54 protein-coding genes, 1 other RNA gene and 1 pseudogene (1 of these 56 cut by a window edge) are annotated in these 57,421 nt (G+C 60.8%); 20 read left to right on the top strand and 36 right to left on the bottom strand.

The window, feature by feature from the left end; genetic code table 11:
* Positions 1 to 153 precede the first annotated feature (153 nt).
* From ILT44_RS18475 to ILT44_RS18505, 7 genes and pseudogenes are all read left to right on the top strand, one after another.
* Entirely contained in the window at positions 154 to 1,134 is a 981-nt protein-coding gene (locus tag ILT44_RS18475; RefSeq protein ID WP_204241083.1) for a tripartite tricarboxylate transporter substrate-binding protein, read from the top strand.
* 68 nt (positions 1,135 to 1,202) lie between these two features.
* The gene (locus ILT44_RS18480) at positions 1,203 to 2,285 is read left to right on the top strand and encodes a tartrate dehydrogenase (RefSeq protein WP_204241084.1); all 1,083 of its coding nucleotides are present in this window, start codon (positions 1,203 to 1,205) and stop codon (positions 2,283 to 2,285) included.
* A gap of 72 nt (positions 2,286 to 2,357) precedes the next feature.
* Entirely contained in the window at positions 2,358 to 3,434 is a 1,077-nt protein-coding gene (locus tag ILT44_RS18485) for a tartrate dehydrogenase (protein ID WP_239468359.1), read from the top strand.
* A gap of 15 nt (positions 3,435 to 3,449) precedes the next feature.
* The gene (locus ILT44_RS18490; protein WP_204241085.1) at positions 3,450 to 4,733 is read left to right on the top strand and encodes a glycerate kinase type-2 family protein; all 1,284 of its coding nucleotides are present in this window, start codon (positions 3,450 to 3,452) and stop codon (positions 4,731 to 4,733) included.
* 3 nt (positions 4,734 to 4,736) lie between these two features.
* Positions 4,737 to 6,178: pseudogene (gene pyk, locus ILT44_RS18495) on the top strand (pyruvate kinase).
* A gap of 301 nt (positions 6,179 to 6,479) precedes the next feature.
* Positions 6,480 to 7,418, top strand: a complete 939-nt coding sequence (locus ILT44_RS18500; RefSeq protein ID WP_204241087.1) for a GGDEF domain-containing protein — start codon at positions 6,480 to 6,482, stop codon at positions 7,416 to 7,418.
* 150 nt (positions 7,419 to 7,568) lie between these two features.
* Complete coding sequence (locus tag ILT44_RS18505) at positions 7,569 to 7,946, top strand: amidase family protein (protein WP_204241088.1); 378 nt, start codon at positions 7,569 to 7,571, stop codon at positions 7,944 to 7,946.
* A gap of 174 nt (positions 7,947 to 8,120) precedes the next feature.
* Here the strand turns inward: ILT44_RS18505 and ILT44_RS18510 are convergent, their stop codons facing one another.
* The 10 genes from ILT44_RS18510 to ILT44_RS18550 form a co-directional block, all read right to left on the bottom strand.
* On the bottom strand, positions 8,121 to 8,345 hold the full coding sequence (locus ILT44_RS18510) for a hypothetical protein (protein WP_204241089.1): 225 nt from the start codon (positions 8,343 to 8,345) through the stop codon (positions 8,121 to 8,123).
* Positions 8,346 to 8,546: 201 nt separating this feature from the next.
* Positions 8,547 to 8,813, bottom strand: a complete 267-nt coding sequence (locus ILT44_RS18515) for a hypothetical protein (RefSeq protein WP_204241090.1) — start codon at positions 8,811 to 8,813, stop codon at positions 8,547 to 8,549.
* A 299-nt stretch (positions 8,814 to 9,112) separates the two neighbouring features.
* The gene (locus ILT44_RS18520) at positions 9,113 to 10,804 is read right to left on the bottom strand and encodes a tyrosine-type recombinase/integrase (RefSeq protein ID WP_204241091.1); all 1,692 of its coding nucleotides are present in this window, start codon (positions 10,802 to 10,804) and stop codon (positions 9,113 to 9,115) included.
* A gap of 200 nt (positions 10,805 to 11,004) precedes the next feature.
* Positions 11,005 to 11,250: a helix-turn-helix domain-containing protein gene (locus ILT44_RS18525; RefSeq protein WP_204241092.1), complete on the bottom strand. Its 246-nt coding sequence runs from the start codon at positions 11,248 to 11,250 to the stop codon at positions 11,005 to 11,007.
* 166 nt (positions 11,251 to 11,416) lie between these two features.
* The gene (locus ILT44_RS18530; RefSeq protein WP_204241093.1) at positions 11,417 to 12,115 is read right to left on the bottom strand and encodes a hypothetical protein; all 699 of its coding nucleotides are present in this window, start codon (positions 12,113 to 12,115) and stop codon (positions 11,417 to 11,419) included.
* 812 nt (positions 12,116 to 12,927) lie between these two features.
* Positions 12,928 to 13,365: a tyrosine-type recombinase/integrase gene (locus ILT44_RS18535; protein WP_307826569.1), complete on the bottom strand. Its 438-nt coding sequence runs from the start codon at positions 13,363 to 13,365 to the stop codon at positions 12,928 to 12,930.
* Positions 13,281 to 14,111 carry a tyrosine-type recombinase/integrase gene (locus ILT44_RS18540; protein ID WP_204241095.1) on the bottom strand — a complete coding sequence of 277 codons (831 nt, stop codon included), beginning with the start codon at positions 14,109 to 14,111 and terminating at the stop codon, positions 13,281 to 13,283. Before ILT44_RS18540 ends, ILT44_RS18535 begins: the two co-directional genes overlap by 85 nt.
* Before the next feature lie 424 nt (positions 14,112 to 14,535).
* Positions 14,536 to 14,670, bottom strand: a complete 135-nt coding sequence (locus tag ILT44_RS31490) for a hypothetical protein (protein ID WP_255549759.1) — start codon at positions 14,668 to 14,670, stop codon at positions 14,536 to 14,538.
* A 38-nt stretch (positions 14,671 to 14,708) separates the two neighbouring features.
* Entirely contained in the window at positions 14,709 to 15,857 is a 1,149-nt protein-coding gene (locus ILT44_RS18545; protein ID WP_204241096.1) for a DUF3616 domain-containing protein, read from the bottom strand.
* A gap of 663 nt (positions 15,858 to 16,520) precedes the next feature.
* Entirely contained in the window at positions 16,521 to 17,069 is a 549-nt protein-coding gene (locus ILT44_RS18550; RefSeq protein ID WP_204241097.1) for a Spy/CpxP family protein refolding chaperone, read from the bottom strand.
* Positions 17,070 to 17,397: 328 nt separating this feature from the next.
* On the opposite strand from ILT44_RS18550, the gene ILT44_RS18555 reads away from it, so the two are divergent.
* Positions 17,398 to 17,643: a DUF6894 family protein gene (locus ILT44_RS18555; RefSeq protein ID WP_204241098.1), complete on the top strand. Its 246-nt coding sequence runs from the start codon at positions 17,398 to 17,400 to the stop codon at positions 17,641 to 17,643.
* Positions 17,644 to 17,886: 243 nt separating this feature from the next.
* Here the strand turns inward: ILT44_RS18555 and ILT44_RS18560 are convergent, their stop codons facing one another.
* The 4 genes from ILT44_RS18560 to ILT44_RS18575 all read right to left on the bottom strand — a co-directional run bounded on the left by ILT44_RS18560 (position 17,887) and on the right by ILT44_RS18575 (position 20,810).
* Positions 17,887 to 18,213: a hypothetical protein gene (locus ILT44_RS18560; protein ID WP_204241099.1), complete on the bottom strand. Its 327-nt coding sequence runs from the start codon at positions 18,211 to 18,213 to the stop codon at positions 17,887 to 17,889.
* Positions 18,214 to 18,470: 257 nt separating this feature from the next.
* Entirely contained in the window at positions 18,471 to 19,508 is a 1,038-nt protein-coding gene (locus ILT44_RS18565; RefSeq protein ID WP_204241100.1) for an amino acid ABC transporter substrate-binding protein, read from the bottom strand.
* 47 nt (positions 19,509 to 19,555) lie between these two features.
* A complete protein-coding gene (locus ILT44_RS18570) occupies positions 19,556 to 20,212 on the bottom strand; it encodes a L,D-transpeptidase (RefSeq protein ID WP_204241101.1) in 657 nt (218 codons plus the stop codon).
* A 34-nt stretch (positions 20,213 to 20,246) separates the two neighbouring features.
* Entirely contained in the window at positions 20,247 to 20,810 is a 564-nt protein-coding gene (locus tag ILT44_RS18575) for a hypothetical protein (protein WP_204241102.1), read from the bottom strand.
* Positions 20,811 to 21,520: 710 nt separating this feature from the next.
* On the opposite strand from ILT44_RS18575, the gene ILT44_RS18580 reads away from it, so the two are divergent.
* Positions 21,521 to 23,653, top strand: a complete 2,133-nt coding sequence (locus ILT44_RS18580) for an adenylate/guanylate cyclase domain-containing protein (RefSeq protein WP_204241103.1) — start codon at positions 21,521 to 21,523, stop codon at positions 23,651 to 23,653.
* Between the two features lie 1,286 nt (positions 23,654 to 24,939).
* Entirely contained in the window at positions 24,940 to 26,244 is a 1,305-nt protein-coding gene (locus ILT44_RS18585) for a polysaccharide lyase family 7 protein (protein WP_204241104.1), read from the top strand.
* Positions 26,245 to 26,671: 427 nt separating this feature from the next.
* Here ILT44_RS18585 and ILT44_RS18590 read toward each other — a convergent pair whose 3' ends face one another.
* Positions 26,672 to 26,908: a hypothetical protein gene (locus ILT44_RS18590; RefSeq protein ID WP_204241105.1), complete on the bottom strand. Its 237-nt coding sequence runs from the start codon at positions 26,906 to 26,908 to the stop codon at positions 26,672 to 26,674.
* A gap of 175 nt (positions 26,909 to 27,083) precedes the next feature.
* The gene (locus tag ILT44_RS18595) at positions 27,084 to 27,356 is read right to left on the bottom strand and encodes a hypothetical protein (protein ID WP_204241106.1); all 273 of its coding nucleotides are present in this window, start codon (positions 27,354 to 27,356) and stop codon (positions 27,084 to 27,086) included.
* 274 nt (positions 27,357 to 27,630) lie between these two features.
* On the opposite strand from ILT44_RS18595, the gene ssrA reads away from it, so the two are divergent.
* The 5 genes from ssrA to ILT44_RS18615 all read left to right on the top strand — a co-directional run bounded on the left by ssrA (position 27,631) and on the right by ILT44_RS18615 (position 31,815).
* Positions 27,631 to 28,015: a transfer-messenger RNA gene (ssrA, locus tag ILT44_RS18600) on the top strand.
* A 73-nt stretch (positions 28,016 to 28,088) separates the two neighbouring features.
* The gene (locus ILT44_RS18605; protein ID WP_204241107.1) at positions 28,089 to 28,829 is read left to right on the top strand and encodes a hypothetical protein; all 741 of its coding nucleotides are present in this window, start codon (positions 28,089 to 28,091) and stop codon (positions 28,827 to 28,829) included.
* A 339-nt stretch (positions 28,830 to 29,168) separates the two neighbouring features.
* Positions 29,169 to 29,705 (top strand): CarD family transcriptional regulator, encoded by a 537-nt coding sequence (locus tag ILT44_RS18610; protein WP_204241108.1) that lies wholly within the window; start codon positions 29,169 to 29,171, stop codon positions 29,703 to 29,705.
* Positions 29,706 to 30,344: 639 nt separating this feature from the next.
* Positions 30,345 to 30,470 (top strand): hypothetical protein, encoded by a 126-nt coding sequence (locus ILT44_RS31495; RefSeq protein ID WP_255549760.1) that lies wholly within the window; start codon positions 30,345 to 30,347, stop codon positions 30,468 to 30,470.
* Between the two features lie 232 nt (positions 30,471 to 30,702).
* Positions 30,703 to 31,815, top strand: coding sequence for an alpha/beta fold hydrolase (locus ILT44_RS18615; RefSeq protein ID WP_204241109.1), 1,113 nt, complete (start codon positions 30,703 to 30,705; stop codon positions 31,813 to 31,815).
* Between the two features lie 177 nt (positions 31,816 to 31,992).
* On the opposite strand, the gene ILT44_RS18620 is transcribed toward ILT44_RS18615, so the two are convergent.
* Positions 31,993 to 33,411 carry an alpha,alpha-trehalose-phosphate synthase (UDP-forming) gene (locus ILT44_RS18620; RefSeq protein ID WP_204241110.1) on the bottom strand — a complete coding sequence of 473 codons (1,419 nt, stop codon included), beginning with the start codon at positions 33,409 to 33,411 and terminating at the stop codon, positions 31,993 to 31,995.
* Positions 33,412 to 33,943: 532 nt separating this feature from the next.
* Between ILT44_RS18620 and paoA the strand changes: the two genes are divergently transcribed.
* The 3 genes from paoA to paoC are packed head-to-tail and all read left to right on the top strand — an operon-like array spanning position 33,944 to position 37,749.
* The gene (paoA, locus tag ILT44_RS18625; protein ID WP_204241111.1) at positions 33,944 to 34,579 is read left to right on the top strand and encodes an aldehyde dehydrogenase iron-sulfur subunit PaoA; all 636 of its coding nucleotides are present in this window, start codon (positions 33,944 to 33,946) and stop codon (positions 34,577 to 34,579) included.
* Entirely contained in the window at positions 34,576 to 35,526 is a 951-nt protein-coding gene (locus ILT44_RS18630) for an FAD binding domain-containing protein (protein ID WP_204241112.1), read from the top strand. Before paoA ends, ILT44_RS18630 begins: the two co-directional genes overlap by 4 nt.
* Positions 35,527 to 35,529: 3 nt before the next feature.
* Positions 35,530 to 37,749 (top strand): aldehyde oxidoreductase molybdenum-binding subunit PaoC, encoded by a 2,220-nt coding sequence (gene paoC, locus ILT44_RS18635; RefSeq protein ID WP_204241113.1) that lies wholly within the window; start codon positions 35,530 to 35,532, stop codon positions 37,747 to 37,749.
* Between the two features lie 35 nt (positions 37,750 to 37,784).
* Here paoC and ILT44_RS18640 read toward each other — a convergent pair whose 3' ends face one another.
* The 9 genes from ILT44_RS18640 to ILT44_RS18680 all read right to left on the bottom strand — a co-directional run bounded on the left by ILT44_RS18640 (position 37,785) and on the right by ILT44_RS18680 (position 45,852).
* Entirely contained in the window at positions 37,785 to 38,141 is a 357-nt protein-coding gene (locus ILT44_RS18640; protein WP_204241114.1) for a DUF6665 family protein, read from the bottom strand.
* 97 nt (positions 38,142 to 38,238) lie between these two features.
* Complete coding sequence (locus ILT44_RS18645) at positions 38,239 to 39,459, bottom strand: adenylate/guanylate cyclase domain-containing protein (protein ID WP_204241115.1); 1,221 nt, start codon at positions 39,457 to 39,459, stop codon at positions 38,239 to 38,241.
* A 311-nt stretch (positions 39,460 to 39,770) separates the two neighbouring features.
* The gene (locus tag ILT44_RS18650; protein ID WP_204241116.1) at positions 39,771 to 40,817 is read right to left on the bottom strand and encodes an alpha/beta hydrolase; all 1,047 of its coding nucleotides are present in this window, start codon (positions 40,815 to 40,817) and stop codon (positions 39,771 to 39,773) included.
* 7 nt (positions 40,818 to 40,824) lie between these two features.
* A complete protein-coding gene (locus ILT44_RS18655; protein ID WP_239468365.1) occupies positions 40,825 to 41,589 on the bottom strand; it encodes a DUF4405 domain-containing protein in 765 nt (254 codons plus the stop codon).
* A 25-nt stretch (positions 41,590 to 41,614) separates the two neighbouring features.
* A complete protein-coding gene (locus tag ILT44_RS18660) occupies positions 41,615 to 42,043 on the bottom strand; it encodes a cytochrome P460 family protein (protein WP_239468366.1) in 429 nt (142 codons plus the stop codon).
* A gap of 149 nt (positions 42,044 to 42,192) precedes the next feature.
* A complete protein-coding gene (locus ILT44_RS18665; RefSeq protein WP_204241119.1) occupies positions 42,193 to 43,374 on the bottom strand; it encodes an aldo/keto reductase in 1,182 nt (393 codons plus the stop codon).
* A 596-nt stretch (positions 43,375 to 43,970) separates the two neighbouring features.
* Entirely contained in the window at positions 43,971 to 44,567 is a 597-nt protein-coding gene (locus tag ILT44_RS18670) for an FAD:protein FMN transferase (RefSeq protein WP_204241120.1), read from the bottom strand.
* Entirely contained in the window at positions 44,537 to 44,839 is a 303-nt protein-coding gene (locus ILT44_RS31500; RefSeq protein WP_204241121.1) for an FAD:protein FMN transferase, read from the bottom strand. Before ILT44_RS31500 ends, ILT44_RS18670 begins: the two co-directional genes overlap by 31 nt.
* Before the next feature lie 23 nt (positions 44,840 to 44,862).
* The gene (locus tag ILT44_RS18680; protein WP_204241122.1) at positions 44,863 to 45,852 is read right to left on the bottom strand and encodes an aldo/keto reductase; all 990 of its coding nucleotides are present in this window, start codon (positions 45,850 to 45,852) and stop codon (positions 44,863 to 44,865) included.
* A 130-nt stretch (positions 45,853 to 45,982) separates the two neighbouring features.
* Between ILT44_RS18680 and ILT44_RS18685 the strand changes: the two genes are divergently transcribed.
* Positions 45,983 to 46,873, top strand: a complete 891-nt coding sequence (locus ILT44_RS18685) for a LysR family transcriptional regulator (protein WP_204241123.1) — start codon at positions 45,983 to 45,985, stop codon at positions 46,871 to 46,873.
* 147 nt (positions 46,874 to 47,020) lie between these two features.
* Here ILT44_RS18685 and ILT44_RS18690 read toward each other — a convergent pair whose 3' ends face one another.
* From ILT44_RS18690 to ILT44_RS18735, 10 genes are all read right to left on the bottom strand, one after another.
* A complete protein-coding gene (locus ILT44_RS18690; RefSeq protein ID WP_204241124.1) occupies positions 47,021 to 48,154 on the bottom strand; it encodes an AI-2E family transporter in 1,134 nt (377 codons plus the stop codon).
* A 135-nt stretch (positions 48,155 to 48,289) separates the two neighbouring features.
* Entirely contained in the window at positions 48,290 to 49,066 is a 777-nt protein-coding gene (locus ILT44_RS18695) for a hypothetical protein (protein WP_204241125.1), read from the bottom strand.
* A 92-nt stretch (positions 49,067 to 49,158) separates the two neighbouring features.
* Entirely contained in the window at positions 49,159 to 49,428 is a 270-nt protein-coding gene (locus ILT44_RS18700) for a hypothetical protein (protein WP_204241126.1), read from the bottom strand.
* Positions 49,429 to 49,470: 42 nt separating this feature from the next.
* Positions 49,471 to 50,472 carry an HAD family hydrolase gene (locus ILT44_RS18705; protein WP_204241127.1) on the bottom strand — a complete coding sequence of 334 codons (1,002 nt, stop codon included), beginning with the start codon at positions 50,470 to 50,472 and terminating at the stop codon, positions 49,471 to 49,473.
* Between the two features lie 134 nt (positions 50,473 to 50,606).
* Complete coding sequence (locus ILT44_RS18710; protein WP_204241128.1) at positions 50,607 to 50,894, bottom strand: hypothetical protein; 288 nt, start codon at positions 50,892 to 50,894, stop codon at positions 50,607 to 50,609.
* A 152-nt stretch (positions 50,895 to 51,046) separates the two neighbouring features.
* Complete coding sequence (locus ILT44_RS18715; protein WP_204241129.1) at positions 51,047 to 53,002, bottom strand: alkyl/aryl-sulfatase; 1,956 nt, start codon at positions 53,000 to 53,002, stop codon at positions 51,047 to 51,049.
* A 113-nt stretch (positions 53,003 to 53,115) separates the two neighbouring features.
* Complete coding sequence (locus ILT44_RS18720; RefSeq protein WP_372441185.1) at positions 53,116 to 53,427, bottom strand: sulfatase-like hydrolase/transferase; 312 nt, start codon at positions 53,425 to 53,427, stop codon at positions 53,116 to 53,118.
* 141 nt (positions 53,428 to 53,568) lie between these two features.
* Positions 53,569 to 53,943, bottom strand: coding sequence for an Ig-like domain-containing protein (locus tag ILT44_RS18725; protein ID WP_204241131.1), 375 nt, complete (start codon positions 53,941 to 53,943; stop codon positions 53,569 to 53,571).
* Between the two features lie 156 nt (positions 53,944 to 54,099).
* Positions 54,100 to 55,755, bottom strand: coding sequence for an arylsulfatase (locus ILT44_RS18730; protein ID WP_239468367.1), 1,656 nt, complete (start codon positions 55,753 to 55,755; stop codon positions 54,100 to 54,102).
* 104 nt (positions 55,756 to 55,859) lie between these two features.
* Positions 55,860 to 56,852, bottom strand: coding sequence for a formylglycine-generating enzyme family protein (locus tag ILT44_RS18735; RefSeq protein ID WP_204241133.1), 993 nt, complete (start codon positions 56,850 to 56,852; stop codon positions 55,860 to 55,862).
* A 426-nt stretch (positions 56,853 to 57,278) separates the two neighbouring features.
* Here ILT44_RS18735 and ILT44_RS18740 point away from each other — a divergent pair, with 426 nt between their 5' ends.
* Positions 57,279 to 57,421, top strand: the start of a protein-coding gene (locus ILT44_RS18740) for a sensor histidine kinase (RefSeq protein WP_204241134.1). Its footprint extends 1,603 nt past the window's final position; the window shows 143 of its 1,746 coding nt (coding positions 1–143); its start codon is at positions 57,279 to 57,281; its stop codon lies off the right edge, out of view.

Here is a 57,421-nt window from a genome sequence, read left to right on the forward strand (position 1 = left end):
GCCGGTCTGCTCGCGGTGGCCGCTATCCTACTTGTGATCGCCCTCCTGCCTTCCATCCGAAAGGGAAGGGACGAGGTCTTTGTTGAGTAGCGAGTGGCGCGTGTGCGGCGCCGATGGTCCGACAACAGCAATCAACCAGGGAAGGAAATGCACATGAAACGAACTCTCTTCACCCTCGCCGCGGCTCTCGGCTTCGTTGCGACGGCTGCACAGGCACAGGGCACCTATCCGACACGGCCGATCACTCTGGTGGTTCCGTTCACCGCCGGCGGAACGACTGATGTGGTGGCCCGCTTCATGGCCGATCACATGGGTCGCACTCTTGGCCAGCAGCTCGTGGTCGAGAACGTCACCGGCGCCGGTGGCACCGTCGGTGTCACCCGGGTCGCCAAGGCTGAGCCCGATGGCTACACGATCCTGATGGGCAACCTGGGAACGCAAGCGGCGAGCGTCGGCCTCTATCCGAAGCTGGCCTATGATCCACGCACCGATTTCGAGCCGATCATGAATTCGGCGTCGACGCCGATGCTCGTGGTCGCGAAGAAGGACCTGCCGGTCAAGGACTTCAAGGAATTCATCGCGTACCTGAAGGCCAATGCCCCCAAGATGAACTATGGCTCCGGCGGTGTCGGCTCGACCTCGCACCTGACGTGCCTGTTCATGGAATCCCTTCTGGGGGTGAAGCCGCAGCACGTGCCGTTCCGTGGCTCGGGGCCGGCCCTGAACGCGCTCCTCGGTGGCCAGGTCGATTACGTCTGCGACCAGACGGTTGCCATCGTTCCGACCGTCCAGGCCAAGCAGGTAAATGGACTGGTCGTTGCGGTCCAGAACCGCCTTCCGGTTGTCCCAGATGTCCCAACATCGGCTGAACAGGGGCTGCCGCAATTCCAGGCGACGGGCTGGAACGCGCTCTTCGCACCCAAGGGCACGCCCAAGGACATCGTCACGAAGCTGAATGCTGCGGCCAAAGCTGCCCTCAAGGACGAGACCACGCGCAAGCGCCTTCTCGACCTCGGCGCCGAGCTCCCGGACGAGGCCGGCCAGACGCCCGAGGCTCTCGGCCAACTCGTCAGCTCCGAAATCGACAAATGGGTCCCGATCATCAAGGGCGCAGGCGTGACGGGGCAGCAGTAGCAACTGACAACCGCGCGAACCCATACTGAGCTTTCGGGCACACTTAATACTGACGAACAGGATTTCACATGGCACAGGATCAAAAGAAGCGCTATCGGCTGGCGGTCATCCCTGGCGACGGCATCGGGAAGGAAACGACGCCTGAAGGCGTGCGTGTCCTCGAGGCCGCTGCCAAGAAGTTCGGCTTTGACTTGCAACTCGACCACTTCGACTTCTCGTCCTACGACTATTACGCCAAGCACGGGCGCATGCTGCCAGAGGACTGGAAGAACCAGATCGGCTCCCACGACGCCATCTTCTTCGGCGCGGTCGGTTGGCCGGAGAAGATCCCGGACCATGTCTCGCTCTGGGGCTCGCTGCTCCAGTTCCGGCGCGAGTTCGATCAGTACATCAACCTGCGACCGGTGCGCCTGATGCCCGGCGTGCCGACGCCGCTCGCCAACCGTAAGCCCGGCGACATCGACTTCTGGGTCGTGCGCGAGAATACCGAGGGCGAGTACTCGTCCATCGGCGGCAAGATGTTCCCGGGCACGGAGCGCGAGGTGGTCATCCAGGAAACCGTGATGACGCGCATCGGTGTTGACCGCGTGCTGCAATTCGCCTTCGACCTCGCGCAGAAGCGGCCCAAGAAGCATCTGACCTCGGCCACGAAGTCGAATGGGATCTCGATCACCATGCCCTATTGGGACGAGCGCGTGGAGGAGATGGCCAAGCGCTATCCAGACGTGAAGTGGGACAAGTACCACATCGACATTCTCACAGCCCATTTCGTGCTGCATCCCGACTGGTTCGACGTGGTCGTCGCATCGAATCTCTTTGGGGACATCCTGTCCGATCTTGGCCCAGCCTGCACGGGCACCATCGGCATCGCGCCCTCGGGCAACATCAATCCTGGCAGTGATTTCCCGTCGCTGTTCGAGCCCGTCCACGGTTCGGCTCCGGACATTGCCGGGCAGGGGATCGCAAACCCCATTGGCCAGATCTGGGCCGGCGCCATGATGCTGGAGCATCTCGGCGAGGGCGAAGCGGCTGCCGCCATTGTGCAGTCCATTGAGGATGTGCTGAGCGAGCGAACCCTGCGCACGCGCGATCTCGGCGGCAATGCCGGAACCGAGACCACGGGTAAGGCTGTTGCCGACGCCCTGGGCTAGAGAGCCAAGCACAGAAGTGAACTCAAATCCTGACCGCGAGATGTCGCCGGTCGCAGCTAAAGGAAACCAATAATGAACAGCTACAAGATCGCAGCCGTCCCCGGCGACGGAATTGGTAAGGAAGTCATCGCTGCCGGCGTTGAAGTTCTCCAGGCTTTGGCCGAGCGGGACGGCGGTTTCAATCTCGATTTCGAGACCTTCGACTGGGGCTCGGACTACTACAAGAAGCACGGCATCATGATGCCGGAGAACGGCCGGGAGACCCTGAAGAACTTCGACTCAATCTATTTTGGCGCCGTGGGTGCGCCCGACGTGCCCGACCACATTACGTTGTGGGGGCTGCGCCTCGCCATCTGCCAGCCTTTCGACCAATACGCCAATGTGCGCCCGACCCGGATCCTGCCGGGCATCCAGGGACCGTTGCGTGATGTGGAGGCGAAGGATCTCGACTGGGTGATCGTCCGCGAGAACTCCGAGGGCGAATATGCTGGCCAAGGCGGGCGCTCTCACCGGGGACTGCCGGAGGAGGTGGCAACTGAGGTCTCGATCTTCACTCGTGCTGGCGTCACCCGCATCATGCGGTTTGCGTTCGAGATCGCACGCTCGCGTCCGCGCAAGCTGCTGACTGTGGTCACCAAGTCCAATGCCCAGCGGCACGGCATGGTCATGTGGGACGAGATCGCGGCCGAGGTGGCGCAGGATTATCCCGACGTGACCTGGGACAAGATGCTGGTCGATGCCATGACGATGCGCATGACCCTGAAGCCGCAGACTCTTGACACCATTGTCGCGACCAACCTGCATGCGGACATCCTGTCCGATCTGGCTGCGGCTCTCGCAGGCTCGCTCGGCATCGCGCCGACGGCGAACATCAATCCGGAGCGCAAGTTCCCGTCCATGTTCGAGCCGATCCATGGTTCGGCTTTCGACATCACCGGCAAGGGCATCGCCAATCCTGTCGGCACCTTCTGGACCGCAACCATGATGCTGGAACATCTGGGTGAAAAACCTGCGGCCGAGCGCCTGATGCGGGCGATTGAACGGGTCACGGCCGATCCGTCGCTGCATACGCCGGACCTCGGTGGCCAGGCCACGACCCGCCAGGTCACGGATGCCGTCATCGCGGCCATCCACGGCGACAACGCATAAGGACAGGCAGCGCCGATGCTCCAGCCGCGTGGAATCCTGCGATCATTGTTCGAGGCGGCCATCGCGGCCGCCAACCCGGCTCAATGCGTGCCTCCGAACCTGCCGCAGCCGCCGCGGGGACGCACGATCGTCATCGGGGCGGGCAAGGCCGCGGCCTCCATGGCGCGTGCGGTCGAGCAGCACTGGAAAGGTGACCTATCGGGACTTGTCGTCACGCGTTATGGCCATGCCGTGCCGGCGTCCCGTATCCGGGTCCGCGAGGCGGCCCACCCGGTGCCGGACATGGCAGGCCTCGAGGCGGCACGCGAGATCATCAGCCTCGTCGCCGATCTTGGACCCGACGATCTCGTACTGTGCCTGATCTCGGGCGGCGGCTCAGCGCTCCTGGCGCTGCCGATCGAGGGCCTGACGCTCACGGACAAGCAGGAAGTGAACAAGGCGCTGCTGCGGTCGGGGGCGACAATTGGCGAGATAAACTGCGTCCGACGGCATCTCTCGGCCATAAAAGGCGGGCGGCTGGCCGCGGCATGCCACCCCGCGAAGATCGTCACGCTCCTGATCTCCGATGTTCCCGGCGACGATCCGATCAACATCGCCTCCGGTCCGACCGTGCCAGACCCCACCACGTGTGAAGACGCACTTGAGATCCTGGAGCGCTACGGGATCAAGCCGGCTCCGGCGGTGCTGGAAGTTCTCACCAGCGGTCGGGGCGAGACAATCAAATCTGGGGACGAGCGCCTTGCACAAGCCGACGTCCGGATGATCGTCACGCCGCAAATGGCCCTGGAGGCTGCGGCTCGGGTCGCAGCCAAGCACGGTCTTGCCGCACATATCCTTGGCGATGCAATCGAAGGCGAAGCTCGCGACCTTGGTAAGGTTATGGCTGGGATTGCGCTCCAAGTGGCGCGGAGAGGTCAGCCCTTCACCCCACCTTGCGTGCTCCTCTCCGGCGGCGAGACGACCGTGACAGTGCGGCGGCAGGGGCGAGGCGGGCGCAACGTTGAGTTCCTGCTGTCCTTGGCCACGACCCTCGACGGGCATCCTGGGGTCCATGCTCTTGCGGGGGACACAGACGGAGTCGACGGCCTTGAGGAGATTGCCGGGGCCTACCTCGCGCCGGACAGCATCGCCCGTGCCTGGACCAAGGGCATCGGCGTCAAGAGGAGCCTTGCCGAAAACGATGGCCATGGCTTCTTTGAAGCGCTCGGCGACGGCATCGTGACCGGGCCGACCCTCACCAACGTCAATGACTTCCGCGCGATACTCATCACCGAGGAGGCGGCGATCAACGCTGAGTAAGCCATGCGCCGACAACGCCATGCCAAGATCGTCGCGACCGTCGGACCGGCGAGCGCATCGCCCGCCAAGCTGCGGGAGCTCTTCCTCGCCGGGGTCGACACCTTCCGGCTGAACTTCAGCCACGGATCCCACCAGGATCATGCCGCCGTCCATGCCGCGATCCGGGCGCTCGAGAAGGATGTCGGTCGGCCGATCGGCATCCTCCAAGACCTGCAAGGACCGAAGATCAGGATCGGCACGCTCAAGGGCGGTGCATTGGCCCTGCCCGAGGGCGAGACGATCCGGTTCGTCCTGGAGGGCACGGACGGCGACAGGACCTCGATCCCTCTTCCCCATCCAGAGATCTTCGCCGCGATCCTGCCGGGGCAGAACCGGCTCATCGACGACGGCCGTGTCCGGGTCAAGGTGACGGGACTTGGCAACGACTCCATCGAGGCCAGGGCCGTCACGGCTGGCAAGATCAGCAATCGCAAGGGCGTCAACCTGCCGGGCACGGCGCTGGAGCTGTCGCCTCTGACAGCAAAGGACCGGGCCAATCTCGCCTTCGGACTTGATCTCGGCGTGGACTGGGTGGCCCTGTCGTTCGTCCAGCGGTCATCCGACATGATCGAGGCCCGTGCCTTGATCGGCGAGCGGGCCGGGCTCCTGGCGAAGATCGAGAAGCCTTCGGCGCTTGATCATATCGAGGACATCGTGCGCCTGTCTGATGCAGTCATGGTCGCCCGCGGCGATCTTGGTGTCGAGATCCCACCAGAGGAGGTTCCCGGGCGGCAGAAGGAGCTGGTGCGCCTCTGCCGTCTGGCCGTGAAGCCGGTGATCGTTGCGACCCAGATGCTCGACTCGATGGTCGGTGCCCCGACGCCGACCCGGGCCGAGGCCTCCGATGTGGCAACGGCGATCTATGACGGGGCGGATGCGGTGATGCCGTCGGCGGAGTCCGTCGCAGGCCAGTATCCGGTTGAGGCGGTTGCCATGATGGACCGCATCATCAGCAAGACCGAGCAGGACAAGGCCTACCGCTCCATCGTCACGGCTCTAAGGGCAGCGATCGAGGAGAGCCCGCCCCATGCCGTTGCCAACACCGCGGCCGATTTGGCCCAGGCGATCCACGCCCCCTGCATCGTCGCGTGCACCTCAAGCGGCACCACCGCGAGCCGCATCGCCCGGATGTGGCGATCCTCGCGATCACTCCGGACGAGAACGTGGCGCGGCGGCTGTGCCTGCTTTGGGGCGCCCACAGCGTCCGCTCGGAGGACATCCACACCTATGAGGAGATGGTGGAGCAGGCCGAGGCGCATGCACGGTCTGAGGGCTTGGCCCAGCCCCCGGAGTTCATCGTGGTCGTCGCCGGCGTTCTCTTCGGAACGGCGGGTACGACCAACAATCTTCGGGTCGTGCAGCTCGCCCGGTGCGGGAATGATCAATCGATTGCTCATGGCAAATGACTGTTCCGAAAGGCGCTTGCGGCCATCCGACTTGTGGCACTCGGTGCCTGCTCCGTGTTCCCTTTTGGGAACATCTCATTTTCGCACTTTCCGGACTAAGGCCGAAAATCCCTTTGGATAGGTGCACTGAACATTCCTGTCAGTGAGCGGGGTTTACTGCCTAACCGGTCCCGTCCCAGAGGTGCTGTCCATGAGGCTGCGCCCGAAACGAAGTCAAATAAGGAGAACCCCTCAGTGGATGGCCAGTTTGCAGCTTGGCAAGGAGTGGCTATCCTGCTCGTCTTCATTGCCTTGAGTTTTCATGACCTCGTTGCCTTTCACCCCTGATGACGGGGCCCTCCGGTACCTAGTAGAGACTCTCACGGAGAGCGGGCAGGCGGTGTCCATCTTTGATGCTGACGACAATCTCCGGTACGCCAACAAAACTTATCAGGGCATGTTCCTGGGCAACTACAACGGTCCGTTCACCTTTACCGGCATCGTTCGCCACGCGCATAGGAACGGGCTTGGGGTCCGAATTGATGACGGGAATGTGGAGGCTTTCCTTGCAAGAACCCTGCCGCGGCGCCGCAGCGTTCCTCGCAAGTCTTTCGAGACCGATCTGGTGGATGGTCGCTGGTTCTGGATCGATCACACGGTGCTCCCGAACGGCTGGGTGCTGTCCGTGGGCGCTGACATCACAACTTTGAAGAACAATGAGAAGTCCCTGCGCCAAGCCCATGAGGCCGCGCTCAAGGCATCACAGACCGATCAGCTCACGGGGCTACCGAACCGCCGCCACATCCTGGGGCTGCTCGACGAGGCGCTCGCCGCCAGCGAGACGACGGGAACAGGCTTGTGCGTTGCGGTGATCGACATCGACCACTTCAAGGCCATCAACGATGCGCATGGGCACGAGGCAGGCGATGCTGTCCTCGAGCATTTCGCGCACTCCTGCCGAGCGAGGGTACGGGCACAGGACTGCTTGGGGCGCACCGGTGGAGAGGAGTTCCTGCTGCTGCTGCCCGAGGTTCGGTTGGACGATGCTGTGCGGATCATTGATCGCATCCGGGACGGCTTCCCTCCAGCGGTCCTGGAGCACAGCAGACTTGAACTGCCTTGCACCTTCAGTGCTGGAGTGACTGAAGCTCTGCCAGATGATGACCGCAGCTCGATCCTCCGTCGAGCTGACCGTGCCCTGTATGCCGCCAAGGAGGAGGGAAGGAACCGCACCAGGATCAGCTCTGAAGGAACACCTTGAGGATGCCGATCACCTCCTAGTGTGCATTTGACCAGTGCGTTGATCAACGCGCTCCCGGTGATCGCCTATGACGTCGAAAACCCAGTACTCAGGATAGTTGGTGAGGGATGTTGACTTCATCCAACTGCGCCACGGCAGGAAGGCTGGTTCGTGGCACTACCATTCGTGCTGAGCGCGAAGCTCCGCGAGTTCCTCGTGGCCGGCACCCATGTCATGGCCGAGGTTTACGAAGCCGCAAGAGAATTGGTTGTGGAGGTACGAGCGGATCTCTCGGATGTGGTGGACGGCCTCGACGTCCTGCTCACGCCAAGCGCGCCGGGCGAGGCGCCGCAGGGGCTGGAAGCGACCGGCGATCCGGTGTTCAACCGGATCTGGACGGCGCTGGGGGTTCCCTGCATCTGCGTGCCGGGTTTGACCGGACCGTCGGGGATGCCCGTCGGCCTACAGGTCGTTGGCCGTTGGGGCGATGACCGACGCGCCTTGTCCGCTGCATCAAGGATTAGCAGATCATGTCTCCAGCGTGATTGACCGCTCCGGAATGCCGCCGGATGACCTTGGTATTTCGGACCTCAGCACCTTCAGGCATGCATCATCCATCGAAGGTCCGGGATATGGCACTTTCCGGACCTGAGGCCTTGGTCGGGTTATGGAGGCATTGCGGACATTTTGAACAGGCAGTGGAACTCCCTTGCGTTTCCTGCATCAGGCTTCTGCAATGGTGTCGATCCAGCCACCAAACACGTCAGCAACCTCCAAGCTGCTGGCAAGATTGTAATTCTCGTCGGCGAGTTCCTTGTCCTGGTACTGCAGCAGGCTGCTTGCCAGGTGCGGCTCGGATCCTGCCCGATACCGGGCGGTGAAGGCCCCACTCCGCCGGAAGTCGTGTGGGCTGAGAGCCCGTCCGATGACGCACCGGGTGGTCTCCATAATCCTTCGTTCGACACTGCCATAGCTCAGTGCCTCACCATACTGCCCGATCCAAAGTGGGCCAGTGAGCAACGGATAATGCTCCTCCCCAATCATGCATTCGCCAGTGTACCGCACCAGACGGGGTCTCGCCCAATTAAGATAAAGGGCGATTGCAGGATTGAGGCGCTCCCTGATGAGGCGGAGATCGGTCCGTCCGCTCTAGACCTCTCTGCCCGGCAGTTTGATCGCCCAGCGATCCTGCTCGCGCGCAAAGCTGTGGCTGAGTTCGAGCTCCGAGAAGTTCTTCATCGGTCGGCGCCTGCGAGCTACTTGGGCTTCCTTGACCAGAGTGAGACCTGCCCGGATCAGAACCTCGGATGTGACGATGCGGTCAAACCGCTCCAGCGGGTAGGCGACAAAGTCCAGGTCATTGGCAATCTCTGTCAGCCAGTTGAGGTCCAGGGAGGGCGCCAGGACCCCTGCCATGCGCCGCAGCTTGTCACCGAGCGGGCGAGGGTCACAGATGTCCAACCAGAACGGACGCGCTCGATGTAGCAGTCAACGTTTTCAGGCGTGACCAGCCTGCCAGGTTCGGCCTGAGGATCGAGAGCGCCGCGCTCCTGAAGCGACTCGAGGAAGTAGCCGTAGCGGCGCTCGAGATCCTTACGGGTGATCGGCTTCCATCGGGACGCCGCGCCTCCACCCCGCACCAGGCTCGCAAGCCCGAAGCCATGCGAGGCGGTCGGCGGCAGGCCACCCATCGAGAGGCAAGGAGGTGATCATGCTCACTCCTCCTCGTCATCAAGATGAGAGTCGACGAGCTCGCCAAATCGCTCGGTCGCCGTGAAGCTCTCAAGACCGATGTAGAACTTCGTGGTGGTCTTCAGGCTGTTGTGCCCGAGGATCCGGCGCACGAACTCATAGTTTCCCGGTTCGCGCTTGAGGATCAGGGCAGCGGCGGCATGCCGGAACTGGTGGGTCCGCACCCGCAGGCCAGTGGCCGTCTCGACAGCGCGGGTGATCTGCTCGCTGAACATGCTTGGCGTCTTGAATGACCCGGTCTCGCCAGGGAACAACCACAGCTCATTGTGCCCCCGCAGGAGTACAGGCTGGTGGTCGTGCAGGTACTCGTCGATGAGCGCTGTGAGCCGCTCACTAAGCTTGAACTCGAGCTTCACGCGGTTCTTCACATCGTACTTTGGGAAGGTCAGCACGTAGCGAGTTCCAGGACCGCCTGGCCGGATCAGGTTGTGCTCCAGGCGGATCCGCACAAGGTTGCCACAGCGCACGGGTGCTGCGGTGAGGAGCCCCACTGCAACCGCTAACTGGGCGCGTACGGCAGCCTTGACAGGAGCATAGTCACGCAGGCTGCGAGCTTCCTCGATCATCCGATAGGGGGTTCGGATAACCTCATCCCAGATTGGGCCGCTCAGGACCTCGTGGACGAGCGCGAGATTGAACTCCGTCATCCTCTCACTTCTGTGCTCCTCAAGCTGGAAGCGCATCTCATCGAGTCGCTCCAGGGCAAGATCATCGAAGCCGCCCACATGACGAGCAATCGACAGCGCCTTCCAGGCCAGTTCGATCATGTAGGTGCTGGGCGTGCCTCCAGCCTCTTGTCCATAATCATCGAGGATCCGCTCAACCACATCAGGATCGAGAAGGGCACGCAGCGAGGTGAGATGTTCGAGAGGAAGGCCGATGCGTATGGCCCGGCGGGCGAAGGCTTCGATCTCGCGCCGACGCGTCGCGATGGTGGAGGCTTTCGCTGGCCGGAGCCTTTTGCCGGAGGCGGCCTGACGGATGCCAGCCAGTCCGTCGAGGTAGGCCCGAACATCATCTCGAAGCCCCCTGCGGAACTCGTCCCAGGTTGAACCGATCAACCGCGAAGGGAGGGCCGGCATCGAAAGGTGGACCGCAGGCCAACCCGGGATCTGCTCATGGCACTCATTCCAGGCTCGCGCCGTCGACCGGTGGGCGGCAGGTCCTCCGAGACGGGCGGTGGTCTCAGTCCGGTAGGCCAAGTACATGCGAAGTACATCGTCCGTGATTTGCTCCGGCGCAATGTCCTTGGCAGAGACGTAGCGCATCAGGCCGTAGACGCGCGCCCGCCGACCACGGTGCTCAATCTCGTCCCGGAGCGCCGCGCACACTGGGGTGAGGGGTGTACCCCGCACCGGCACATTGGTTTCTCCGCGCAAGAACCGCAGGGCAGCTTTCAAGTTCGCCTTATGGTTCCGGAAGGTCTGCACCGACAGCCCAAGTGGGGCATGGTGCAACCGCTCAATGGGCAGGCGTAAAGCCGTCCAGCGGGCTGGGATCAGGGACAAGGGGCGATCGAGCCAGCGTCCGATTTGCCGAAGCGAGCAGCTCCATTGCGTGCGGGTGGCATGGGGCAGGGCTTCGGCCTTGCTGATGAGAGCGATGGCCTCTTCCAGGGACAGTTCGAGCAGGGCAGGGGGCGTGATCTGGTTCATTGGGAGGGGTTCCAGATGGATCGGAATGGATGGAAGTAGATGTTAGACCACATTGGGGTATGTTCAAGTATATATAGGTTATTTTTATTCTGATGTACGATACTAAGCTATCTATTACTTGATGTAATCTGATGCATTGAGATGGATGGAGATAGATGATCGAGCAGATCCGGTTCGTCCGGTCGTGGGTGTTTCTTCGATCAACTTGACATCGCCTTCGCCGCGTAGGGTTGCGCAACGGCCTTAGGGTACTGCGATGTTGATGTGCGGGTTTGCGCTGCTTTGTAGGCCTCTATAGCCGTCAGGGTGTAACGAATGGCGCGGCCGCAACGAATGAAGGTAGGGCCAGTCCCGTTCATTCGCGCCTTGGCAAGGAAGCTGATGCTGACTTTGAGCTCTCTGGCGGCTTCTGAGGGGGTAAATACCTGATCGGGTGTTTTGCTCATGTTAGCCTCTGTGTTCTGACGAGTGATCGCCGTTCCCACAGAGACTTGGCCAAACCTCCGCTGCCGTCACACGACGGAATTGGGCAACTTGTGCCTACTTCTGTTCCAATTTCTTCAACCGGCTGAGACTTCGATTGATCCTTTTTGCGCACGCTATAGCGGACGGTCATCGACCTGCTTCTGGGAGTAGTATCTCAAACGCAAGCACAGAAGCAGTGAAAGCAGTTTCCACTCCAGCCTTTGATCCCCTGTCCCGTGTTGAAGTCGACATTCCGAGGCGTGTAACAGCTTCAAACAGTGCCTTAACAAAGTGGTCGTACCAACCAATCCCTCGCTGTCCTTGTTTCGAAGGAAGGTCCTTGAAGTTGTCTAGAATTAGCTCGGTATACAGCGATAGCTGCCGAAGTTGAGCGATGGCACTTTTCAGCTCGTTGTCGACCTTCCATGGAGATATGTCAGGGTCATTGGTCCATGCGACAGCGTCGATAAAGAAATGGGAGTAGGTTATTAGGTCATCAGCAAACGTCGTGCTCTTGTCGTTCCAAACTGCCGAACCGCCGGTGAAAGGCTCGATCGCTTGGATCGTTGCTCGTGTGCTCTGTGAGAGCCGGGTCAGCTTTCTGAGCAGTGTCTTTCGATCGTTGCTTGCTGTCTCTTTTCGATAGTATCCCCCTGTACCTGGCATGGAGTCACGCAGCACATTGAAGGCGCTCTGCACATTATCGAACTTCAGCCCGAAACGTTTGTGTAGTCGCTTCAGTATGCTGTTAAAGAAATCCGGCTCAACCAGAAGGTTAGTGGTTACAGGACCCATAAGTGCCAAGATATCTTGGAAAGTAGGTTGTTCATCGGAGGAGTCAGACATTCGCCGCCGACCTTTATGTGAAGACTTGGGCTGCGGCAGCCTTAATCATCCCGAGTACGAGACGCGAATTTAGCATATGCCCACGGCTCGAGGACTTTGTGCCGCGCAGAAGCATGCCGGCTAAGCGCACTTTATAGGGTGGAATGAGCGAGTTGATGCTGAAGACGGGGGATCCACTCAGCCCATTGATGCTGCGACATTCACTGAGGTCGTTAAGGGCGATCTCAGTGCATCCGTTGATGATCGATGGGCCTACAATTGTGGCTCCAAAAGCCGTGCCCTCTCGAATGATTGTGTTCTCTTCATAATCTATCTTATTCGTGCCACCCGGGAAGCCTCGGAGGACAAGGTGTGTTCCCGGTTCCGGTGTCTGCTCAATTGTATCAACGGTCAGCTTGAACGGGCCTTGGCCAAATAGATCAGTCTCGTCGAACCTCTTTGCAATCGGCAAAACGGCAATGTCGAACTTATCAATCTCCTCTGGATCATTGCCGACTAGCGTGCAGACGCACGTGTATGGGAGGAACTCCTTACTTTCATAATGAAACGGGATGCAAATCGCTTCCTGGTCAAAGCCGTTAAGGACGTGCTTCGCTGTAGCGATGAATTAATTGCCCTCGAATTCGCAGAGGAAGCTCGTTCCCGTCAGGGAGTATTCGTACCCCTCGAAGTAATTCCGGAATAAGACTGGGCGCGAGGCCCGGATCACGTCGAAAAGCCGTTTTTGGGATTGAGGTGGGGTACTCATTCTATGGTCCGTGTCCGCAATCGTTGATTGGTGTGGTCGAGAGGCCATGCTGGGCTACCCAACATCACGCTGCCATTCGTCCTGACACAAGACCGCGGATGTGCCGCCCCCAGAGTTTGAGCGCATCCTTGCGCTCGCTTAGGAACTCGTGCCGCTGGTACACGGCCGCTACGCCTGAGATTGTCCCAGTTTGGTGGTTGAGGATCTTGTCTGCTATGTGCGGCGCCACTCCAAGACGAGCCATGCCGGATACGACAGTTCGCCTTAGGTCGTGCAAGGTCCAATCGGCTACCTTAGAGAGTTTATCAAGGCGCTTCTTAGCTTTCGAGTGCCCTTGGGAACGCGTTGTGCCATCATTCGAGAATACCAAATCTCCCGTACGGGGTATCGCCTTTAACAGCGAGAGGGCTGGTCCGCTCAAGTGTACAATGTGTGGCTTACCGTTTTTGGCATGCTCTCTGGAATAATCCAAACTTGGCGATCCAAGTTTAGATCCGCCCAAGCCATCCGTCCGACCTCATCCCGGCGCTGCCCTGTCATGACAAGGGCCTCAATGATTGAGTCAAACGGAAACCCGATCTTCCGGGCAGCTTGCAGGATCTCGGCCAGTTCCTCATCGGTCAGCATGCGATGTCGCGCCTGCTCCCGGGCAGGCATGGCAACGCCGGAACAGGGCGAGATTTCAAGGAGCCCTCGCCCGATGCACCAGTTGAAAAACTTGCGAACTGCGGCCAACGCCCTGTTGGCCATGATAGGTGAGCCGCGCTCTCGTGCCCGATCGAGCAGAGCAATCACATCGCGCTTCCGCACCTCGCCAATCGTCCAGGAGCCCCAGTACGGCAGGACCTCCCGGTGTAGGATGCGGGCGGTCTCGGCAGCCGTCCGGTTCTGTGACACGTGCCTGGCGATGAACTCCGCCGCAAGGTCTGACACCTGCTCAGAAGCGATCCGGCGCTTCGCGGTCTGCTTCTCCGCCTGCGGGTCACGCCCAACCGCTCTCTCGGCCAAGACCCGCTGGGCCTCGATACGAGCCTGATGCGGTGTGGTTTGGCCATACTCGCCGATCGTGTACTTGCGAGGATTGCGCCGGTCGCCCGCATGCCGGTACTGGACGAGGAAGACCTTGCGCCCTGCCGGAGTGATCTTCAATCCAAGACCTTTCAGGTCTTCATCCCACCAGATCTCGTCGCGGCGGGCAGGGGTGGGCAAGGTGTCGATGATGCGCTTGGTGAGCTTGCAAGTGGGCATAACGAAGGACTCGTGCGTGGCTACCTGGACCGAGAATAGGTAGCCAGAAATTTACAAGAGGAGCTATTGCGAGGAATGATCAACCCACAGAAATGTAGTGATATCAGCTATTTATGATCGGTGAGCTATTGTCATCAACTGCCAGGAACATGCTGCTACCTGACTTTTAATCAGAGGGTCCTGGGTTCGAGTCCCAGCGCGCTCACCAATAATATCAAAGGGTTGCCGGCACTTGCCCTTTGAGATGTTTCTCTCCAGATAGCAGACGTACGAACAAGAGAAGCTCGCTCGCATCCGAGCCAGACTGAACCGGGCAGTGGAAACGAGCGATTGAGTCGTTTACGGCGAGTAACCTGCTCAGGGGGCGGACTGCCTGGAAACGAAGCTGAAGCCCAGGGTGATCAGATAGGAAATTTTGCGCAGATCAGATTGATCGGAAGATGCCGGTCAGATCGCCAACCGCCGTCCTGAGCGGAAGTGCAACCCGCTGGCTTTGATCGACCCTGAAGTAGAGCGCCTCGATACCGATGAGGAATTCCTTCGCCGGCGTCCAGATCACGTTGGCGCCGGCGCGACATTCGCCGCAGTGCCGCCCGTCTACTCGGCGGCCAGGGCTTTCGCTCGTGCCTTCAGGCGCTTGTTCGACCGGACGCGGTCTCCGGACGGAGCGATCAGGTCAGCGCGCACCGTGAAGGTATCCGGGTCAGTCCGCTCCAGGGCTGGGGCATCATAGATGACGAGCAGGGCCTCAGGGCCTGCCTCCGCCCAGAGATCGATGCCCTCAGGGTGATCGGCGTGCAATCGATACGGCAGCTCGGCGACTATCTCGATGCGGTCAGGGGCGATGACGCCGGAGACATCGGCGTGGACCGCGTCTCGCCAGCGCAGCACGAATGCCGGTCCTTCCAGGGACATCGTGGGCCCGACCAGTAGAAGGAGATCGTTGCCGTCGAACCGCATGTCGCGGATGCCGAGCCCGCGCGTATCGAGCAGATGCTTGCGGTAGCGCCGCTCACCGTCGATGCGGCGGGCCTTGAGCCGGCCCGGCGTCTTCTCCGCGATCTCCAGGTCGAGCACCACCGCGTGGCCCCGCAGCACCGGGCCGCGCAGGCCGAGCCAGATCCGGTCCCCGCGCGCAGCCAGCCCCTCGACGTCGAACCCGTTCTCCTTGGCCGGGATCGTCAGGAACGGGCCGAGATGCGGATCATCGGCGACCCAATCGTTTAGGGCGCTTTTCCCCTTGCCAAACTTGGCCCAGGCAGCCCGACGCCCGTCGTTCGAGTGGGTCGGCATGAACAAGCCCGGAGCCTCCTCGACCAACGGGATTCGGCCCAGGAAGTGGCGGTTGGACTCGCGGCCGACCTGCTCCATCCGGCGCAGGGCATCATCGGCTTCGCTCTCGTCGCGCTTGGGCTTGCTGCGCTTGAGCGCATGCGAGCCGACAATCCAGAGAAAGCCGTCCACAGCGCAGAGGCCTTCGATGTCCATCTCGCCCTTGGCGCCGTCGGGCAGGTCGACGAGTTCGTCGAGACCGAAATGCCGATGCTCGCCGAATTGGCCATCCTTCATGCGCCGCAGACGTTCGACGCTCGCCGTTTCGTCGCAGGCGAGAAAGAGGCTGTCGCCGATGCGTGCGACCGCGGACAGATCCTTGTAGAGCGGATCCTGCACATGTCGCAGCGGCCGCCAATCGGCAAAGACGAGATCGATGTGTCCGATGGTTTGGATATGGCTGTCCTGAGGCACGGTCATCTCCTCCCGGCGGTGCTGCCGAGTCTGATCGCTCACGCGATCCGACGGGAACCCGACGAAGACAACCCGACAACGGCTCGACCGCGAGGTGAGCGCACAGTTAAGTAACATAGGCTGAGATCGTTTGCGGCCAAGGGGCGACCGGGCCTGAACGGCTTGCCCTGCATCTCCTGATGCGCCTTCGATATTTCCGCACCGATCCGCCTGCCAACGGCTCCTGCTGGTACTGTACCAATCCGCAATGCGCCCAAGGCATCGAAGACATCGGTCCCGATGAGACGCCCTCCGCTTTGGCTCGACTTATGTGGAGCGGTCTACGGAATGTCAGCGAGGCAGTCCTCGCATCGGTATGGCGGCTCCCCCGAAGGTGTCGTTGCGGATTGCCGGCGACTGCGTGGCTTGCGATGTGACGTAGTTCGGCGGTCGCGAGTCCGAGCCGGAGCTTGAGACGCAAGCTGCCAGTAGAGCGCTTGCCACAAGTACGGCGATGATCGTTCGCATGGCATCTCCTTGATCCGCCGATAGGTGCCCGAGCGCCTTGCTGGGACATGCATCGGCCTATGTCGCCCAGTCAACGGGCAGAGTTCTGTCGTATCCAGCGGGGCATCGTCATAAGGCGTTCCGCCGCCGTTCCTGCCAATGCCATCAAGTCCGCGCTTACCTGGCTCCGCGCGCCTCATTAGGGAAAATCCAAAGATCGAGGCCCTCCTCGTCATCCACCTCCATGCGCCGGTTCTCGATGGCGTTCCGGAATCCCTCGATCGCGTGCACCGTCACGAGGCGCAGCCGCATCTTCTGGTCGGGGCTCAGGGTCTGGTAAAGCGGTTGCCAGGCATCGGCGAGTTTCTTCAGGCCCGCTGCCCGGTCTGCCAAGACGTCGGCACGCTGGCGGTAGAGTTGCACAGGATCGATCTCCCGCCACTGGCCCATGCGCTCTCCTAACGCTTCCAACCGGCGGTAGCGCGTCTCAGCTCTGGCGCGGATCGCCTCCTCCACGGCCGGCCAATACTGCTGCTGCTCCGGCGTGAGTTGAAGCGCGGCCTTGATTACCCCGACCCGAACATCGGTCAGCATCTTGAACTCGGCTTGGCTCAGCCGTCCGCTGTCAGGCGTGCCGACTGGGCTGGAGGTGGCTTGCTGTGCATGGGCTAAAGGCGCGCCAACGATGAACAAGGCCGTCACGGCACCGATCAATCCTTCCCGCATCTCTGTCTCCTGATGGTTCGAACAATCGTCAGCCTACGGGCCGGATCGTAGGCCTGCTTGACGCGTTGGGACTCCGTGTTGGCAGTTTGGGCCACAGCAGGCGCAAGCGGTGACCTTGACCGGCCCTGCGCCACTTACGAGCCCCGTGGACGGATGCGGATCTCCGGACCGACCTGTCCCACGACAAGTTGCCGTTGTGACACGCGAGGATTCTGCCGAGGCCCTTGGTCACGAAATGCACAGCAATTGTCCCAAGCAGACAAGCAGGTGCCCGGAATCGGAGCATGATGAAAGCACGGCTGGTACGGGCAGAAATGGATGGAGGGACATGCCTCGGTTCTTCTTTCACGTCAGGAGCGCTTGCAAGGATCTGAGCCGGGACGAACTGGGGCTCGACTATCCCGATGTCGAAACGGCTTACCTGGAAGTTTTCCGGGGCGCCCAAGGGATGATGTGTGAGTTTGCGGCCCGAAGCCTGAACCCGCAGGACTATGCCGTCGAGATTGAGAACGACTCGGGCGAGGTGGTCTTCGAACTTCCGTTCTCCGAGGTTTCCGGCCGACAAATTCCTTAACCACCGTTTCCAGTCCGATCTCATCGGACTGCCTGAGACCAGCAGACAGGCTAGCGTAATGCATTGCTGAGCTGGCCCGTCGGATCCTCCTCATCAGGTGAGGCCAGCGCTGTGTGTGGAATCCGCTGGAGTTCCCGGCAATGGCCGCTGCCCATAACGACAGACCAAGCGACTCGTCCGGCTGTCCCGGGTGCATTGCTCTGGCCTGTGGACCCTACATCGGGCACTGTCAAGTCGTTGTACTCAGCGAGGGCAGACGTCCCAGAAGCCCTGGGTGCGCTGGGGATCAGTGTAGTACCAGCAGGAGCCGGGGCTTGGCGGCTGGCCGGCATAGGAGGCGGCAGCGGCCGCCGTCACGAAGCCTAGCGCCGCTCCGGCAGCGACGGCCGCACCAGGGCGCCACCAATAGGAGGGTGGCCGGTACCAGCCGCCCGATGATATAGGGGGACGGTAGCCTGGACGGCCGACGACGTTGCCCGCAGGACCGCGTGCGACGGCCCCGCCGTACGGCCCACGCGCAACAACTCCGCCTTGGGGACCACGGGCCACCGCTCCGCGTGGCCCGCGCACCGCTGCCCCGCCCCGGGGACCGCGGGCGGCGGCTCTTGCATATTCAAGATCCCTTGTCTGGACAATCCGATCCACTGTGGACGATGCCTCGCTAGAAACTGCGGTCAACGCTGCGGGGCACACTGCGGCCTGAGTACAATAGGCTATCGCGAACAGAACCATGAGCGGTGCCCGTCTGAGCGATGTAAGCATGCACCATGCCGTGTGGTGGATCCGCATGTGTGCCTCCCTTAACTTCACGATGGCGATCATTGCTATCACCGGAGCGGAGGCGCGTAGAGCACGCCTCCCATGGTCCAGAGTTGATTCAGCCCGCGTGGGATACCGAGACGCGACGCGGTGCCGAGGTTCCGCTCATAGATCTCAGCGTAGTTGCCAGCCGCCCGGATGGCGTGGAGCGCCCAAGCATCGTCGAGCCCCAACATCTTTCCGAACCCGCCTTCCACGCCCACGAAACGGCGCACGTCGGGTTTATGCGACGCCATTGCGTCGGTCGTGTTTTGAGAGGAAACGCCGAGTTCCTCCGCGTTGACGAGCGCGAAGTTCACCCACTTCACGATGGTGAACCAGGCAAAGTCGTCGGCACGCGTCACGGGCCCAAGCGGCTCCTTCGAGATGATGTCGGGGAGGATGACCGTATCAGCCGATTGTGGAAGCTTCAGGCGCTCGGCATAGAGGGCGGATTGATCCCGCGTCAGAACGTTGCACTGTCCGGACTGGAACCCCTCAAGCGCGGCCGCGGCACTCGGCAAGGCGTGCTCCTCGAATGTCATGGAATTGGCAGCAAAGAAGTCGGCGACGTTGCGCTCGCTCGTCGTCCCCGCCTCGACGCAGATCTTGGCACGATCGAGTTCCAGGGCGGACGTGACGTTGAGGTTCCGCATGACCATGAAGCCTTGACCGTCGTGGTAGGTCACGCCCGCAAAGGCAAGGCCGAGGCCGGCTTCCCGTTCCAGGGTCCAGGTCGAATTACGGGACAGGAGGTCGATGCGGCCCGCGCGGAGAACCTCGAAACGCTCGCTGGCCGACAAAGGCACGAACGTCACCTTCGCAGGATCGTTGAAGATCGCGGCCGCCAGCGCGCGGCAGAAGTCCACGTCGAAGCCCGACCATGCGCCTTGCTCGTTTCTCTCGGAGAAGCCGTACAGGCCTTCGCTGACGCCGCATTGCACGGCGCCCCGCTGCTTCACCATCTCAAGCGTTCCTGCCGCGGCAGGCGTAGCAAAGACGAGCAGCAGGGCGGCCGAGATGCCCACCATGAGAGAGGTTACACAGGCCTTGGCGACATTCCACATGATGCGTGATCTCCGTAACGATAAGCGGATGAGGAATCCCGAATGGTTCAGAGGCTGGCGCCGTGGCGCACGACCACCTTAGTGCCGAGCGGCACGCGGGCGTAGAGGTCGATAATGTCGCCGTTGGCCAAGCGGAAACAGCCGGACGAGATCGCGTGTCCGATGGTCTCAGGCTGGTTTGTGCCGTGGATTCGAAAGACCGTCGAGCCGAGATAAAGAGCGCGGGAGCCCATGGGATTTCCCGGACCACCGGCCATAAAGCGCGGAAGGTATGGCTGCCGGGCGAGCATCTCGGGCGGCGGCCGCCAGTCCGGCCATTCGGACTTGCGGCTGACCCGCACGAGCCCGGACCACTGGAAGCCTTCGCGGCCAACCCCGATGCCGTAGCGCAGGGCGCGGTTGTTGCCTTGCACCAGATAAACAAAGCGTTCCGAAGTGTGGACGACCAGTGTTCCCAGCGGTTCGCTGGATCGGAAGAACACGACTTGGCGCGCATAAGGCCCGTCGCGGATCACGGCCTCTTCTGTCGAAATGCGGCCCGGTTCGTCGCCGACGTCGAGGGTTTCCTGTGCCGGAGATGGTGGACGCGTCTGGGCGGTTGAAGGAATAGGGAGGCAGGCCACAAGCGAGAAACCTACCAACGCAGCAAGTCCCGCCGGCAGTCTCGCCAGTCCAGATGCGGCCAACTCTGATGTTGAGATCATGACGGTCTCCCAGATGGATGGGTAGCTATGGTCGTCAGGCACGGCAGCGCACGTACACGAACGTGCCGTAGCGCCGGTTTGCATCCGGATCGACGAAGCGCATGGTCATCAGGTCAGCGGTCGACGAGAGGATCTCACGGTCCTGCGGATCGCCTGGGGGCGCCTCGAAGCCAAGATATGTCCTGCCGGCGGCATCACCCTTGAGCCGCAGTTCGTAGCGCTTCGGATCATCGGCGACATGCATCATGATCCCGTCCGTCGGTCCTTTCGTGATGGCATAGGCCTGGCCGCACTGAGCTCTCGCCTCGCTCTCGGTGCGCCGTCGGTCCTTCTCGTCATGGAACGACGCCACACCCCACCGTCCGATCAGGCGCTCACGCGCAAAGTCCGTTGGAGCCTCGACACTGCTGGAGAGGGCCTCCTTGTCCGGCGTAAGGGTGCATCCGGCTACCATCAGTGCAAGGACCGCTGCGCCGGCGAGCTTGGAATGGATGTTCGGAAGCCGTGGAGCAGGGCAGAGGGTCTTCGACGTGAACAAGACCCGCCGATCTCTCATTCTCCCGGCGCCGACTTCAGCGGCCCGCCCTTGAGTTGACATGTCCTGATCCCTGCATCCGTGCTTGAAGTTCATGTCGGTTAGGTGTTCCACGTTGGCGCTGCTTGAGGACGGGCGGAAGGCCCGGCTCGCGTCTTGCGCATGCGGAGGAGAACCCACTTCAGTGACGCTGCTTTCCCTTGTGGCGCCCTGCTTTTTTGGCGCGGTGCCGGGATGCTATATCCGTCTGTGCTGGCCTGCTTGACATTTCCGGACGCTTGCTTGGCAGTTCAGGACATCCTCGCCGCTCGTCCAAAACGTGTGTAGCGGATGGGAGGCGAACTCGGAGAGGGCAAGACCGATTCTGGAATTCGCCGGAACCGTGAATAACCTCTTATTAACTCATGTTACTATGACCTAGGTCAGGCCAATCGCCGAAAACCTGCGCGACACAGAACGTCATAAGTGACGCGCCAGTAGCATCCATGCGCTGTTGGGGCCGGCGACCCTTGCCATGACCTGTGCGCAGGCGATGGAGTGTAGAGGGCGACCCTGCTTGCCACCATCGCTGTTGGATAGGGAACAGGGGCCAATCAGCATTTTTACCCAACCAAAACCTAGGGCTGACTCTGCGCAAGGTGGCAGGGGTGCTCATTTGGCTTTCCTGTTAAGAATCCCGTAGTCTCCGGAAGGGCTCCAATAGGAGAGTCCCTGTAGCTGGGGTTTTGGACTATCATCATCGGATATGTCCCGGCCTTTTGAGTCGTCGACTGATGGTGAGTCATGGCTTCCATGGACGTGATCGGCTCGTCGCGCCCCGCGCCTTGGCCGCAAAGCTGTTTGCGACCCTCGTTCTGCTTGGCGCAACTGCCGTGCTGCTCACCGGGATGCTCGGTTATTTCCGCGCCCGCGAGGCTCTCGAAAAGGCTGTCTTCGACCAGCTCACGGCTGCCCGCGAGACCAAGGCGCGCCAAGTCGAAACCTACTTTCGCACGATACAGGCCGATTTACGCCTCCTTGCCACCTCCAAGATGGTAGTCGATGCCACGCGCGAGTTCCGGGTCGCAGTCGACCAGGTCGACCGGGCCGGTACGTCGCCCGAATTGCGCCAGAAGGTCAGCGACTGGTATGCCGAGAACTTCCTGCCTCTCATGGCCCAGGTCTTGGGCAGGGAGCCAGCTCTGGCCGATTACCTGCCCGTCGGCGCCGCTCCCTATTATCTGCAATATCACTACATCGTTGCTAATCCGAATCCTGCGGAGCGGCGCCAGCTTCTCGATGACGCCGGCGACGGAAGCGATTACAGCAGGCTGCATGCCACGTATCATCCGTTGATGCGTGCCGCAGCATCGACTGTAGGCTTCTTTGACTTCATGGTTGGCGACCCCAGGACGGGTCGCCTGATCTACACTGTCACAAAGGAAGTGGATTTCACCACCTCCCTTCAGCTTGGCCCTTACCGCCGCTCAAACGTCGCCGCTATCGTCGCCCGCTGCGCGCTCCTCCCCGACCAGTCAGCAAACTGCCTGGAGGATTTCGCTCCTTACGCTCCTTCTGGCGGCGCACCCATCGCCTTCATGGGGGCACCGGTCATTGACCAAGGTGCCGTGATCGGTGTGCTGATCGCGCAATTGTCGAATGAGGAGATCGACAACGTCGTCACTGGAGGCCGCCGTTGGCCGCAGGAAGGATTCGGCGATACGGGCGAGGCTTATCTCGTCGGGCCCGATTACCTGGTTCGCTCGGCCCCGCGGGCATTCTACGAAAACCTTGAGGGCTACTTTGCCGGCCTCAAAACCGTTGGCACCTCGGACGAGGAGATCGCCGCCATTCGACGATACGGAACACCTGTGCTGCATCAGCGCATCGACACCAAAGCAACCCGGGCGGCGCTCGCTGGTGTCGAGGGTACGGGCGAGATCATCGGCTACCGTGGTGTTCCGACGCTCGCCTCATGGGGCCCACTTGCGATTTCGGGCGTCAAGTGGGCACTCGTTGCCAAGATCGACAGTGCTGAGGCCTTCGCGCCGATCGACCGACTTCGCCGGGACCTCATGGTTGTGGGGGGACTGGCGCTGTTGGTCGTGGCTGCCACGGCTGCATGGCTTGCGCGGGCGCTACTTGGACCACTGCACGAACTCACTGACGGCGTGAAACGCTTCGCTGCGGGCGATTACAGGGCCAGCGTGCCGGTTCGCACGAGGGACGAAATCGGCCAGCTCTGCTTAGCCTTCAACAACATGGTCGAAGATTTGCGTCAAAAGAATATCGAGATTCAGAATAAGAATCGCGAGAATGAGGAACTGCTGCTCAATGTCCTGCCGGCGCCGATTGCCAACCGGCTGCGCAGTGGTGAGGAGAGGATTGCCGATGGCTTTGCGGAAGTCACTGTTGCCTTCGCGGACCTGGTCGGATTCACCGAATTAACGGCGGGCATGCCGCAAGATGTCGTGACGATGCTCAACGGGCTTTTCACGCGGTTCGACGGTGCGGCCCACGATCTCGGTATCGAGAAGATCAAGACGGTGGGCGACGCCTACATGGCGGTGTGCGGCCTGCCGGTGCCTGTGGTCAACCACACCGAGCGGATGGTGCGCATGGCCATCCGCATGGTCCACATGACCCGCGAACACGCTATGGAACACAACGCTTCATTGAAGCTCAGGGTGGGCATCAATACAGGTCCGGTCGTGGCCGGCGTCATTGGGAAGAGCAAGTACATATACGACTTATGGGGGGACACTGTTAACCTCGCGAGCCGGATGGAAGCGGGCGGCGTACCCGATTCGATCCAGGTTACCCGCCCTGTCTACGACCAACTTAAGGACTTGTTCGTCTTCGAGCCGCGTGGCGCGATCGACGTCAAAGGCAAAGGGAAGGTAGAGGCTTGGCTCCTGAGAATGTAATCCATGGGCTCATCCGGCGGGCAAGGTACCACAGCGACGGGCAGCCGAGCTATCACGAGCCACGATGCAACTCATCCCGACCACCCATCAACCCCGGATAGACCAGTCGATGAAGTGGCACCCGATAGTCATCGAGTGGCGTTACAGCTTGTTCCGGCATAAGTAGCAGCTGGATCTGTATGCGGACTATGGCGAGCCGTAGCGGGGCTCACAACTCGAATTCCGGCACAATGACCGACGCAGCCAACTTCTGCTGTTCGAGTTCATCTCCGTTGCGATGCGGTCGCTATTGCCTCGGCTAGATCGTGTCAGCCTCGGCTGGCAATGCTTCAAGCGGTGGCGAGGTCAAACAGCTCGATCCGCAGCAATCAACACTGAGCAAGGCTCGTTGCGATGACCGCAATGTACACTGCATCGATGAGAAAACGCCACGCCTTAGAAATCGTGCTAGACGTACAGACAGCCTTCCCACGTATCTTGTGAGCTTGTTGACCTGAAGGTGTCGATCGGATTGCTAGGAATGTGCCGACACCTAACTTTTAATCAGAGAGTCTTGGGTTCGAGCCCAAGCGCGCTCACCACTTCAAATCCTTCACCGGCAAGGGTTTTGGGAGTTTATTGCAGTTTCGGTCTCTCCGCAATTTGGCTCGGGTAAGGCTAAGGGTGATCACATACGAACTTCGAGCAACCTTCGATAGCCTTCGACTCAGGTTGTGCTGTGCAGCGAAACGTCTGCAATGCGGCCCGGATCCGACCTTTACGCCGCTTTGCGTCAGGGCTACTGTCGCCCCTGAGTTGACGTGTAACCTCTCTGCACAACCAGATCGGCATCAGCCGACAGATCCCTAAAATCTAGGTCAATCGTTCATCAGCGGTCGATTTCTTGTAGCATCAGGTTTTGTGAGAATGTGTACAAGGCCAGCGATTTTACACGGCTTCGATGATGCAATACCGCGCCGATGTTGCTTTACATAGGGCTTGTTACGGAACCGCGGGCTGAGACCCACCTGACATCTTCTCTGTGAAGGACCGTTCTCTGAAGATCCAGAAAAATGAAGCGTGGCCACGTTCTCGCCCGATTCAACCGCCACAACCCTGTCCGTAGAGTTTCGAAGTACGGACTTCAATCTCTGAATTGCTGAATTCTATCTAACGTATTCCTGAAAAAAATCAGCACTATCTTCTTAGTACAGCAGGCATTCTCCTGCCTGTGTATCCCGCCGCATTACCCATCCTGATCTTCAAGCCTCGGCTCACGAGGCTCACTCATCTATGGGACTCATCATATGCCTTTGAATGCTTCCGCCGCGCCCAGCGGCAACTTCAACTTGTCCAATTGGAAGATCACCCTCCCAGTCGACCAGGGCGGTAGTCTCAGCGGTACTGCTGTCGAGGTGCAAAACCTCAGCGGCTACAAGAACTCGAAGTACTTCTACACCGGTTCCGACGGAGCGATGGTTTTCTACGCTCCCGTCGATGGAGCAACCACGAGCGGCTCCTCCTACGCTCGGTCTGAGCTGCGCGAGATGACTGGCTCCGAGAAGGCGGCCTGGAACCTGTCCAAAGGCGGGTTCATGAGTGCCACCCTTGAGGTTGATGCCGCTCCGAACCGCGACGGCGTTGGCGGCAAGCTCGTCGTCGGCCAGATCCATGGCCAGAACGACGAGCTGGTACGTCTCTATTGGGAAAACGGCACGGTCTACTTCGTCAACGATCAGGCGGGCTCAAGCAACTCCGAGACGAAGTTCACGCTCAAGGATAGTAGTGGGGCCACGCCGAACGTCTCACTGAATGAGAAGTTCTCCTACACGATCAACGCCAAGGGCTCGACCCTTGAGGTTGATGTCTACGCTGACGGCAAGGTCTACGAGTCCAGCACCAAGATCAACTCCGTCTGGCAGAGCGACTCATTCTACTTCAAGGCAGGGGCCTATCTTGGTGCGAATGAAACCAATGGTTCCGGGGCTGGCCAAGCTTCGTTTTATGCCCTGGACGTCAACCATGATGGCACGGTGACGACACCCCCGACTTCTTCTGATCCGTCGCCGAAGCCGATCCCAGACGAGCCGGTTCCAGACCCGTCGGAAGAGTCCACCCTGGTCCCAACACCGCAGCCTGATCCAATCTCGTCCGAACTGCCAATAACTACGAAGACCATCACCGGCGATAGCGATGGCAACCGCCTGAGGGGCACGTCCGGCAGTGACCTGATCGACGGCAAGGGTGGCGACGACACGATCTGGGCCAAGAACGGCAGCGATATTCTGAGCGGCAGTTTGGGCGAGGATGCTTTTGTCTTTGACACCAAGCCCGGCAGCAGCAACGTCGATACCATTCTGGACTTCAGTCCTGAGGATGACACGATCCGCCTCAACGACTCGGTGTTCACGGTGCTGGAAAAGGGCACACTCCCGACCGGCAGCTTCGTGATCGGCGATGAGGCCAAGGACTCCGACGACTACATCATCTACAACGACGAGACAGGTGCTCTGTCTTATGATGCCGACGGAAAAGGCGCAGCCGCCGCGGTACAGTTTGGCGCGATCGACAACCTGGCGAAGCTCGCTGCAAGCCACTTCATTGTGATCTAGCACGAGCATGCACCGCAAGTGGCCTCAGTTCACGCTGAGGCCACCTCTCCTTAGGCGGAGTGTTCGCCCAAAGTAGACCGATCAGAATGCTGGGATCGATTGTCTTGCCTGTCAGCCGGCTCCACTCGATCCCCATTTCATTCGACATGCTTGAGAAAAAACCTAACATTCGCGCGCTCATTCTCGTTATCGAGGACGATGCTTTTGTCCGCATGATGCTGGTGGACGTGCTGGATAATGCATGTGCGGCACCGTCCTTACCTTCACCTCTGGGATGGGAAGGAAGAAGCTGTCGCACTCCTGTGAGACCTTGAGGTAACGGATCGGAACGCGATGCTGTCCTTGCCGTGGGGAAGAGCCCTCCCGTCGCCACGATCGCATAGTCGCGGCGGTCCTTGGTGCCGAACACGACGTTCCGGACTTTCGATCATGCTTGGTCTTCGCCCGGACTGCGCCGGCAGACACCCCGGGTGTGCTTCTCGATCGCCGCTAACGCGGCATCAAGGGATGCGAAGGGTCCACGCTCAATGCCGGCCATGGTCTCCAGGGCATGGCCGGCCGGGTGAACTGTGAACTGCTGCGCGGATGCTTCGGTGATACGGCCCATCGGACGGCCGAGCAGGTCCGTCAGGTTCCATGTCCTGCCTTCGTCGATTGGTGTCACGATCACATCCAAGTATGCCTCCCGTGCCCGTACTGCACATGGATCTAAATGGGTCGTCATTCTCACACCTAATTCTCGCAGACGCAGCGTGTTGCCGCGCATTTCCAGCCTGCGGGGATAGGATGGCCTGGCTGCCCGATAGTGCGAAGGTTACCCTATGAGGTGTCTTCTCCAATCAGCCATCGTGGGATTCCGAAACATCTCGCGCCTGTGCGGCGTCGAGAGCTTCCGGAGTGACCGAGATCGCTTGGAAGGATCCTGGTCCGCTCTGAACGAGGGGTAGAAAGATCACGGTGGCAACACGGCGGTAAGCCAAGAAAGATAAGCCCTCGATAGGTTCCTCGTCCGTCTGGATCGTGTAGGTCCCAGCTGGTTGGCTCTCCTCCAATCCAGCCAGCGAGAACGGCCGTGCAAACGTGATGGTCTTGGATGTGGTGCGCACACTCATGGCAATCCTCCATAATACGGGTGGGTGTGACCTTAGACTCCGACCTTGTCGGCGCATGCGACGGCCACGAGCCGATTGCCTTCAGAGGTTCCGGACATGGCCGCCCAGCCATTCTGGGGGGCGAAGCAGCATCATCCTCTGGGTAGCAGAGAAAAAATAGCCATTTTCTCAAGTAGAATTTAGCACAAATAAATATATTACCCTAAATGTATTATGATTTTTCAACTCTTATTGCCAGGTTAATGCAACAACATATCTTATGAATAATACGATAAGACTGGATATTGGGCCTTTGAACGTCTATATCGCGGATGTCAGGTTCGCCTGACTATGATCGTAGAGGCAGAGTGGAATAGGCGTTTAGGACGCGGGTTCGATTCCCGCCGCCTCCACCACAAGCACATCGGCCGTCCGGGTACCCCAGGACGGGTTTGGACCACTGATCTCTTGTTGAGGTCGGACTCATGTCCAGATGTGTTTGTGCTGGGGGCGACATGGGTTCGACTGGGCGCAATAAAGGCTAGGCTGCGATTAGGCTGAGCTACGGCCTTGATAGTGCAAATTCATAAATGCCAACGACAACGTTGACATGGGTGCGGTGCGCCTCGCGGCGTAACCATCCGGGGCTCGGGAAAGCCTAGCAACAGAAACGGCACCCTCGGGTGCCGTTCCCATTTCAAAACCTTGGCCTTCTCAGCTCACGCTGCCCCACAAGAGAGAGACGAAGAACAGATGTCGGAGATTCAGGTAGAAGGCTACATTCGGGTTCCTAAAGGAACAACGGTCCACCCGACGGGTGATGGCGTCGAGGCTCCGTCTACTCGCGATCAGGTCGTGAAAGTCGCCAACATCTTCGATGTGGATGTCAAAAGTGAAAGCTTCTATCTGCTTCTCCCCGATGATATGCGGCTGCGTTACTTTGATGCTAGCGGGGGCAAACGTCCCATTGATCAGGACATTCTGGAGTTCACAGACCGCCTCACGAAGGGCGATTATCGAGCCGTGGAGTGGTCGAGCAAATGGGCATTGATCGCCGACGTTCAGCCTGTCGAGGCCCCCGCCCGGGCCAGGACGGCAAAGAAGGTCGGTAAATCGGAGAAGAAGCCGGTTACCAAGCAGCAACAGATGGTGACTGGTTCCGTGTGGCGCTTCACCCAGGATGCGGAGCTTCGCTATAAGGTTCGTAACCCCGCATACGCTGTCATGAGCGATGACATCGCCGATGGTCTCCGCCAGTTGCCTTCATATGCCCGGACTCAAGCTGTCGATGCCAAGCTGAGGGAGCTTGGCATTATCGATCACATAGATGAGCCCTGGGGACAGGTGACCGCAGGCGAGACCTTCAAGGTTCGTGGCAAGCTGACCTCCGGCTTTGCAGGCGGGCAAGATGTACCGATGCTGTTCCGAGGCGAGAAGTTTACGCTGCCCTATGCCAGCCTTGAGCCATTCATTGAGTTGGTGGTTGAAAGATAAACAAGTCCGTACCGAACGGATCGGTTATCCCGAAGATCTCTTCGGCAATTCTGGGAGTGCGGTCTAGCAGCGCCAACAGGATCCAGACTGGTCCCTGTGATAACCGGCGACTCTGCTCCCAATTCCGATGTGGTGGGCGAAAGCAGCCTGCAAAAGCCGGTCTTGTGTCTGATGGCAGCGACGTCGCAAATGGAGAGCAGTCGTTACGCGGGAACCGCGTCAGCCACTTCGAGTTCTGCAAACGTAAGGCGCACTGACGCGACCATCAGAAATTCGATGCCAACGACACAGCATCTCACAGCTAAGGCATTGTCGGTGTTCCAAGGAGATCATGTCTGAATGACGACGAAGAACAATGCTCTTTCCTTCGAGATTGGTGAAACAGTCGTGTATCCATCCCATGGTGTGGGTGAGATCACGGCGATCGAAGAGCAGGAGGTTGCCGGGTTCAAACTTGAGCTCTTTGTGCTCACCTTCGATAAAGACCGCCTTACGATTCGCGTTCCCCTGGCGAAAGCCAAGAGCAGCGGCATGAGAAAAGTGTCGGAACCTGCTGTAGTGACGCAGGCGCTCCAAATCCTTGCCGAAAAGGCAAAGGTAAAGCGCGGCATGTGGAACCGGCGCTCGAATGACTTTCAGGAGCGCATCGGGACCGGGCAGATGACCGCCATTGCTGAGGTCTTACGAGATCTCAATCGCGGCTCAGAACAGCAAGAGGCTTCCTACAGCGAGCAGCAGGTCTTCGAAGGCGCTCTGGACTTGATGGTCAGGGAAGTTGCAGCGGCCAACCGGTTGACACTGACCGAAGCTCGCAAGCTGATTGAGCAGAGCTTGGCCAAAGCTCCTCATCTCAACTCAGCCCTTCCCATTGCATGAGATGCCAGTCAACGCTTACTCTCGCTTTATCCTGGCTCCAGGCATTCTTGGGACTGTTGGCTTCTTCGATAACGTTGCCTCATGGATCTAGCGGCGCATTGGAATAAGTTGGAGCAAGTGCATGGTGACACGAACCAACCGCTTGAAGAACTTCAAGACCGAAGGAAATCCAGGCTCTGGGCTGCCGGTGCAGGCTCTGGCTGAGGATCATGTTGGGACCTACATCCTTCCATTCCCCTGTGAGCGCATCAACGGGGAATGGCGGAACGGGACAACGGGAGAGACCGTACAGGCCAGCATTATTGGTTGGCGCGAGTTTGGAGCAGGGAGTAGAGATCCACTACCTCTGCTTAGCAGTCGAGCAAAGTGAGCAACGACGCCACATACCCTGATCTCGTTGACCTCAAGCTAGCGCTGGGGCAACTCAGACTTGATACTCGGGTGATCACTGCCTTGCGGAGGGCCGCGCCTACACAGAGCTGAGGCCGCCTATTTGCACCTGAGCTGCCGCGTACAGGCTGTAACGCAAAAAGGTCGCCCCCTTGGAACCACAGACTTGTCGCAGTTCCTACGGGCGTTTCAATGTTCCTCTAGGCTTCTGCAGGTGTTACACTCTGGGTCAGCATCAGGAGAAGCGATATGGCCAAGGGTGAACAGCGCGGCAACCGCGAGGCGAAGAAGCCGAAGAAGGAAAAGACCAAGACGATTGCCGCCGCGCCTTCGACAAAGGGAACTGTGGGCTCAAGCACTGGATCCAAGAAGTAGGACTTTTCTGAAGCCGGTCTCGCTCATCTCCCGGCTTCAGCAGAGTATCGTGTCGGCCACAACAGATGGCCTTTAGCAGCGCTAGGGCTCATTTCGCAGGCCGGGCTAGGGAAACGAACCAACACGCATAGGAAGGCTTTCTGTAGAACGAGCGTCTGACTCGAAACTGTGCGCTGCAGCAACCGTCTTGCTTCTCGGGCGTTCCCCACGATCAGCCCTATGGAGAGTGCGCATGTCCCGCATGGAGACGAGAGCCGATAAGAGCCCGCGCAATCCGGCTGAGGCGCCTCTTTATGCTGCCGAACCGCAACAAGGCAACACCCATCGCCCTGAGCAGGCGACTGCAAGACCGCACGGGACGCCCCGTCCCAAGCGGGCCGCTCATTCAAGTCACTGGCGTTGGCTTGCGCCGGTTCTGGCGGGCTCGGCTGCAACTCTAGCAGCCGCTGCTCTGTATAACCGACAGAGAGCCGGGGCGGCCGAACGCAAGACGCCGCCCATGGGCCGGTTCCTCAATATTGATGGCGTGCGCCTGCACTACATCGTGCGCGGCGAGGGCGAGCCTATCGTGCTGATTCATGGCAACGGCACCATGATACAAGATTTCACCGTCAGCGGCTTGGTGGACCATCTGGCGTCCCGCTACAGGGTGATCGTGATCGACCGACCGGGGTACGGTTACAGCAGCAGACCTCGCCTCCTCTGGACCCCATGGGCCCATGCGAAGCTCTTCCAGCATGCGCTGGAGCAACTCCGCGTCGAGCAAGCCGTCGTACTGGGACACTCGTGGGGCACCCTCGTGGCGGTTGCTCTTGCCCTTGAGTGCCCGTCGCTTGTGCGCAGCCTTGTGCTTGCCTCTGGCTATTACTACCCGACGCTGCGAGCCGACACGTTCCTGTTCTCGCCGCCAGCTGTTCCGGTGATCGGCGATGCCATGCGCCACACCATCTCTCCCCTGGTCGCCCGCGCCATCCTGCCGGGCCTGATCAAACAAATGTTCGCGCCTGCGGAGGTGCCGGAGCGGTTCGAGCGCCTGTTCCCTAAGGAAATGATGCTCCGTCCGTCGCAGCTGCGCGCCGCGGCTGAGGACGCAGCCCTCATGACTCCCTCAGTGATGGAACTGCGGCAGCACTATCGTGAACTACGGATGCCGATCACGATCATCACAGGTGCCGACGATCAGATTGCTGATGTCGGCCGTCAATCGGAGCGTCTGCATCGGGAGCTGCCACAAAGCGAGTTCATCACGCTTCCAGGTCTCGGACACATGGTCCATCACTTAGCTCCTGAAGCTGTCGCCAATGCAGTAGAACGATCCGTACAGAAGGCCAGAGTCGTGCTCTGAGGCCTGAAGAATGGAGGTTGCAAGATCACCGGATAGCTTAGCGCGTTACGTGAAGCACTGTGGCCGGTGGTGACCTACACTATTCGACAATGAATCCGAATGCGCAGGCCATACCCTTCGGTCGAAAATGATCTGCGATTGATCACGCGGCACTTCGGGTTTGGCTCCCAGCGATCGTTACTCTCTTTTTACCAATCTCGTTCCCCTGCGGGCCTTGTTTGCCTTGTTGGCCGCCAGATCCTGGATAAACGCCGCTGCCCACCGTGAGACATCGGAAGCCCACAGAATTTTCTCCATAGTCTGCCAGCGTGCAACCCGCTCCTCTCGGCTCATATGCAGCGCGTGCTGAATAGCCTCTGCTACTTCGACCTTGTCGTTCGGGTTAACGATGAGCGCATCAGTGAGCTCCTCAGCCGCTCCAGCGAATTTCGAGAGAATGAGAACACCGGGATCCTGCGGGTCCTGAGCTGCGACGTATTCCTTGGCCACCAGGTTCATCCCATCCCGCATCGGGGTCACAAGCCCGACCCGAGCCAGCCGATAAAGGCCGGCAAGCACTGCGCGTGAATAGGTGCTGGTTACGTAGTGGATCGGCACCCAGCCAGGCTCACCCAAAGAGCCATTGATCCGCCCCAATGTTTCATTCACAGCCCGGCTGAGGGTTGCATACTCGGGCACTTCGCTGCGGCTTGTCGGGGCAATCTGAAGATAGGTCACCCGTCCCCGCTGATCCGGATGGCTGACCAGGAAGCGTTCAAAAGCTTCCATGCGCTCGGGAATGCCTTTCGAGTAATCGAGCCGATCAACCCCGATGATCAGCTTGCGCGACCCCAGACCAGCAATCGTCTGCTTGAGAAGCCGGCTTGAGCCAGAGCGTTGGGCTGCCTGCTGGAAGCCATTGACGTCAATGCCGATCGGGATGCTTTTGATGCGCACACGTCGGCTTCCGACGTCCAGGAGATCTATCCCGCGGTGGATTGCGCCAAGTTCCTGGACGAGGCTGCGTCTGAGGTTGTCGGCATCCCGCTCGGTCTGCACACCCACAAGGTCATAATCCGGGATGACGCGCAGGAGCTCTGTGCTGCCTGGAAGAGCACCAAACACTTCAGGAGCAGGCCACGGAATGTGATGAAAGTACCCGATGGGGTTGGTTATGCCGACAGCCCGCAGCTCGCTTGCAAGGGGGATGAGGTGATAGTCGTGAACCCAGACGAGATCATCAGGTTGGATCAGATGCGCCAGCGCACTGGCAAAACTCCGATTGACCCGCAGGTAGCCTGCGTAGTCGGCTCGCGAGAACTCCGATAGGCCAATCCGGTAGTGCATGATGGGCCAGAGCGCCCGGTTCGCGAAGCCGTTATAGTACTCCTGCCGATCGAGCGAGGTCAGGTCCATCACGGCATACTGCACCTGTCCCTTGTCGATGATCTTGGGATGGGCGGCCGGATGGGCTGAAACCTTGCCGCTCCAGCCGAACCATAGTCCCTGGTAAGCTTGAAAGGCCTCGTGCAGGGCCACGGCCAAGCCTCCTGCGGCGGCTTTTCCCGCGGCGTCCGGGATAGCTACGCGATTGGAGATGACAACGAGCCGTCGCAAATGCACCAGTCCTCCTGTAGCAGGGTAGAGGGTAGCCAAGGGCAAGCATCGTGGCAAATAGCGCCAACGCAGTAGCGCCTTATTTCTTTGGGACTGTAATAGGCTTGAGCGGGATCTGGTTTGACATTCTCGACGGAGCAGGTGGTCAGAGATGCAAGCGTGTGAGTTCCGGGTAAAGCAGAGGAGCTGCTAGCGCGCATCGATGGCTGGTTGATTCCCGCCCGCTACGTTATTGCGTAAGTTCAGCACAAGGGAGGAAAATCCCGGCCAAGGTGAAGGATTCGCAGCCTAAATCATAAACCTACCTGCGCCTTTTGGCCTGCCGAAGGCGAGGAGGATTCATGAATGCCAATCATAAGGTTATGCCGCCGCGAGCCTCTAATCGCGCGGCCGCGCCTGACTTAAGTTGAAACAACTCAGGCGATGGGTCGTTGTCGACTAATGCCGGCCGTGCCTCTGGTGAGCGACGCTAAGTTCGTGGTTGCGGCGACATGGAACTGCCCCCCGCAGTTAACAGGGAATGGAGGCCGACATGTCGGATCCTGGAGAGCTGAACGTGAACCGGCGCGAGGTGATGGTCGGAGCTGGGGCCTGCGCGGCACTCGCGGCGGCGCCACCTTCGGTGAGGGCACAACCCGCCCCGGTTGTGACACCCGTGATGACACAGGTCTCGTTCAACGTGAACGGGCAGGTTCGCACGCTCGAGCTCGACACCCGCACAACCCTCCTCGACGCTCTGCGAGAGCACTTACATCTCACGGGCACCAAGAAGGGCTGCGATCACGGCCAGTGCGGAGCTTGCACGGTCATAGTCGATGGGCGGCGGATCAATTCCTGCCTGACGCTCGCCGTGATGCACCAGGGCGGCGCGGTGACCTCGATCGAGGGGCTCGGCACGCCGGATAACCTGCATCCGATGCAGGCGGCGTTCGTCAAGCACGATGGCTATCAGTGCGGCTACTGCACGCCCGGTCAGATCTGCTCGGGTGTTGCGGTGCTGGACGAGATCAAGGCCGGGATCCCGAGCCATGTCACGGCCGACCTCACGGCCCCGGTGCAGCTCAGCGAGTCCGAGATCCGCGAGCGGATGAGCGGCAACATCTGCCGGTGCGGCGCTTATTCCAACATTGTCGAGGCAATGACCGAGGTCGCGGAGAGGCAGGGATGAGAGCTTTCACCTTTGAACGTGCAAACGCGCCTGTTGAGGCAGCCGCTGCCGTCGCTCGCACGCCTGGCGCGAAATTCATCGCGGGCGGCACGAATCTGCTCGACCTGATGAAGCTGCAGATCGAGACACCCACGCACCTCGTCGACGTGAACGGGCTAAAGCTCGACACCATCGAGCCGACGCCGGAAGGAGGGCTTCGGATCGGCGCACTTGTCCGTAACACCGATCTCGCCGCCGACGAGCGCGTCCGGCGCGATTACGGCGTCCTGTCACGAGCGCTGCTCGCCGGCGCGTCCGGCCAGCTGCGCAACCGGGCGACAACTGCGGGGAACCTTCTCCAGCGCACCCGCTGCCCCTACTTTTACGACACCGCACAGCCTTGCAACAAACGAGAGCCCGGCAGCGGCTGCTCGGCCCTGGACGGGTTCAGCCGACAGCTCGGCATCATCGGGGTGAGCGATGCCTGCATTGCCACCAACCCGAGCGACATGGCAGTCGCGATGCGCGCGCTCGACGCAACGGTCGAGACTGTGCGACCCGACGGCATGGCCAGGAAGATCCCGATCGCTGAGTTCCACCGCCTGCCCGGCGAGACTCCCCATGTGGAGACGACGCTGGAGCCCGGCGAGCTCATCACCGCCGTGACCTTACCGCCGCCCCTCGGCGGCCGGCAGATCTATCGCAAGGTGCGCGACCGCGCCTCCTACGCCTTTGCTCTGGTCTCAGTCGCGGCTGTTATTCAGCGGGACGGTACAGGGCGCCTCGCCGTGGGCGGCGTCGCGCACAAGCCGTGGCGGGTCGAAGCGGCGGAAGCCGATCTGCCGCGGGGTGCCAAAGCGGTTACTGAACGGCTGCTCGCTGGTGCTAAATCCACGCACGACAACGCATTCAAAGTGCTGCTGGTCGAGCGTACGCTCGGCGCGGTGATCTCCGAAGCGAGGAGCTGAGACATGCGGTTCGACACTCCCGCCACGACCAATCCGATTGATCAGCTCAAGGTTGTCGGCCAACCCACCGACCGGATCGACGGACGGTACAAGACGACCGGCACGGCAGCCTACGCCTATGAGCGGCACGACGTTGTGCCAGAGCAGGCTTATGGCTTCGTGCTGGGCTCCGCGATCGCCAAAGGCCGTATCGCTGCCATGCACGTGGAAGATGCTAAGACGGCGCCAGGCGTTCTGGCGATCGTCACGACGCTCGACATGCCCCGACTGGAGCGCGGCATGATGAATGCCGCCTACCTGTTCGGCGGACCGATCATTCAGCATTACCACCAAGCGATCGCTGTGGTGGTGGCGGAGACCTTCGAGCAGGCCCGGGCTGCGGCCTACCTGATCCGCGTCGATTACCAGTCCGAGGCGGGAAAGTTCGACCTCGCCGCTGAGGCGCCGAACGCCACGCTCATTGGGGACGATAGCGGCGAGGGCAGCAGCGGGCCCCCTGAGGTTCGCGTCGGTGACTTCGAGGGTGCGTTCGCGGCGGCGGCGGTGAAGCTGGACGAGAGCTACACGACACCCGATGAGAGCCACGCCATGATGGAGCCGCACGCCACGATCGCGGCATGGGATGGCGATCGGCTGACCCTCTGGACGTCGAACCAGATGATCGCCTGGGGCAAACGCAGCATTGCCAAGATCCTGGGCATCCCGGCGCAGAACGTTCGGCTCGACTCGCCCTATATCGGCGGTGGTTTCGGAGCGAAGCTGTTCATCCGGGCTGATGCCGTGCTGGCAGCGCTCGCTGCCAAAGCAGCGCACAGGCCGGTCAAGCTGGCACTCACTCGCCCGCTCATCGCAAACAATACCACCCATCGGCCTGCCACAATCCAGCGCATCCGCATCGGGGCGAACCGTGATGGTACGATCACGGCCATCGCGCACGAGAGCACCTCCGGCAATCTGGCTGAAGGCAAGCCCGAAACGGCTGTGTCACAAACGAGGCTCCTCTACGCAGGCGCAAACCGCCTGATGGCCATGCGGCTCACTCCCCTCGACCTTCCGGAAGGCAACGCGATGCGCGCGCCGGGCGAGGCACCCGGCATGATGGCGCTCGAGGTCGCCATGGACGAGATGGCGGAGAAGCTCGGCCTGGATCCGGTTGAGTTTCGGATCCTGAACGACACCCAAGTCGACCCAGAAAAGCTTGACCGCCGCTTCTCCCATCGCGATCTTGTCGGATGTCTTCGACTTGGCGCCGAGCGCTTCGGTTGGGATAAGCGCAGTCCCCGGCCTGCACAGGTGCGAGACGGACGCTGGCTCATCGGAGCGGGTGTGGCAGCGGGCTTCCGCAACAACCTCCTGACGAAGTCTGGGGCGCGGGTCCGGCTCGACCGTCAGGGCGTGGTCACCGTTGAAACCGACATGACCGATATCGGAACGGGCTCCTACACCATCATTGCCCAGACTGCGGCCGAAATGATGGGGGTCACCTTGGACAAGGTGGTCGTTCGGCTTGGCGACTCCGCCTTCCCAGCCTCCGCCGGGTCCGGCGGACAATGGGGCGCGAACAACGCGACGGCCGGCGTCTATGCAGCCTGCGTCAAGTTGCGTGAAGCCGTTGCTCAGCAGCTCGGCTTCAACGCCGCCGACGCCGAGTTCTCAAATGGTGACGTGCGATCGGGCAACCGCAGCGTTCCGCTTTCTCAGGCTGCCAGCGCGGGCGAGCTTGTTGCGGAAGACCTCATTGAGTACGGCGATCTCGCCAAAACGCACCAGCAATCGACCTTCGCGGCCCACTTCGTCGAGGTCGGGGTCGACGCAGCAACAGGCGAGGTTCGGGTTCGGCGTATGCTCGCGGTGTGCGCGGCTGGGCGCATCCTCAATCCCAAATCCGCGAGGAGCCAGGTGATCGGCGCGATGACGATGGGCGTCGGTGCGGCTTTGATGGAAGAGCTGGCCGTGGACAAGCGGCGAGGTTTCTTCGTCAACCACGATCTTGCGGGCTATGAGGTGCCGGTCCATGCCGACATCCCGCATCAGGAAGTCGTCTTTCTCGACGAGGTCGATCCGATGTCCTCGCCCATGAAGGCCAAGGGCGTCGCCGAGCTCGGCATCTGCGGCGTCGGGGCAGCGGTCGCGAACGCGGTTTACAATGCCACCGGCATTCGCATCCGCGACTATCCGCTCACGCTCGACAAGCTCATCGACCGCCTGCCTGAGGCCGTCTGAGACGCCTCACACGACTTGTGGGAGTGGGCTTGATGTTAGTTCGCCTCGTCGGCCTTGCGCCTGACTTGCCCGACCCGGTTCAACACCTCACGCGGGATGCCGTAGTCCTTCACCACAGCGTCCCAGTTCCGGAGACCGCATAGCTCCCGCTGGATCATGAAGGCCCAGACGAGGTCGGCTGCCCTGTCCAGTAAGGCACGGCGACGATGCTCCCTGTCCGGCGTGTGCGCTTCGGCATCGAAGGCTCGCAACGCCCTGAGAACCTGCTCGACCTGGCCGCTCAAAGTGCCAAGCGTATGCGCTTTTTGCTCCCGCAACTCGTGATCAAGCACGTTCCAGCCGGTCTCCGGCTGAAGGCCGGTCGACAAGCTCTGAGGAATGCGAACTGCCATCTCAGGTCTCCGCAACATGACTATGTGAGGAAGATGGTATTGCAGCCCTCATGGGTGAACGCGACACCCTGGCGCAAGTCCACACCGGCGACGCCTGTCATGCCGCGATGTGAACAAGGAGGCCTTGATGCCTGCCCCGGAGCTGGACTTGGCGCGATGACTGGAACCTCGTGAGCCACTCCGGATCTCCCGCTGCCCGGATGCAATCCGCTGAGGCGATGATCGAGCCGCCAATCTCGCGCGTCGCCTCCTCAAGTCGGCTCGCCACGTTCACGACGTCCCCGACGACCGTAAACTCGACGCGCTCCCTGCCGCCGAGATTGCCCACCGTCACCGGACCGCAATGGAGGCCAATCGAGACGTGCAGCGGATCTGCGCCGCGGTCAGACCTCTTCCGATTCCAGCGCTCAATCTCCTGTTGGAGTTCGAATGCACAGGCGAGTGCGCGGGCCGGCGCGTCTGATCGCAGGTCGATGGAGCCGAACGTCGCCATGAAGCCGTCGCCCAGGTACTTGTCGAGCGTGCCGCCATGCTTGAAGACGATGGTGCAACTCCGCTCCTGGAAGCTGCGCAGCAAGGCGAACGTTCGCTCGGGCGAGAGGGTTTCGGTGAGTTTGGTGAAGCCGACGATGTCTGCAAACAGGACCGCCACCGTCCTTGTCGCCGGCTCTCCGAATGCCGTCCTGCCGCGCCTGGTGAGCGCCTCGGCCACGTCCGGAGAGACATAGCGCGCGAGATCCGCGCGCACGACCTCGGTCTCAACCTGGTTCAACAGGGTCCGCCGGCTGCGCCAGACGGCGAGTGTGATGAGCAGGGTGAACAGGGAGGTTGCAACAAGCTGGGTATACCATGCCGTCAAGCCGACAAAGGCAGGCTTGAAGGAGAGATCCAGGATTGCGGCTGACGTCAGTGCTCCTTCCGCAACAGCATCGTTGAACCGCAGCGTGTCCGGCTGGGAGTAGATCGTGAAGACGCCGATTGACCAGATGCCCAGGATCGACACACCCGTCCAGAGCACCCTTCTTGGAGAGTAGGTGAGAGCGGCCTCTGCGAGGAGAAGGAGAACGTAGAGGAATTCCTGGCCGCGCAGGCGGGTCTGGATGGGCCATTCATTGCCGAGGCTGGCTGGCGGAGGAACCAAGATCGCCGCTGACACCAGCGCGACATCAAGGACGATAAAGCCAAGCTTAATCGCCTCGCCGTGAGGATGGTGCCGCAACCGGTACGGGACATAGCCGAGAATGAAGAACCCGAGGGCGTAAGCTCCGTAATAGAGATCGCGTGGCCATGGCACGAGCCAGATGAGCCAGACAGCCACGACGATGATCGCCGTCAGCCGAGCATAGAACGCGAACTGGAGGCCCTCAAGTTCCGCCTGCCGAATGCTCGCCTGTAGATGATCCTGTGAGTTTCCAGATGACCAAAGCGATCGAAGAGTCTGCAAGGTTCTGGACACAAAGCCGATAATTCGGTTCGCCACATCAGGCATATGCTCGCTCTGCTCATCACAAAGGTTCTGGGTCCTGAACCTAATAGCATTCCAACGAGAGCCTTGCACGCTGCGAGCGGAAACAGCGATGGGGAGGCTTCAAGGCAGGGCTTGGATCGATAATCCTGAGCACTCTCTTTTCAGTCTCTGTTCCTTGTCTTGGTGGACCTTCCCCAAAACTGAATGGCATCGCCTATCCACCCTTCGGCGTTCGTGCCGATACCGAGCCCGAAGCCGTGACCGAGATCTTTGTACTTCCGGTATTCTACCTCCGTGCCGGCCTTGCGCAGTGCCGCAACCCGCCTTTCCATCGCAGAGGGAGGGGCTATCCCATCCTGCTCGCCCACGGCCACGAAAGTAGGAGGTTCATTGTCGGAGAAGTCTGAATGGCCCGTGTAGGCCATCACGACAGTGGACGGCTTCGGCAGGTTCTTGCCTCCATATCGGGCGACGCCGTGCGAGCCGATTGACGCTGCCATTCTGGCGCCCGCGGAACTGCCCCATAGGGAATACTCTTGAGTACTGACCCCGAGAGTGCCGACATTCTCGAAGATGTAGGAGATGGCCGCAGCCAGATCCTGGGTGGCGACTGCTCCGCCTTGTCCCACCCGGTATTTCAGGACGAAAGCATTGTATCCCTTGCTGCTGATCTCGGCTGCATAGGGAAAACCTTCGTGGACGGAGCCGACATAGGAGAACCCGCCCCCGGGCGAAACGACCGCGAAGGGTGCTCCCGGCCTGCCGCGGAAGAAGAACAACCCGGTATGCTCCTTCGTCGGATCAGCCCGCTTCTGCGCTTCTGTGTAGATGTCGTAGAAGACGGTTATGCCCTTGCCGACGTCATCGATCATGCGGTTTAACGATCCCACGACGGTCTCGGGACGGACCTGCGTGTGGTACGGCAGGAGCGAGCCGATGTCGGCCAGCGGCATGTTCTCGTCATAGGGACGGTCATCCCAGGGCAATATCCGCCGACCGAACCCCGTGAACGCCGGATGGTTCAGGATGTCCCGGATCGTGCTGTTGGCGGACAGGGGAACCGCCTTGGCTCCGCCGGTCGTCTGCTCTCTGCTCTCGCCGGGCCTGTCACGTGCCAAGGCGGCCTCGCTCGCTTTCGCCGCCGAGCAGGTCGACAGCAGGAACAGGGACAGCGCCATGGCAGCGGACGGCAATGCGAGAATGCCCATTTACGAATTACCTAATAGCTTGTTGATCATTGAACGCCGTCGGACGGTCGGAATGCGTGGCCGTCTTCTGCCCTCGCGGGATCTCCGTCCTCCGACCGATCAATGAGTTCATAGCCCTCCGATGCTGCATCCATTTCATCGCGTAGTAAGTCAGAGTCATGTAGAGCCCCGCGATCGCCGCAAAGTGGACGAAGAAGCCTGCCACCGACTCCTCGAAATTCCACCAGTCGAGCGTGACCTGCATGGTGAGCTTGGTGCCGAGGCGCAGCTCGAACGAACTCCAGATGCCATGGATCGCAATGGCGACGGCAGCTGCCCGAAGTGCGGTAGCGCGCACGATGCTCGCCTTCGAGATGCCGAACAGGTTGCGTGACAAGCCCATTATCATCGGCCAGCGCAGGCCCAGGTGGATGGAGACGATAATGAGGACCCAGTATGCGGCGAGGGTATGGATCTGCCGCACGGTGAAGCCGCCATAGGCCGACATGAAGCCGGACAGCGTGTTGGAGATCAGGACGCTGGTCACGAGCAGCGACAGCATCGCGATCAACAAAAACAAGGTGATCCCGATGTTGAACAATCCACGCCTGTGACGTCTCTCCTTGGGGATCCTGCCGTACCAGCGCCGATTGAAGATGTTGTGCACGATGACCAGCAGGAACATGCCCGTGCCAGCCAGCTCGTGGACCGTGTTGCCCAGCCACCAATAGGCAAGACCGAGCAGCAGCAGGCCGGCTGCGATCAGGTCGAACACCAGCCGCGTCAGGAACATGGAGCTCAAGATCTGCCTCCCGGGTTCATTCGATCGGCGTGCCGTTGAATCGGGGGATGCGGTATCCCGTATACAGGTACTCACTTCCCGACTGGCTCTGGTGGCAGGACTGACAGCGGGCGGTGTTCTCGCTCATGTTGATGATCCTGTCGGGCTTGAACCATTGGAACTGCGAGTCGCCGGTTTTGCGAGCGGCTTCGTAATCACCGCCCCATCCGTCGCCCTTCTCCATGACGAAGTACCGGAAGACTTCGCCCTCGCGGTAGTCGACCAGCACGAAGTGCGTGCCTGACGGGACCGGCTGGCCCTTTTTGACGGCCTCGATAGCCTCCGGCGTGGTCATGATGTGTTCCGTCACGTTGCCGCGCCGGACAGTCGTGTAGTGCACCAGCTTCTCAAGGGTCGGAAACGTCACGCGATTGCTCTCGGCAAGCGCCTGCCAGCCGACAAGCATGACGGCGGCAGACGCCAGGGCAATCAAGGGAAAGCGCAATCTCGGGGACTTCACAAGGAATCTCGCACCAGTTGGGCATCAGAGCAGTTTGGAACGAGCGCAGCGTCCTTGCTGCGCCCCTTCACGGGATGTTGTCATCGTCGGGGGGATCAGGTCTTGGGAGGTGCTTCCACACCCGAGAAGACCAGCACTGCATCCGGGAGACGCGCGCCTCGGACCTGAATCGCCGCAACGGCGCGGTTCAATTCGGCCACTTCGGACCCTGTGAACTGCACCGCGGACGCGCCGATGTTCTCGAGCATGTGCGGCATCTGGGTCGTGCCCGGGATGGGAACGATCCAGGGTTTCTGCGCCATCAGCCAGGCCAGCGCAATCTGCGCCGGAGTAGCCTGTTTGCGTTCGGCCCAGCTCCTCAGCAGGGCGACGAGCGCCAGGTTGTGCGGCAGGTTCTCCGGCGAGAAGCGGGATTCGATCCCGCGGATGTCTCCTTGTGCAAACCGCGTCCTGGCGTCGATGGCCCCGGTCAGGAAGCCCACCCCAAGCGGGCTCCATGGGACGAAGCCGATGCCGAGTTCCTGGCAAAGCGAGAGTACCGCCTCTTCCGGCCCGCGCCACAGCATCGAGTATTCGCTCTGGACGGCGGTGACAGGCAGGGCGGCATGAGCCCGCCGCAGCGTTTTCAGTCCCATCTCGGACAGACCCCAATGCAGGACCTTGCCTTGCGCCATCAGATCCTTGACCGCGCCGGCGACATCCTCGATCGGCACCTGCGGATCGACCCGGTGCTGGTAGAGGAGATCGATGCGATCGGTCCGCAGGCGCCTCAGCATGCCCTCGACGGCCGCCTTGATGCGCTCCGGACGGCTGACGAGACCCGGCCGCCGCTCTCCCGTCTCCAGATCGACGTCCCAGCCGAACTTCGAAGTGATGACGACCTTGTCGCGGAACGATGTGATGGCTTCGCCGAGGATCCGTTCGCACTCGTGGGGGCCGTAAGCTTCAGCACAGTCGAAGAAGGTCACGCCACGGTCGAAGGCTGTCCTAATGATGTTGAGCATCTTGGGCCGGCTGGGGATCGTCGTCTGGTAGGTCCGGTGCATGTTCTGGACGCCGAGGCCCACGCTGGAGACCTCCAGCGAGCCGAGCTTGCGGCGTTCCTTCAAGGTTGTACCGCCGGAGCCCTGACCGCCGTTGCCAACCCCTTGCGCGCCCTGCTGGGCGTTCGCCGAGAAAGACGCACCGCCGACCATTGGGGCTGCTGCCACTCCCGCTGCCGCGATCAGAAACTTGCGCCGGTTCGGATCAGTTTTGTGGGTTTCTATCTCTGGCATGAATTGCTCCATTGAATGTCACCCTGTCCATAGGGAGGTGGCTTGCTTCGAACCTAATCACGGAGACTGCGATCGATTAGACGGGGAATGCCGCATGAGCCTATGAACATCTTTCATGAACTGCCTGGTGGGCATTCATGCTGGATCATCGCGACGCCTGTTCTCTGATTTGCCGGATCGCGGCATCGAAGCCCTCAGGCGTTCCACTGGACCCTGCGAGTTTGCCGACGTTCACCTGATCGATGGGTTTCCCCACTACAATCTTCGGCACAGCCGCCGCAAAACGGCGCTGCAATTCAAGCGAGCGAGGGACAGTCGCGTGTGGGGTAACTTCCACTGAAGTTATCACCCCATTGGCCAAGGTTGCTTTGACTGTGATGAACGATGGTTGGCCTCCGTACTGTCCGGTTGCCGTGTAAACGCCATCCGCATAGCGATTTCGGGGAGATGGTGCTGGAGGCGTGCCCATACGGGGCGTTGGTGCAAGCTCTTGTGCACTCGGTCCGGAGGTCAAGTCTCCCGTCAGCATCAGAGCCGCCGGAATTATTACTATCTGTCTCATCCTTCTTGCCATCGTCATGTCGCTGTCCTTCCGTTCATGTGAAGAGTTCACCGTCGAAGTCGGCGGAGGCTTCGGCATGGCCGTCGGCGAGCATCCGGACCCAGGAGAACTGGAACGCGTGAGCCAGGCGCTCTGCCGGGACGAAGAAGAGGGCGGTCGCCAGTCCGTCGGCCGTCGCCGCGTCGTCCGCGACGACACAGGTCGAGACCACGTCGTCTGTCGGCATGCCAGTGCGCCCATCAATCACGTGATGCAGTCTGTCACCCCAGGCGCGCCGGTTCACGGCCGAGGCGCACAGGGCGCGATCCTTCAGGTGTGCCACGCCGATGGCGAGACCGGCATTGAAGGGATGCTCCAGCCCGATCCGTAGGGCATCGTCGCCTGCATGGAGCAGGTCTCCGCTGCCGTCGACGAGGAAGCTCGTGAAGCCTTCGTCGCGCAGGATGTCGGCGATGATGTCGACGAGGTATCCTTTGCCGGCCGCACCGACGTCGATCACGAGCGGACGTTGGGTGAGGAGTGACGAGCCTTCGCGTCGAACATCAGTCGACCAACGCGGCCTTGCAAGAGAATGATTGCGAATCCCGGCAACATCGGGCGTCAACGAGTAGGTTTGGTCATAGCCGAGCAATTCCAGATCACGCCCACCAGCGGATCGACCGCACCCTCGGTGCAGGCATGCAGTCGATCGTAAAGATCGAAGAGCGCGACCGCCTCCTCCGGGAAGGTGACGCATCCGCCCTCGGTCAAAGACGCGATCCGCGAAACCAAAGAGTCCGGCCGGAACCGCGAATAGGTCGCGTCGAACCGCTCAAGGATCCGCCGTCGCGCCGGCATCTCCAGCGGCGATGGCGTCTCGATCTCCCAGGTGGTTCCGATGGCATTGAACGTGAAACGGAACATCGCTCTTGCTTGATGTGTCTGGTTCAGCGACCGACACGCGCTTGCAGGTGTGCCGGATAGCGGTCCCCCTGCACGGTGATCGTGGAGAGGGCCTCCTCGATCCTCTGAAGATCGCCGGCTGTCAGTTCGAAATCGACCGCGCCGATATTCTCTTCGAGCCGATGGAGCTTCGTCGTTCCGGGAATCGGCACGATCCAAGGCTTGCGCGCCAGCAGCCACGCCAGTGCGATCTGGGCGGGCTTCCCATGCTTCGCGGACGCGATCTGCCCGAGGAGATCGACGAGGCCCTGGTTCGCCTTGCGAGCTTCTTGCGAGAAGCGGGGCACGATGGTGCGGAAGTCGTTGCCGTCGAACTTGGTGTTCGTGTCGATGGTCCCGGTGAGGAATCCCTTACCCAGTGGGCTGAACGGCACCAGGCCGATTCCCAATTCCTCAAGCGTCGGGATGATCTCGTTCTCCGGCTCGCGCCACCACAGGGAATACTCGCTTTGCAGGGCGGTGATGGGCTGGACGGCATGCGCCCGGCGGATGGTCCCCGCGCTGGCCTCCGACAGACCGAAATGCCTGACCTTGCCCTCGGCGATCAGGTCCTTCACGGTCCCGGCGACATCCTCGATCGGCACGTCCGGATCGACGCGGTGCTGGTAGAGAAGATCGATCACGTCGGTACGCAGACGCTTCAGCGACCCGTCGACGGACTGCCTAATATAGTTGGGACGGCTGTTCAGGCTCTGCTCTCCGTTGGGGCTCGGCAGTTCGAAGCCGAACTTGGTGGCGATCACCACCTGGTCCCGGATCGGCTCCAGCGCCTCACCGACCACCTCTTCGTTGGTGAACGGACCATAGACCTGCGCGGTGTCGAAGAAGGTCACCCCACGCTCGTAGGCGGTGCGGATGAGCTTGATCGCATCTTGAGTATCAGTGGCCGGGCCGTAGCCGTGGCTCAGGCCCATGCAACCGAGGCCTAGGGCCGAGACTTCGAGCCCCTTCCTGCCAAGTGTTCGCTTTTGCATGTCTGTTCTCCGTTGATTGAGCCTCAGGAGCGCAAGGGCGGCCGATGAGGTAACAGCCAACGATCTAGTGATTGGGACTACCCTCAACTAGCTGCTAAAACCCGCATGAACATATGAAGGACTTTCATGAATGCCGCGGGACACCATCAATGACCTCCAATCCTTTCTGGCGGTCGCGAGGGAGCAGAGCTTCACGAAGGCTGCAACGAAGCTGGGGGTTTCCCAGTCGGCACTGAGCCATACAGTGCGCGGGCTCGAGGCTCAGCTCGGAGTTCGGCTTTTGACCCGCACCACCCGCAGCGTCGCGCCGACCGCGGCAGGAGAGCGCGTCCTTACGACGATGGGGCCGCTGCTCGACGAGATCGAGGCCGGGATGGCCGCCTTGAGCGAGTTCCGGGAGAAGCCTGCGGGAACCATCCGCATTACGACCGGTGAGCACGCGGCCCACACGGTTCTCTGGCCTGCGTTGGAGCGGCTGCTGCCGGACTACCCAGACATCAAGGTGGAACTCGATATCAACAACGCCATGACCGACATTGTGGTGGGGCGCTACGACGCTGGCGTACGGCTCGGCGAGCAGGTGGCCAAGGACATGGTCGCGGTCCGCATCGGGCCGGACGCACGCATGGCAGTCGTCGGCGCACCGTCCTACCTCGAACGTCGGCCGCGTCCGCGGACACCGGAGGATCTGACCGCCCACGATTGCATCAATCTCCGAATGCAATCCGGCGGCCTCCTAACATGGGAGTTCGAGAAGTGCGGTCGGGATGTGAAGGTGAAGGTCGATGGGCGGCTCGTGTTCAACAACACGCTCATGGCCCTGGAGGCGGCGGTGGCCGGGTACGGACTGGCATACCTGCTCGAGGATCGGGTTCAAGCATGCCTTGCAGACGGACGGCTGGTCCAAGTTCTAGCCGATTGGTGCCCGCCGTTTTCAGGGTATCACCTGTACTACCCGAGCCGCCGGCAGCCCACGCCAGCCTTCGCCTTGCTCGTCGATGCGCTGCGTTATCGCGGTTAAACAGGGAATGACGTAGGACTCTGGCGCAAATGGAGGGCGGAGCCTGATCCGCTCGACGAGGAGGCGCCGGCACATGCCCTTCACCCGGTCACGATCGAGCATCGCACCTTCGGCTGTTTCCAGATCGCGATGCACCAAGGCGGAAGCCTACTCAAGCGAACGCTGGATCTCTCTTCGTCCAGACTCCACTGGCTTTGAAGGAACGACATCTGGTGCGAATGGCGCAGCGGCGTCCACGTCAGGGCTGGCCAGCGCCTTCCTCATAGCGAACCGCAGGATCACTCCGAGGGATGCCGCCAGCGGAATCGCGACCAGCAGGCCCACGAAGCCGAACAGATACCCGAAAGCGAACAGCGCGAACATCAGCCAGACCGGGTTGAGCTTGACGCGGCTGCCGATGATCCGCGGCGACAGGACATAATCGGCGATCGTTTCGCCGAGCAGGAAAATGCCCGCCACGATGGCCAGAGGCGTCCAGTCAGGCCAGAACTGGGCGATTGCCACGCACGCTGCGACGACGAAACCGACACCGAATCCCAGATAGGGTACAAAGCTGATCAGGCCGGCGGTGAGGCCGATCAGGATGGCATGATTGAGCCCGGTCAGCCGCAGTGCTCCTGCGTAGAATACCGCCAAGATGAGGCAGATGACGATCTGCCCGCGCACGAAGCCGGCTACCGTCTCGTGGATCTCTCTCCCAACGGCCCAGATGTCGTCGCGGTGCTTTGCCGGCACCCAACCGTCGATCGCCGCGATCATTCCGTCCCAGTCGATCAAGAGGTAAATGCCGACGATCGGAACCACGACGAGGAGCGAGAGAAGTGAGAAAAGGGCCTTTCCGCCCGACCATGCCGAGCGGACGAGCTCATCAAGCCAAGCAGAACCCATCGAGGCCACCGCGTGGGTGACCGATTCCTCGATCCGGATTTCCTGACCCATGACCTGATGCAGCCAGGGTCGACTCGTATCGGCGGCGAGAGACTGGACCCGGGTGACATAGCGTGGGAATTCTTCAATGAAGAATCTCAACTCTCCGACGAGCGCCGGCAGCATCACCAGCAGCAGGCCAATAAAGCAGGACACCAGTAGAAGAACAAGCATGAGGGCTGCGAGTGAACGGTTGATCCCGGCTCGCTCCAGCCTGTCGACGGCGGGGACGAGTAGGTAGGCGAGGGCCATACCGACCGCGAATGGCAGCAGGATCTCATGCAGCATCACCAGCATCACCAGGGCGATGACGGCGATCGTGATCCAGAACGCGGTGGGGCGGGCAACCGTCATGGCTTGCCTCCTGGGCTCAGTTCGTTGCGCCCTGCGCTATGATTCAACAGGAACGATGATCTTCCGGTTGCGGCTCTTGTTGATCATAGTGTGCCGACGCAGCGTCGCAGCGTCGCCCGCCTCAGCTTGTCCCCTTCAGTAGCATGGCGGATACGGGTAAAAGCCGCACTGGCCATACCCGTAATAAGGGGCCGCTGCGGCCGCTCCAAGGACCGTACCGGCGGCAAGACCGGCCGCTGCCCCGGCACTCGCCCCATACCAGGCGCCACGATAGACGGGCGCGTGCCAATAGCGGCCGCCAGCCCATGCGTCGCCACGGAATCCGCCAAAGCGCGCGGCGTCGAACCCACCGGCGCGGAAACCTCCGACCCCCCCTGCGTGGAAGCCACCAAAGCCGCCACCGAAACCACCGAAATGGTCGATGAACAGTGCTGCGGGTCCGCTCGATCCGGCCAGGCTCCCTTCCAGCACCGTAACGTCGAAGGTCAGGTTCCCACCTTCAAGCTTGGGCGCTTTCAGCGTGACGACGGCGTCGCTGACCTTCGAGCCATCACCACCCAGGGTGGATACAGTGGCGTTGGGCGGATCCTTGGCGAAGCTGTCCTTGCCTTCATCCCATTGCATGATGAACTGCTCGGTCATCACGTGACCTGCGGCCCGCACGGGCCGATCGGCGAATACGATTGAACTCGGCGATACACCAACCAGGGTCAACTTGCCGCCTTCCAGCTTCGCGCCTGCCGCGTTGAGCACGGCGAGTGACGGAACCGGACCTGTCTGCGTGGTCTGGCCGATGGTTTTCGAGAGCGGCACATGGGGTTTGGTCGTCGCGTCCTGGGACAGCGCGACGCCGGGTGCTAAGCAAAAGCCACCGACGAATAGAGCTAGGCAAGCTAATTTCTGAGCCCGCATGGCTAAACCTCCTTTGGTGAGCGTGCAGGTCAGGTCAACCGGACCTATGCTGCAATGTAAGCGTACGCTTTCGTCACGACTTGAGACCATTGTTAATCGAGCTTCTCGATCCGGGCTGACATGTCTGGCGTGAGGCGCATCCGGTAGGATGCGTTGCCACACCTCACGTTCCACACAGTCTCGTCCGGTTTCGAAAGTTGGGCGTCTCGTTGCGCCGTCACAGGCTCGTCGCAGCGATGACCCTGTAACCGCAGTTGTGCCGCGAGGGTTTCCGGCGGCGAGGCCTGGGCTGCCGCATCGCGCCCGCCGGAGACGAGGAGTGCTACAGCGACTGCCCTAACGAGAATTCCACGCCATGCCATGGAGATAACCTCATTGTTTGCCTGCGCCCCATCGGTGGGATCCTATTCGAATGCGAAGATGCGCTTCCAGTCGTTCTTCATGCTGATCACTGACCATCCATCCTTCCTGGCCTCGCCATAGAGCGCGGCCGTGAGGGCACCGACCTTGGTGTCGGGCAGTCCGGCGGCCGGGCCGTAGGCGTATTCGCGGGTGGCGTCATCGTGCAGAACCAGCATCTTGAGCCGAGCGCCATCACCCGCTGCAGTCCATTCCAGCATCTCGCGGTCACCATTCGAGTTGCCGAATGCTGCTTGGGGTCGACGGCCGATCATCAGGTGAATCCCTTCGGGCTTGCCGGCGTTGTTGTCGTTGAGCAGAAGCTTCGGCTCCTTGGTCAGGAACGGCTTGCCGTCCTTGGCATAGCCGAACTTCGTCGCGCCCGCAGTGCCGACCACCTGCTCGGGCGGGATGCCGTAGACCCGTTCGGAGTAGATGCGCACGAAGTCCTGGCCGCCGCCGGTCACGATGTATGTCTTGTAACCATTGTCGCGCAGGTGGCGCAGAACTTCGAGCATGGGCTGATAAACCAATTCGGTGTAGGGACGCTGCCAACGCGGATGCCGAGCCGTTTCGAGCCACTTCATGGCCTCGGCGTTAAACTCCTCCACCGTCATGCCGGTCAGCGTCGCGGCGAGAATCTTTTCGAGATCCTGCATCGAGAATTTCGCCATCGCGGCTCGATTGCCTGAGAGAACAGTCTTGAAGGGCTCGGCATTTCTGAGTTCCGGCCGCTTAGCTACTACTGCCGGCACGCGATCCAGGCAGTAAACCACCTGCGAGTACATCGGGTGTTCAACCCATAGCGTTCCATCTTGGTCGAAAGTTGCGATACGCTCCTCCGGACGGACGTAGCTCTGGCTGGTTTGATCGGTGGTGGCACGCACAAAGTCGAGGATGGCCTGTTTGGCTGCCCCATCGTTCCACGACGGCAATGGGCCATCCGTCGACGACACCTGCGCCGCCGCAGGGATGGATCGGAGCAGCCCAGGCAGGACTGGAAGCATGGCCAATGTCGAGAGTATAATGCGACGGTTGATACCGGATGGAGCGATCGGATCCATGTTCAATCCCTTTCGGATGCACAACAGACGCGGTTGAGGAGCACGTGGGAGGATTATCAGTCTCCACGAACCCGAATTCAGAAGTCGTCGGATCCGTCCTTGCAGCGGTAGCCAATGAAGCATTGGGGATTGTTGGAGCTCGGCACCCATGCCGGCTCGGGGAACTGGCCGACCAGGCATTCCGAGCCGTTCTTGACGAAGCGGGCATAGGTCTGCGGGCTGGTGTCGAGGACAACCGCGCCATCCCGCATGACGAGCTGCCGATTGGCACCGCATGTACGTTGTGACGTTGGCGGACCGGCCTGTGCTGTCGCTGCTGTGGCTGTCAAGGTGAGAGCAAGGGCTGAGATTAGGATTCTTGTCATCGTATCCTCCTCTACGCTTAAAAGAGTTATGCATCGATCCAGCGAGCAGGAGTCGGTCATCGCTCATTTCGTCCAAAGGCGAGGGCCGCGATGAATGGAATCATGAATCCCCAACTCCGCATCGCCTCCGAATGAGCCGAACCGACCTTGCGCTAGGGTCCCTCGTAGTAGGTCGCATCGTCCTGTAAAACTTCGGACTTTGAAGACAGTGCAGCTTCCTTCTTCGTGCCCGGCAAAACTTCGAACCAATTGTCAAACTTGACCATGGTGGAGCCAAGCTGCGTTAGCACCTGTGGATTACCCTCCAGTTTAGCCTTACCAGCAGCGACCTTGTCTGCCAGCTTCGCCGTTCCTATCATCACGTCCTCGAGTTCGCGACGATCGATTGTGATTGTCAGATCGGCACCTCTGGCCTGATACCCGGCAATCGTTGTCAGCGTGGCATTGCTCATCTCGGTTACAAATTTCTCGCCGTTATCAGGCGTCGAGATGTTGATCTTGAACTTCATGCCCTCGGCCTTGCGGCTATCCATCTGGATGCCGAGGTAATTGAGGAATAGCTCGGTGCTCGTTCCGCGCACGAAATCAGGACTGCCTGCTTTTGCGGCCTTCACGGCGACGACACCATCCCGGAGTTCTTTGGCGCCTGCGAGGAAGCTGTTGCGGAGGCTCGGGCTCTCGAACTGATAGCCCATCTGCTCGTAGGTATCCGCGAGGAGGTCTTTTGCGTTTTGATTGTCAGGTTCCGCGTAGGCCAATTTGTTGAGAATTTCCATTGCGAGGCGATATTCGCCCTGATTGTAAAGTTCCTGGCCTTTCGCCATCACCTTCGCGGCACCACCCATCATCTCGATGTAAAGTGGCGCAGAATCTTCCGGCGACAATGGAACCAGTGTTGCCGGATTCAGGTCCCAGAAGCCAAGATAGCGTTGGATCACGGCACGGCTGTTATGCAGATAAGAGCCGTGATAACCGCGGTCGTACCATAGTTCCTGCAGACTTTTAGGCGGCTCGTAAACATTGTGGATCTGGTTGATCGTTACGCCATTGTTTGCCAAGTGCAGCACCTGATTGTTCAAGTTCGCATACATGTCCCGTTGTCCGCGCATCACCTCAGCGACCCGCTCTTTCCCCCAACGTGGCCAACTGTGCGATGCGAACAACACTTCAGCCTGATCGCCAAACTGATAGAGTGCGACGTTAATGTACTGCGACCAAGCCAGTGCATCACGAACCGGTGCTCCCCGCAGCGTCAAGATGTTGTGAAGACTGCTGACGATGTTCTCCGCAGCCCAGAATGCCTTGTAATCCGGAAACCAGGTATTCATCTCCGCGGGCGCTTCGGTGCCTGGAGTATTCTGAAAAACCATCCGCACGCCGTCGATTGTCAGTTCCTCGATCGGCTGTTCGATGCTCTTGGTTGGGGGCAGGATGCCGACATCGCCACTCGCAGCGGCCTTGCCAATGGATGCATCGACCTGACCGTAAGGGCTCGTCGGCACAAGGTCACCATACGTATAGCTCTTACGACGGGTCATTGCGTTGCCGGCGTAGAGATTTTCAGCGATTGACTCGTTGATGAAACCCTTGGGGGCAATGATTTGCACCTTCCCGGCTGCCAGTGCGGCGTTATCCACGACGCCTCGGATACCGCCGAAATGGTCGGCATGGGAATGGGAAATAATCACTGCCACGACGGGGCGCTCGCCGAGCTTCTCGTTGATGAACCTGAGGGCAGCACGCGCCGTCTCTTTGACTGTCAGCGGATCAATCACGATCCACCCGGTATTGCCTCGGATGAACGAGACGTTTGCGAGGTCGAACCCGCGCACCTGGTAGATCCCCGGCACAACCTCGAACAGGCCATATTCCATATTGAGCAGTGCCTGACGCTGCAAGGATGGATGGATGCTGTCGTAATCTTTCCCGGCCAGGAGAAAGGCCCAGTTATCAATATCCCAGGCTATCCCGCCCTCGTCATTCATGATCTTGCGGTAGGAAGGCGCAGCAATAAAGCCACGTTTCGCCTCTTGGAAATCCTGCTTGTCGGCAAGTGGCAAAACTCTTCGCTGCTGTTGTTGAGCTTCGACTGTGTAGCGCGAGGGCATCTTTCCCTTGGGGCTATAATGTTGCGGTTCCTGCGCGACCGATGCCCCTCCGAGTAGTCCAGCTAAGGCTACACCGAGCACAAGAGACCAACGCCTTGATGATCCAGTCATATTCAGCCCTCTGCTTCTCGATCGAATGAGGTGCGCTCGAAGAGATCAGAGCGCAGGTTGAACAGCATCGACGCAGTACAGGATTGCTGACCGTAATAGTCTTTGAAGATAGCGCTCTCATTGGCGATGCGGTCGATGTTGGGGGTGCGGTAGCCCATCATGCCGCGGTTGTAGGCGCTGATGTTCCAGAAGCCGATGTCGTCGGCCATGATTACGACGATGTTGGGTTTCTGCTGCTGCGCGGTTGCCGGCGTGGCGATCACGGACGCGGCCGATACCAAAAGGCCGAGCCCCAGGTTCCTCATCATGCGCATTGTCGTACCCTTCGATGGACGTGACAGTGAGAATGTCCGCGGCGCTCTCGCGTGGCGGCTTGGTTCCCTGCGGACGCCGGGATCGCAAGACCCCGGCGTCTCTCGTCGGAGCCGGATGAGCGGCCCTTCTGACCTTTACGGTTACTTCACGGTTACCTTGAAGCTGAGCACCGAGGTGCCGGGCTTCTGGTCCACGCTCTGCCCCTTCGCGGTGATCGCGAAGGCGTCGGGACCGCGGTAGCCCGCAGTGGGCTCATAGGTCCAGGTGTCCTTGTCGACCATCTTCACGGTCCCGTGCTGGGGCCGCTGGCTGATCTCCGAACTGGTGAGCGTGCCTTGCGGGCTGATGTCGGACATGCATCCTTGTCCGGCCTGGACGTCGAAGGCGGCCTCCACGTTCGCCCCCATGATGGCCCGATTGCCGGCGATGACGCACATGGCCGGCGACTGCGCCAGAGCCGGGCCGGCGGACAGAAACGCCAACGGCAGCACTACGAGCGACAATGACTTCTTCATGACAATCTCCTCTCCATTCCTCTGAGTGTCGTCGATGTCAGCCCCTGTCGCGTCCCGCAGGTGTCATTGATGCGACTTGCGGGTCTTCCTGGCTTGCAACCGGCGGGCACCTGGTGTGAGCGGACCTGCCGGTTGATTGTTTTGCCTTAGCTCAGGTCACTGGCCCGGGGTCGCTGCCGGCTTCTTGAGCTGCTCCATCACCTGCTCGAGGTTGTAGCTCGCCGGATCCTGCATTGGTGGGAACTTCCTGTAGGTTTCCAGTTCCTTCAGCCAGAGCGCCTGGCCGATCGGCAGGAGGTTCCAGTCGTAGATGTAGGCCGTGGCTGGTCCTGCGAGTGCACCCGCCATGCTAAAGAGCGTCTTCGCCTGCTGCCCGATCGACGTCTCGAAGGGATCGCGCTTGATGTTGACGACCTGGGTCCAATGGTAGGGGACGACGCCGGTCAGGAACCCGGTTGGTGCATCGGACACCATCGCGAAGTAGATCTTCCAGTTCTTGTAGCGCACCGCGGACGGATCCTTGCCCGAGTAATAGAAGAAGGTGTCGCGGGCCGACTTGTCCGATCTGCCTTCCAGATAAGCACGCTGATTGACGCCATCGAGCGTCGTCTTGACGATCCCAGGATACTCGCCCCTCTCGATCTGCGCCTTCAGGTCGTTGCCCTTGGCTCCGCCAGCGATGTCGACGAACGTCGGCAGCCAGTCGAGGGATGCGAAGATGTCGTTCTTGATCGTTCCCGGCTCGATATGTCCTGGCCAGCGCACGACCAGCGGCGCGCGCATGCCACCCTCCCAGGTGGACAGCTTGCCACCCTTGAAGGGGGTGGTGCCGCCGTCGGGGAAGGTGATCGTCTCGGCGCCGTTGTCAGTGGTGAACACGACGATCGTGTTGTCGAGTTCACCCATCTCCTCAAGCTTCTTCAGCACATAGCCGATGTTGTCGTCCATTTGCTTCATGCCGGCTTCGTTGACGCCCCAATCCTTGCCGCCGGGCTCACCCACCATGGCCATGTACTTGTCCGGCAGCACGGTCGTGACGTGCATGCGGGCGGGGTTATACCAAGCGAAGAACGGCTTCTTGGTCTTCTCGGGGTCGTTGCGGTCGAGGAAGTCGATGAGCTTGGCCGAGATCTCCTCGTCCACGGTCTTCGAGCGCTCGAGCGTCAGCGGCCCTTCATCCTTGCAGGTCTGGTTCGCCGCAGTTCCGTCGGACGACTTGCACCAGAGCACGGGGCGCGGCGGCGTCAGGCACGGGGTGGTCGCGGGATCGACCGCCGCGGGATCCAGGGGTAGCCCGGGGACCGGTGTGCTCCGGCAGACCGGCGCGACCGTCTGCTCGGTCGGCGTCTTGTTGATGTCGGGGAAGCTCACTCCCTGCATGGCGTCGAGGTGGTACAGGTAGCCCCAGAACTCCTGGAACCCGTGCGCGGTCGGCAGCGCATCGGTGTGGTCGCCCAGGTGGTTCTTGCCGAACTCGCCGGTGTTGTAGCCGAGGTCGTGCAGGAACTTGGCGAGTGCGGGTGTGCCGGGCCGCAGATAGGATGGGCTGCCGGGCAGTTGCGGCGGGATCATGCCAGTCCTGAGCGGATGCATGCCAGTGAAGAAGGCGTTGCGACCCGCCGTGCAGCTCTGCTCGGCGTAATAGGTCATGAACTTCGCACCCTCTCGGCCGATGCGGTCGATGTTTGGCGTTTCGCCGACCGCAATGCCCTGATGGTAGATGCTCGGCTGCATCCAGCCGATGTCGTCGCCCATGATGAACAGAATGTTGGGTTTTTGCTGCGGGGCCTGCGCGATGGCCGGAGCGGCCATCGTCACCGAGGCCAGCGCCGTCGCCGCGATCAGGGCAGCTTTGGCCCGCATGCGCCGGATGCGGAAGCGTCCGCCCGGCATTTGTGAGGACGCACGATCACTGGTCATGGGATCTTCCTCTCTCTGATGATGCAGCGGAAGCCGACATGGCTCGTCGAGGTGTCGACCGGCTGCGGGTGACGCGCTGCCGGACGGTAGCGGCGGCAGTAATTGGGCGCGCACAGATGCGAACCGCCCTTCAGCACCCGACGCGGGATCCTGATCCCGGGCTCGCAGGGGGCATAGCTCTGGTCCTCGGTCCCGCCTCGCGGGTTCTCGGGAATGCAGCAGGCCTTCGGTGCATCGGCCGGATGCTTGGGCGTGTAGAAGTCGCTTGTCCATTCCCAAACGTTGCCGATCATGTCGTAGAGGCCGTAGCCGTTGGGCGGGAAGGCCCTCACGGGTGACGTCCGCTCGTAGCCGTCGAGATGCGTGTTCTGGAACGGGAAGGCACCCTGCCACGTGTTGGCCATCTGGCGCCCATTCGGGGTAAACTCATCGCCCCAGGCGAACTCGGCCCCATCGAGCCCGCCGCGGGCCGCGAACTCCCACTCGGCTTCGGTCGGCAGGTCCTTGCCGGCCCATCGGGCATAGGCCACCGCATCGGCATAGGCGATATGCACGACCGGATGTTCGTCCAGACCCTTGATCGATGAGCCCGGACCATAGGGACGGCGCCAGTTCACTCTGGGCTTCAACGCCCACCATTGGCTGAAGTGACGGAGATCGACCGGATAGTCCGGCGGGGTGAACACAAGAGAACCCGCATGGAGCAGGTGCGGCAGGGCACCGGGATAATCCTTCGGGTCGGGCGCAGTTTCCGCGACCGTGATGTGCCCGGTGGCGCGGACGAAGTCACGGAACTGGCGGTTGGTGACCGGCGTGCGGTCAATCCAGAACCCATCGACAGTGACGCGATGGACCGGTGCCTCCTCGGGATAGTGCCGGTCTGACCCCATGTGGAACGTGCTGCCGGGGATCCAGGTCATTCCGTCATGTGCCAGCGGCGGGTCGATGGAGCCGTCCGGCATCGGTGAGAGTAGACCTGCATCAGCCATGGCATCCATCCTCAACGAGGGTGCGCTGTCAGCGTGACGGGCTGGCGCACAAGACCAAGACTCTTCGGTAGGCAGTCATCCTAGACGGATTGTGGGATCTCGCTTGACCACGTGAGCCATCGACTTGACCGATGAGGACAACCGCAAGAACCGTTGCTCCCGTCCTGGGATGTGGCAGTGTCGCCCCTTTCGCGGCCGAGGGTCTATCGGGGTCGATCCTGAAATCGATGGGGGTAGACCCTGATTTATGCCACCTGCCAGTCTCGTGTCCGGATCTGGCGAGCGGGCAGGTCTGCCGGCCTGCACGCCCACATTGTAACAGGTCGACAGCAGACTGGCTCAGGGTTTACCATACGTAATCGGACCGATGGCTCTTGTCGCAACCCCGGTCCCGTTGCGTTGCCCCTGCGGCCGGAGATCGCCGTCATGAGCAATGGCACCGTCCCGGTGGTTGCGCGATCCCTCTCGGGCATGCAGCCTCGTTTGCGGCGGCGGATCGCCTTGACCTTCATGGCCACCACCATTGCTGCATGCCTCGTCGCTGCGGCGCTGTTGCTCTCTCGCGCGGC

The organism is Microvirga arvi (assembly GCF_016892765.1).
GTDB lineage: Bacteria > Pseudomonadota > Alphaproteobacteria > Rhizobiales > Beijerinckiaceae > Microvirga > Microvirga arvi.

Bases quoted from the DNA above. Each gene is read 5' to 3' on its own strand.
- ILT44_RS18475 (WP_204241083.1), top strand. From the start codon at position 154: ATGAAACGAACTCTCTTCACCCTCGCCGCGGCTCTCGGCTTCGTTGCG.
- ILT44_RS18480 (WP_204241084.1), top strand. From the start codon at position 1,203: ATGGCACAGGATCAAAAGAAGCGCTATCGGCTGGCGGTCATCCCTGGC.
- ILT44_RS18485 (WP_239468359.1), top strand. From the start codon at position 2,358: ATGAACAGCTACAAGATCGCAGCCGTCCCCGGCGACGGAATTGGTAAG.
- ILT44_RS18490 (WP_204241085.1), top strand. From the start codon at position 3,450: ATGCTCCAGCCGCGTGGAATCCTGCGATCATTGTTCGAGGCGGCCATC.
- ILT44_RS18500 (WP_204241087.1), top strand. From the start codon at position 6,480: ATGACCTCGTTGCCTTTCACCCCTGATGACGGGGCCCTCCGGTACCTA.
- ILT44_RS18510 (WP_204241089.1), bottom strand. From the start codon at position 8,345: ATGGAGACCACCCGGTGCGTCATCGGACGGGCTCTCAGCCCACACGAC.
- ILT44_RS18515 (WP_204241090.1), bottom strand. From the start codon at position 8,813: ATGGCAGGGGTCCTGGCGCCCTCCCTGGACCTCAACTGGCTGACAGAG.
- ILT44_RS18520 (WP_204241091.1), bottom strand. From the start codon at position 10,804: ATGAACCAGATCACGCCCCCTGCCCTGCTCGAACTGTCCCTGGAAGAG.
- ILT44_RS18525 (WP_204241092.1), bottom strand. From the start codon at position 11,250: ATGAGCAAAACACCCGATCAGGTATTTACCCCCTCAGAAGCCGCCAGA.
- ILT44_RS18530 (WP_204241093.1), bottom strand. From the start codon at position 12,115: ATGTCTGACTCCTCCGATGAACAACCTACTTTCCAAGATATCTTGGCA.
- ILT44_RS18540 (WP_204241095.1), bottom strand. From the start codon at position 14,111: ATGCCCACTTGCAAGCTCACCAAGCGCATCATCGACACCTTGCCCACC.
- ILT44_RS18550 (WP_204241097.1), bottom strand. From the start codon at position 17,069: ATGCGGGAAGGATTGATCGGTGCCGTGACGGCCTTGTTCATCGTTGGC.
- ILT44_RS18555 (WP_204241098.1), top strand. From the start codon at position 17,398: ATGCCTCGGTTCTTCTTTCACGTCAGGAGCGCTTGCAAGGATCTGAGC.
- ILT44_RS18565 (WP_204241100.1), bottom strand. From the start codon at position 19,508: ATGTGGAATGTCGCCAAGGCCTGTGTAACCTCTCTCATGGTGGGCATC.
- ILT44_RS18570 (WP_204241101.1), bottom strand. From the start codon at position 20,212: ATGATCTCAACATCAGAGTTGGCCGCATCTGGACTGGCGAGACTGCCG.
- ILT44_RS18575 (WP_204241102.1), bottom strand. From the start codon at position 20,810: ATGTCAACTCAAGGGCGGGCCGCTGAAGTCGGCGCCGGGAGAATGAGA.
- ILT44_RS18580 (WP_204241103.1), top strand. From the start codon at position 21,521: ATGGTGAGTCATGGCTTCCATGGACGTGATCGGCTCGTCGCGCCCCGC.
- ILT44_RS18585 (WP_204241104.1), top strand. From the start codon at position 24,940: ATGCCTTTGAATGCTTCCGCCGCGCCCAGCGGCAACTTCAACTTGTCC.
- ILT44_RS18595 (WP_204241106.1), bottom strand. From the start codon at position 27,356: ATGAGTGTGCGCACCACATCCAAGACCATCACGTTTGCACGGCCGTTC.
- ILT44_RS18605 (WP_204241107.1), top strand. From the start codon at position 28,089: ATGTCGGAGATTCAGGTAGAAGGCTACATTCGGGTTCCTAAAGGAACA.
- ILT44_RS18610 (WP_204241108.1), top strand. From the start codon at position 29,169: ATGACGACGAAGAACAATGCTCTTTCCTTCGAGATTGGTGAAACAGTC.
- ILT44_RS31495 (WP_255549760.1), top strand. From the start codon at position 30,345: ATGGCCAAGGGTGAACAGCGCGGCAACCGCGAGGCGAAGAAGCCGAAG.
- ILT44_RS18615 (WP_204241109.1), top strand. From the start codon at position 30,703: ATGTCCCGCATGGAGACGAGAGCCGATAAGAGCCCGCGCAATCCGGCT.
- paoA (WP_204241111.1), top strand. From the start codon at position 33,944: ATGTCGGATCCTGGAGAGCTGAACGTGAACCGGCGCGAGGTGATGGTC.
- ILT44_RS18630 (WP_204241112.1), top strand. From the start codon at position 34,576: ATGAGAGCTTTCACCTTTGAACGTGCAAACGCGCCTGTTGAGGCAGCC.
- paoC (WP_204241113.1), top strand. From the start codon at position 35,530: ATGCGGTTCGACACTCCCGCCACGACCAATCCGATTGATCAGCTCAAG.
- ILT44_RS18640 (WP_204241114.1), bottom strand. From the start codon at position 38,141: ATGGCAGTTCGCATTCCTCAGAGCTTGTCGACCGGCCTTCAGCCGGAG.
- ILT44_RS18650 (WP_204241116.1), bottom strand. From the start codon at position 40,817: ATGGGCATTCTCGCATTGCCGTCCGCTGCCATGGCGCTGTCCCTGTTC.
- ILT44_RS18655 (WP_239468365.1), bottom strand. From the start codon at position 41,589: ATGTTCCTGACGCGGCTGGTGTTCGACCTGATCGCAGCCGGCCTGCTG.
- ILT44_RS18660 (WP_239468366.1), bottom strand. From the start codon at position 42,043: ATGCTTGTCGGCTGGCAGGCGCTTGCCGAGAGCAATCGCGTGACGTTT.
- ILT44_RS18665 (WP_204241119.1), bottom strand. From the start codon at position 43,374: ATGCCAGAGATAGAAACCCACAAAACTGATCCGAACCGGCGCAAGTTT.
- ILT44_RS31500 (WP_204241121.1), bottom strand. From the start codon at position 44,839: ATGTTCCGTTTCACGTTCAATGCCATCGGAACCACCTGGGAGATCGAG.
- ILT44_RS18680 (WP_204241122.1), bottom strand. From the start codon at position 45,852: ATGCAAAAGCGAACACTTGGCAGGAAGGGGCTCGAAGTCTCGGCCCTA.
- ILT44_RS18685 (WP_204241123.1), top strand. From the start codon at position 45,983: ATGCCGCGGGACACCATCAATGACCTCCAATCCTTTCTGGCGGTCGCG.
- ILT44_RS18690 (WP_204241124.1), bottom strand. From the start codon at position 48,154: ATGACGGTTGCCCGCCCCACCGCGTTCTGGATCACGATCGCCGTCATC.
- ILT44_RS18695 (WP_204241125.1), bottom strand. From the start codon at position 49,066: ATGCGGGCTCAGAAATTAGCTTGCCTAGCTCTATTCGTCGGTGGCTTT.
- ILT44_RS18700 (WP_204241126.1), bottom strand. From the start codon at position 49,428: ATGGCATGGCGTGGAATTCTCGTTAGGGCAGTCGCTGTAGCACTCCTC.
- ILT44_RS18705 (WP_204241127.1), bottom strand. From the start codon at position 50,472: ATGCTTCCAGTCCTGCCTGGGCTGCTCCGATCCATCCCTGCGGCGGCG.
- ILT44_RS18710 (WP_204241128.1), bottom strand. From the start codon at position 50,894: ATGACAAGAATCCTAATCTCAGCCCTTGCTCTCACCTTGACAGCCACA.
- ILT44_RS18715 (WP_204241129.1), bottom strand. From the start codon at position 53,002: ATGCCCTCGCGCTACACAGTCGAAGCTCAACAACAGCAGCGAAGAGTT.
- ILT44_RS18720 (WP_372441185.1), bottom strand. From the start codon at position 53,427: ATGCGCATGATGAGGAACCTGGGGCTCGGCCTTTTGGTATCGGCCGCG.
- ILT44_RS18725 (WP_204241131.1), bottom strand. From the start codon at position 53,943: ATGAAGAAGTCATTGTCGCTCGTAGTGCTGCCGTTGGCGTTTCTGTCC.
- ILT44_RS18730 (WP_239468367.1), bottom strand. From the start codon at position 55,755: ATGGCCGCTCCGGCCATCGCGCAGGCCCCGCAGCAAAAACCCAACATT.
- ILT44_RS18735 (WP_204241133.1), bottom strand. From the start codon at position 56,852: ATGGCTGATGCAGGTCTACTCTCACCGATGCCGGACGGCTCCATCGAC.